This window comes from Treponema sp. R8-4-B8 (assembly GCF_054786175.1).
Window position 1 is genome coordinate 1 of record NZ_BDHE01000485.1, and the last position, 57,671, is coordinate 57,671.

Consider the following 57,671-nt stretch of genomic DNA (forward strand, 5'->3'; position numbering starts at 1 on the left):
CCAGATGAACAAACTGAGGCGAGATTTATCTCGCCGTCCGCGCCGCGGTCAGAGCGAGGTATGTTGCAGTTTTTAGAAAGGTAATTAATAGCCATTAAAACCCCTCACTTGCAGAACGCACGCCGCCTAAGGCGTGCAGATGAACAAATCCCAATCGCCCCGGCGCCGAACAGCTCTCTCCAGATGAACAAAATGAGGCTTGCTTTAGCAAGCCGTCCGCGCCGCGGTCAGAGCGAGGTATGTCACACTTTTTAGAAAAGTTATTAATAGCCATAAAAACCCTCCTTCGCAGAATGCACGCCGTCTAAGGCACTTTGACTCTCTTTGAAATGTTTATTTGTTTTCATGGTAATATAATAGCACATTTTAGAAAAAATGTCAAAGAAAAAGGGGGGCGGCATTAATGAGCGCGTTTTTCGATTCTTGACAATGGCTAAACAAAGAAGTTAAATTATTAATATGACCTTTTGGGCGAAGAAAAATGGGAAGAACGGTAACAAGCGCTGATGGACGCTTTGAGTGGGGATGAAGACAAAAGTAGAATCAACAAAAAACTTCATGGGTTGTATTTTGATGAAATTCTACCTGCTTTTGATGATCCTTATCTACTTGAAATGTACGATGAACCCCATTCTGCTTTTGAGACCCGTTTTAGGGGATTAGCGGAATTACAGGATTTTATAATCTTGTATCTGGCATATACTGAACCGAAAAGCGGACGGACAAGGATAATATTCACCCGGTTTGCTGAACCTATTGAGGAGAGGGAATATTATGAATGGCGTAGAAACTTTATCACCTGAAAGAATTGCCGAAATAAAAGCTTTTAAGAACACTGACTTTTCTGATTGTCCAATCATGACAGAAGAAGAACTCAAAAAACTTCGACCTCGTCACCCTAAATACTATAAACAAGAAAATCAAGCCATGCAGAATTGCCTTGATGCCGTTGTACATGGGTGACAGAAAGTACTCTATTAATTCTTTAGCCATACATCAATCATTGTTTTAAACTTTCAAGTACCTTCACATCGCTGAAATAAAGCGCGTCAATATGTCCAAGCCGCAGATCCGCGTTAAAGCGCCTAAGCAGTTCCCGTTTTGCCGCATCTTCATCTATTTGATTGGCGTTTTCCGCAGGAAGGGAAGAAAAATATTCCGTCGTTTTCGCTTTAAAATCGTTGATTTTCGCGGCAAGTTCTTCGGTAAAAGCAACGTCGTTGGCGGAGTAGGGGAAGGCGATGGAAAGAAGCAAGGTTGATGAATTTGACAGTGGAATTCTAAGATGTTCTAATCCTGAATAGACGCGGATGTCTTCATCTTTTGCCGGTTCGGTTTTAGCGGAATGACCGATTACAAAAACAGGCTCTGCGTTACGTGAACGAATAAGTCCGATGATAGTGCCGATTAACAGTAAAACTATTAACGCGCCCGCGATAAAAAGCAACGCGAGATATATGATTCTGGGAATTTTTTTATTTGGGAGATTAATTCTTTTCATTTTAAGACGCCTTGCGCAAACTTTGCGCGTTCATTATTAACATCTGCAAACGATTTTCTATGTTTGCGAAACTTACGTCAGGATCGTAATCCAAAGGCAGGATTTGAACGGCGGGGTAGTGTTCCTTGATTTTCTTGATTATCCCGCGTCCGCAGATATGATTTGGGAGGCAGCCAAATGGCTGCAGTATGATAAACGATCTTATCCCTTTTGCGGCATAATGAAGAATATCACCAGCAATCAGGAACGATTCGCCGGAAAGAATCGAATGATGCATTATGTGATCGCTTAATTTTGCGACTTCTTCCAAAGTCACGTCAGGCTCGTACAGTGGATGGGCTTTGGCGATTCTGTCCGTGTGTTTGACGGCATAATCCATAAATTTACTTCCAACCATCGCGTACAATGTGTCGTATAACGAATGTTTTACCTTAAATTCTTTTATCTCGGAAATGGTGTGGTTAAGGAAAAGATGGCGGTAAATGCCGTACATCCGGGGGAAGATTACTTCCATTCCGTTTTTTTCCAAATATTTTTCCACTTCCTGATTTGATCCGGGATGGAAGGTAAGAAGATATTCCCCCTGTATAAGCACCTGTTCCTTTAATTTTGTGCGGTCATATCGGACTTTGCATAACTGCTTTATTGCTTTTTTAAAAGGTTTAATTGATCCAGGAATGCCTCTCTTTGCGATGCCGTTGGCTATTTCTACAAACGCGTTTTCTACAAGTTTGTCCGTCTCCCCTTTTTGCAGTTCGTAGGGGCGTATTTTGCGCCGTAAATTTTCAAGCGCGTCTGCCTGGATTATGCCCCAAACGACATTGGCGTAAGTTACGGGAGTAAAATTCATGCCCGGGTGCGCGTTTTTTAAATCTAACATATCCGTAGTTATAACTGGAACCTGCGGAAATCCGGCTTCATCAAGGGCTTTTCTTGTAAGCGGCATATAATTAGCCAAACGGCAATCGCATAATATTTTCGCCGTTCCTATTACTGTATTGTCAGGATCGTACTTTCCACTTTTAAGCGCGAGGATCGCTTCTCCTATTATAATCTGCGCGGGCAGACACATGTCGTTATGCACATATTTTTTTCCCATCGCGATAGCTTGAGCGCCGCCCATTGGCAGAGGTTCCACGCGGTAGCCGTCTTTTATAAGGCTTGCCGTTAAAATAAGGCAGAACGCCCTGCTTACATTCGGAATAAGAATTATTTTTTCCTTGTCGGTTTTTCTCAGTTTTACGGGATACGGGTCTTTCATCGGCTTTACGTTATGCGCCACTTGTTTGCGGCGCGTCATTACCGTTTCAATAAATGAACGCACCCTGATTCGCAGGGGGCCTGAAATTTCGCTCTCGTCCATTTTTAAAATTAACGGCGATTTGCCTGAAATTTCGTCCATTATGCGGACGATTTCGTCGGTGTAAACCGCGTCATGCCCGCAGCCGAAACTGAAAATGTCAACATACTCAAGCGCCGGATGTTCCGCGGCGATAATTGCGCCCGAGAGCAGGCGGGCATGGTTGTTGTTTGTAATTTCTACGCGCGACATGTTCAAAGGAGTTTTTTTAAGATTGGGAAGAGAATCAAGCGTTAATACGGGTATGCCAAGACTTGTAAAATACCGCGACAGGTTATGGTTGATATGCTCGTCATATTGATAATGCCGCCCGGCGATAACTACGGCAAATTGTCCCTTGCGCTCAACGTCTTCGATAATTTTTTTGCCGTTTTCGATTAAAATGTTGTTAAAATCTTCAAGCGCCTTCTCTCCCTGTTTGATTGCAGCCATAACTGTTTTTTCCGGTATGTTAAACGTTTCTTTCATATAACGGCAAAGTTGTAAATTCTGTTCCCTTTTTGAAAACCAGTGGAAAATGGGAGTGTCAAACGGAATGTTGTGTTTCTCCTGCGGGTTATTAGAAAATCTTATAGAAAGCGGATAACCTTTCAATACGGGGCATGTAAAAGTGCTGAAACGCTCCGGGTTATCAGGCGGCAATCTGTTAATCTGCGGAAAGAAAATTCTGTCAACTTTTTTTTCTATTAAATCTTCTATATGCCCGTGAACCAATTTGGCGGGGAAGCAGACCGTATCGGAGGCGACATACTGAATGCCCTTCTCATAAAGCTGGCGCGTGCTTTTCCGGGATATTTTTACGTTAAATCCAAGAACGCTCCAGAATACTTTCCAGAAAGGCATATTACGCCAGAAATCCAGCACGCGCGGAATGCCTATTGTTATGTCCTTTGACGGCAAAATTTGACTAAAAGGATAATCTTTAAAAAGGAGTTCGTCCCTGAGTTTAACCATGTCGGGAACGGCTTTCATAATTTTTGTTATTTTATCCGCTTCTTCACGTAACGCCGTATCTTTAGGATCGCCTACAAGTTCCCCCCTCTCGCAACGGTTGCCAGTGACCCATGTAAGGCCGTTGTAAAAACGTACTAAAGTGCGGTTGCAGTTATTTCCGCAGAAGGGGCATATAATATTTGCTTCCTGAGTGTAGTCAAATTTTTTAAGCTCTTCAAATCCGATAAAGCGCGAATGGCCGCTTGTGCCGTGAGGTGAAGTGTAACCGTGTTCGGCGATTTCCCTTTTTGTCAAAAGCGCAACTCCGATAGCGCCCATTTCTCCCGGATACGGGGCGCGCACGACAGACTTGCCCAGATACTGTTCCAACGCCCTCAGTACCGCGTCATTTTTAAGAGTGCCGCCCTGCACTACGATTTTTTCTCCAAGTTGGGCGGGGTTTGATATTCGCACGACCTTTGTAAAAACATTTTCAACTATCGATCTGCAAAGACCCGCCATTATGTCGTCAACCTGTTTGCCGTTTTTCTGTTCGGTGATAATTGTGCTGTTCATAAATACGGTACAGCGGCTGCCAAGACGCGCGGGATTTTTTGCGTTAAAAGCGGCTTCGGCTATTTTATCGACAGGGATGTGCAGAGTCTCGGCGAATGTTTCAAGGAACGAACCGCAACCCGACGAGCAGGCTTCGTTCACGGTAATATTTGTAACAATGCCGTTAGAAATATTAATCGCCTTCATGTCCTGTCCGCCGATGTCCAGAATAAAACTTACGCCGGGAATATATTTTTGCGCCGCCGCCGCGTGGGCTACGGTTTCCACCGTGTGAAAATCGGCACCTAACGCTTTGTCAAAGAGCAATTCCCCGTAACCGGTAGTCCCTAAGGCGATGACCTCAAGATTTATACCGGCGTTACGGTATTTTTCGTACATATCCAGAAGAGCTTTTTTAATAACCTTGAGCGGCTCGCCCTTGTTTGGGCTGTAAAAACAATCAACTACATTTTCATCTTCGTCTATCAGCACAAACTTTGTCGTGGTGGAACCCGCGTCAATGCCAAGATAAACGCGAAGCGTTTCCCTATTTTTTTTATTAACTAAATCCCTGTTAATGGATTGAATTTTATGACGCGCTGTAAAATCTTCGCGTTCCGCTTCATTATTAAAAAAGTTTAAATTCTGCATCGACGTATTTCCCGTAACAATTTCACGGTACATGGAAAGGGATGTAAGCGCCGCCTGCGGGCTGAAGTTTTTGTCATAATTCGCAAACATTTCATTTATGGAAAGCGCGGCTCCATAAGCGATAAATAACTCGGCCTTTGGCGGCACGATAATGTCCGAATCGGAGAGCCCAAGCCGTTGCGCGAAAACGTCAATTAATGTGGGATTAAAAGTGAGAGGGCCGCCTTCAAAAACGACGGGCGGCTTAATTTCAAGCCCTTGCGCGAGGCCGCCTATTGTCTGCTTCGCAATAGCGTGAAAAGTGGATAAGGCTATGTCTTTTACCAAGCCGCCCTGATTTAAAAGCGGCTGAATGTCGGTTTTTGCGAATACCCCGCAGCGGCCTGAGATGTCATAAACCTGAGTGCCTCCCGCCGCGAGAGCGTCAAACTTTTCCACGGGGGTTCGCAAAAGGGAGGCGACTTCGTCAATAAACGCCCCCGTTCCTCCGGCGCAGCTTCCGTTCATTCTCATATCGCCCGCTATAAGCTGATTAGTGGCGTTGTCATGGAAAAAAAAGACGATTTTCGCGTCCTGTCCCCCAAGTTCTATCGCCACCCTTGCCTGCGGGTAGAAAATCCGCACCGCTATCGAATTGGCGACCACTTCCTGAATAAAGGGCGCGTGGATCATATCGGCTATTATTCTTCCCCCCGAACCGCAGAAGGCGATTCTGAATTGGTCGTTGGGGAAAACCGTAAAAATTTCCTGTAAAAAAGCGTAAACCTTTTCACTCTGGCAGGCGTTATGCCGCTCATATCTGGAATAAAGTATCTCTTTTGTGCCGCTCTGTATCACGACGGCCTTTACCGTCGTGGAGCCTACGTCAATGCCTATGTGTAACATTTGTTGTCTTTAATATATATGAATTTTTAGGCTTTTTCAATAATTGGATTGTGAAAGACTCACACAAAGAACACAAAGAAAGAGAAGGACACGAAGGGGGAGAGGGGGTTACATGGTTTCTTTACCGGTTTGGGATTTTGTTAAAAAGGCAAGCAATCTTTTTTTGTCTGTAGATAAGTAATAAATAGCTCAAATGGCTCCATTAACCATTTACCGCCCAATCATAAACTTCCGGGTTTTTGTCTTTGTCTACAAGGATATTTCCGTCCGCATCTGTCGTTAGTTCTATCTTTTTGAGATTACTCTTCAGAGCCGCCGCGGCAATTTGTTCGTCCAGTGTGAGGTTTACTGTCGGCTGGAATGGCAAGCGGCGTTCCGCTATTATTTGCCGGAAAAACATATCTATTGCCGTTGTCTGGTCTATTCCCATTTGCCTTAAAAGCTGAGCGGCTTGCTCTATAATTTCTGTATCTATCTTAACATTTATATTTGATTTTGCGTCTGTCATAATAATTACCTCACTAAAAATATACAATTTAATAACGATGTTTTCAACATCTTAACGTTATTTCTTGGCTGACATGTAAGCTTCACGATACTCTCTTTTCTCTTCCTTACTGTTCTTCGTGTGAATTCTTTTCGTAAGAAACATCTATATCATCTATTTGCTGTTGCGCTGCTATAAATTTTTTTCTGTCGGTATGAGAAGGAGAATCGTAAGATTTTGTTCTGCACATTCCGCATGAACAATGTATCTTGCCTTTCGCGAAACGCCCTATATCCCCCCTCCTCTTGACCATGCGGATACATACTTATCTCCGCCGCATCGCCTCAAGATACGAACTTTTCTGCAAATGACCCGCTGACGCTGAGAGCGCCTGTATGCTCTGCTTTTTTTCATTATTTAATAATATAGCATAAAATAGTTATTTTCAACTGCTTCATTACCCAAGAGACTCACACCAAAAACATAAAGAAAAGAGAAAAGAGAAGAAAGAAGAAAGAAGAGGGAAGGAGACTAGAAAACAGAGGAACCGGGAAAAAAAAGAATGAGATTGTAGATGAGGTAGACGAAGAATTTGAAGAACAAGAACAACACGAGGAATTCTCCGAAAATACTATTGCAAATAATAATAAAATCTTAAACAATGAAGCAAATGTGATGAATATGATGACTTCACAACAATTATCAGCAGGTCTGAACAATCAACAACTTACTGGCGCACAACGAAAAGCTGAAAACATAGCAGCTACAAAAGCCTTTGCAAAAAGTAATTATCCAAAAGAGACTTTTATTTCAGACCCAGTACAATTTGAGGCTGCTAATAAACACACAAAAGGACTTATCCTTCCAGAAGGAGTTAGTGTTGCGGCATCAAGAATACCAAATAACCCTATACAACGAGAGATATTGCGTAAGGAACTTAAACAAGCAGAAATACTTGCAAAGCATGAAGCTTCAGTTTATCTCATTCCAGAAAAAGCGGGTTATAAAATTAAACCAAAAGATGCAATCGTCAATGGGAAGTTATTTGAATTTAGAACAGTTGAGGGGAATGCTGATACTTTCCAGTGGGAGTTTAGAAATGCAAAAAAGAAAGGTGCTGATACCAATATTTATATAAATGATTTGTCAGGTATAAGCAAAGACGAAGCAAGGCATAGGATTTGGTTGGTTTTAAGACGACATCCCGAATATACAGGTCATATTATTATGTCGTTTGAAAATGGAAGTAAAATATATTTTTGGGATACAGGAGATTTTAGGTAAAAAAACCCCTGCCTTCCGGCAGGGTCGGTAGGGAGCGGCTGAACTGAATCATAACCACTCCCTATTTATAATTTACGATGGTTAGGGGAGAAAATCAAGCGTTTTTTACCAAAAATTTTAGATAAAAAACCCGCCTTACGGCGGGGCGCTACCCGGGACGTAACTGAATACTAACCCCAGATGCTTAAAATATAGCATAGGAGACAGAAAAAAGCCAAGCGTTTTTTACCGGAAAAATACGACATTTTTGTTTGGGCGGCAAAAGAAAAAAAGCCTCAGTTTTCTTTACCGCAGGATTTGCATTTCTTGGCGAACAATCCGCCTAATTTGCCGCCGCAGTATTTGCATAAGCCTTGCGTCTGTCATAATAATTACCTCACTAAAAATATACAATTTAATAACGATGTTTTCAACATCTTAACGTTATTTCTTGGCTGACATGTAAGCTTCACGATACTCTCTTTTCTCTTCCTTACTGTTCTTCGTGTGAATTCTTTTCGTAAGAAACATCTATATCATCTATCTGCTGTTGCGCTGCTATAAATTTTTTTCTGTCGGTATGAGAAGGAGTATCATAAGATTTTGTTCTGCACATTCCGCATGAACAATGTATCTTGCCTTTCGCGAAACGCCCTATATCCCCCCTCCTCTTGACCATGCGGATACATACTTATCTCCGCCGCATCGCCTCAAGATACGAACTTTTCTGCAAATGACCCGCTGACGCTGAGAGCGCCTGTATGCTCTGCTTTTTTTCATTATTTAATAATATACTATTAATAAATTATTTTCAATTACTTGCTTCGCAAAGATTTCACACTAAGATCACAAAGGTACAAAGATCACAAAGAAGAGGGAAGGGGTTTTTGTCCGAGGGCTATGCGTGGGCTTCACGATACATTATTCTCAAATTTTCTCTCGCAAAGGCGCGAAGGCGCGAAGGCGCGAAGTTGTTGTTCGACAGTCCATTATTGATCAAGATATATAATTTTAACAACAAATCTTGAAGGAAAAACGACAATCTCACAAACAACAACCTTTGCGCCTTCGCGCCTCTGCGAGAGGATATTCTTAGGAATATTTACTAAAAAAAGCCTCAGTTTTCTTTACCGCAGGATTTGCATTTCTTGGAGAACAAGCCGCCTAATTTGCCGCCGCAGTATTTGCATAAGCCTTGCGCCTGCCATTGTTCTGCTTCCCTTTCTTTTTTTATGTTTTCTTTAAAAAGTTTTACTTTCTCTTCAGAAATAGGTCCAATATCGCGCCAACCGCTGACCTTACTACAATCACCATAAATAGTTTTCCCAACCACGACAACCGTGCCGTCCGCTTTTAAGCCGAATGTATAAGAATCACTGGCAGCAATGCCGACAATATCACGCAAATCGCTGACATTACATCGGCCATGTTCATTACTCCCGACCGCGACAACCGTGCCGTCCGCTTTTAAGCCGACTGTATGACCATATGCGGCAATGCCGACAATATCACGCCAACCGCTGACATTGCATTGGCCATCTTTATTGTCCCCGACCGCAACAACCGTGCCGTCCGCTTTTAAGCCGACTGTATGCCAACCTGCGGCAATGCCGACAATATCACGCCAACCGCTGACATTGCATTGGCCTTCTTTATTGTCCCCGACTGCGACAACCGTGCCGTCCGCTTTTAAGCCGATTGTATGACCATAACCAGCGGCAACCGCTACAATATCACGCCAACCGCTGACATTATTATTCCCGACTGCGACAACCGTACCGTCAGCTTTTAAGCCGACTGTATTAGAATAAAATGCAGCAATGCCGACAATATCACGCCAACCGCTGACATTACATTGATGACTTTCATTGTCCCCGACTGCGACAACCGTGCCGTCCGCTTTTAATCCTACTGTATAGCAGTTATTAGTAACAATATCATCTTTTGCTGCAGCAACCGCGGTAATATTACGCCAATCGCTACATTGGCCATCTTTATTGACACCGACCGCGACAACCATGCCATCCGCTTTTAAACCGACGGCATGTCTACCACTTGCAGCAATACATACTTTATAATTGGCAATCCGTTCACGGGCTTTTGCCATTTTTACCTTTTGTTCGACTTTAGCTTTTCCTTCTGTTATTGACGCTTTTTTCTCCGCTAAGTCCTTTTCCACAATGGAAATAATCAGTTTAAATTCTTTTGCGAAATCAAGAGTGTCAAAATAGGGGAGTTCTTCGGTAAAAGTTGCAGGTAAGGTTGCTTTTGATGCTCCGCCAAGCGAAGCAAGTTCTGATAACATGGTCTTAATATTGTCGTAATCTTTTTTTGCGGCAATAAACGCCGCATTTTTCAATTTTTTAACCAATGCGGCAAATTGCTCCGTAATACTTGAAAAGTCTTTGTCAAGGTATACTTTTATGCAGTAATTTCTGTCCGCAAGAACCACATTTTCCAAATCAGCTAACGCGCCCTGCACATCGCCAAGCAGCGCCTTACACCGGGCGCGGTTATACCGGGCTTCCAGCATTTGCGCGGAATAATCGTAGGATTGACCGTATGAACCGGCGGCCTGTTCCAGACAACTTTTGCAATCCGCGTTGTTTTTCGCGTGCAGTAAATCCAACGCCTTGGTCTGTTGGGCAAGCCCAAGATAAAAATACATTTCGGACGCCAATATCCGCGCGTCATCCTGTTTTCTTGCGTCCGGCGTTATAAACTTCACTGCGTTTTTAAGCGCGTCAACTGCCGCGTCCAAATCTATAACATTGCTGAATTCGCTCGCGCCAAACAGATAGGTTTTGCCCAACAGAAACCATGAAATATAATCCGTCTTGTTGGAAGAAAGAGCTTCAAGCAGATCGTTTCTCGCTTCCTCATAAAAGCCTTTGTCGTAATTTACCTGCGCCCTGCGGAATAATTCCCGTGTTTTAGTCAGCGAGGGATTGTTGAGAATATCGTTCATTGTGTCTAGCCGGTCGCAAATGGCCTGCGCGGATTTTTGAACAGCCGAGTTCATGGCGGCAAAACCCAAGCTCATCTGCGTGCCCATAGAGCCTATTTGACGCGACATGTCTGAAAATCCCGAATTAAACGCCCCAATCATTTGCTGCGTATTGTTGTAGATTGCGTTTGTAGTCGCTATCTGCGCGTCAACGATTCTAGAACTAATGCTTTCGGCACTGCGCGTTATAGAATCCGTAATATCCCGCGTCATCGCAATTTTTTGCTGGTAATCCTTATAAGCAATCTCCCCCGCTATCCCCGAATCATAATAAACAGGCGCAAATTCAATATTGTTTGCCATTTTCCACTCCTTTTCTTATACAATATTAGCATAAATTTGTATTATTTGTAAAGTATTACCTTTTTTCGCAAAGATTTCACACAAAGATCACAAAGGAAGTAAAAAGCAATGAGCAGTGAGCAATGAGCAATGAGCAATGAGCAGTGAACAATGAGCAGTGAACAGTGAGCAGTGTTTTTGTCTGAAAGCTATGCGTGGGCTTCACGCTAAGCTCTCGAACAAAAAACCCACTGCTCACTACTCACTGCTCACTTCCTCTTTCGCCAACTTAGCCACCGCCCGTACCGCTCGCGCTGTACTCTCGCTGATGCGGCAGCGTTCCGCTATTTCTTTAATATCCGCGGCGGCGATATTCGCGATTGATTCATAGGCTTTCATTATTGCCGCCGCGCGTTTGGGGCCTACTCCTTCCACGGATTCCAGTATCGGGAAAAAAAGGTCTTTTGATCTAAGCCGTTGATTAAGGCCTGTAGCAAAACGGTGGCACTCGTCGCGCACATGCTGTAAAACTTTTAACGCTTCCGATTGCCTTGATAAAACCAGAGGCTCTTTCGCCGCAGGAAGCCACAGTTCTTCTTCGCGCTTGGCAAGACCGACAAGGCCGCAGTCCGCGCCTAGTTCATCTAACACTCCTTTGGCGGCGTTCACCTGTCCGATGCCGCCGTCTACAAGTATTAAATCGGGAAAGTCTTTTCCTTCACGGATAAGGCGCGAATAACGCCGCCTGACAACTTCGCGCATGGCGGCAAAATCGTCCACTATTCCAATCACAGTACGCAGTTTAAAGTAACGGTAATTCTTGCGGTCTGGAACACCGTTCTTAAAAGAAATTAAAGAAGCGACAGGATGCTTTCCGTCAAGCTGCGCGATGTCAAACCCTTCAATCCTCTCAGCCCTAGTTTTCAAATTTAAAACGCGCGTCAATTCGTCAATAGCCGGCCCCGCCCCCCTTTCCTTCAACCTTTTCCGCAAATCTTCCTCAGCGTTCTGCCTAGCCATAGCCATAATAGCCGCATGATGTTTTTCAGCAGGAGAAAGCAACAACGGCTCATACCCAAATTTCTCCCCAAACCAATTTTGCACTAACTCCAAATTCTTCCCCCCCAAAAGCATTGTCCCCTCTCCCCGCAACGCAGCCCCGCCATTTCCCTCTTCTCCCTCTTTTTTCTCTTTTCTCTTTTCTTTCTTCTCTTCATTTCCCTCTTCTCTCTCTTCTCCCTCTTTTTTCTCTTTTCTCTTTTCATTCTTCTCTTCCTTTGCGCCTTTGCGCCTTTGCGAGAGGTATTCCTGTAAATAAATCTTCCCCGGCGGACGGCGCGAACTATCATAAAAAGAAGTAATAAAAATCTCCAACGACTCCCATTCGTCCGCGGCAGAGCGCGCACGGTAGAGGTCTCGCCCTGTCATTTTGCCACCGCGCATGGAAAAGACGGTAAACGTGGCAAGCACTCCGTTTGCCGCCCACGCGATGTAGTCCCTGTCTTCGGGGTTTAGATCCTCTACGGCGCTGTCTTCCCCTGCAAGGTTTTCAATCGCCCTGATAGTATTCCTTATTTGCGCGGCTTGTTCAAATTGCGTAACTCTGGCGGCCTCGTGCATTTTTAAAGTAAGGTCTATAATCAACGCTTCAGTTTCACCTAACAGCAGTTTTTGCACGCGTTCCACGTGAAGCGCGTAATCTTTAACGCTTATTTTTCCGCAGCACGGCGCCATACAGCGGCCAATGTGGTAATACATGCACGGCCCGTTTTTTCTGATTGTCTTGCACTTGCGAAGCGGAAAAAGTTTGTCGATTAATTCCATCATTGTATTTACGCTTTGAATGTCAGCAAACGGCCCAAAATAAAGGCTCTTGTCCTGAATTATTCTGCGTGTGCGAAAAATGCGCGGAAAATCCTCGTGCGTTATGCGAATAACGGGATAGGTTTTGCCGTCTTTTAAATTGATGTTGTACTTCGGCGTATGCTGCTTGATTAGGGTATTTTCCAACAGAAGGGCTTCGTATTCGCTCTGGACGATAATGGTCTCGATTGAATTTACGCGGCGGAGCAGGGTAGCCGTTTTTATGTCCTTCGCCCCCGAAAAATAAGATTTTAACCTGTTTTTAAGCGATTTTGCCTTGCCAACATAGATAATTTCCCCGTCAATATCCTTCATTATGTAAACGCCGGGCTCAGTCGGAGCGTCAAGGGCGGCGGCTTTGAGTTTTTCCAAATTATTTTCTGAATTTGCCTGATTATTCATATCAATTTATGCCGATAAGATAGAGGAAAACTATGAAAAAATTACTCATTTTCACATTGACAGTATACATCTTCCTGTTTATTTGCGGAAGCGTCTACGCCGTCGGAGAAAAAACAATTCCTCTTGGCGCGGGAGCGACATGGAAGGCGGCTGAATACAGAATTGGAATTACCGAAGCCGCTTCAATCAGGCCTCATCCCGTGTTGCTCCTCTCTTCATCCGCGGCGGTAACGTCAGCCGCAGGGTATCAGGCCGCGTCCGGCGTTTGGGGAAATTTTTCCGCTTTAAAGGAAAGCGCCCTTGATCTTTCAGTTTCATTCGATGAAAGAACGCCGGAACTTTTTAGGGACAGCGCGGGCAATTACAAGCTTTTTGTCCCGCCCGAAGTTGAGTCCGTAGACCGCGTTCTTGCAAGGGCGGGAGCGGGCGCGGCGTTGTTTGGACGCTATGGGTATGATCCGGATTCCACTCCAATCGTTATTCAGCCTGAGAGCCGTAACGCGCTTTTTGCGCCCGAAAACCGTATTAAGGATTTTACTGTCGAGTTTTGGATGTACCCGTTGAATATGGAAAACGGAGAGCAAATACTGTCTTGGGCTTCGATAATGCCGGGCAACAGGGCGCAGAGGATCGATTGCTCAGTTTCCAAAAATAAATTAAAGTGGTCGTTTGTAAATTTTTTTGCCCCAGTAAACGGTTCAAAACAAATCAATATTGACTTTACAAGTTTAACGCCTGTGGTTCCCAAAACATGGAGCCACCACCTTGTCAGGTTTGACGCGGCGACTGGAATGTTGGAGTATATTGTAGACGGTAAAGGCGAATCAATTGTCTATGCGACAACTACAGGCCGCGAAAACAGCGAGGTTAATATCCCCGTCGTTGGCGGCAACGGCAGGTTTTTGCTTGGCGGGCGTTTTTCTGGATTTATCGACGAATTTAAAATTCACGGCGTATGCGCTGAGCGTTCTACAATTCAAAGATACGCCTCTTGCGGCGGAAGAATCGAAACAAAGCCCGTTGACTTGGGAACCGTTTCAAGCGGCGTTGTCAGAATTAACGCCTGCGGCGGAAGGACAAGCATTAAAGGAACAGCCATTCAAAATGAATTTCGCGAAAACGGAAGGTTTAAATTTTCCGATGACGCGGAAATGAACTTCTTTATCCGCGCGGGAGAGAACCCCTATTCTATGGACGGCATTCCCTGGGTCATTTTTACGCCGGGCTCTGACATATCGGGAGTGCGCGGGCGTTATGTGCAAATAGCGGTGGATTTTTACCCGTCTGCGGACGGCGAGTGCAGCCCCTATCTTGAGCAGATGAATATAGTTTTTTTACAGGGAGAAGCTCCCCTGCCGCCCCGCAATTTGACTGCCATTGCCAAAGACGGCAGTGTTCAACTCCGCTGGAAACAAAGCCCCACTACGGATACGGCAGGGTACCTTGTCTACTACAGCGCCGTCCGCGGAGAGCTTTTTGGCAATGACTCCAAATTGGGGCCTTCGCCGATAGATGTTGGAATAATGACAAATATTAATATTGACGGGCTAAAAAACGGGACGCTTTATTACTTTAGGGTCGCAGCCTATGACATGGCGGGAAGAACCCGCAATATAGGGGACTTTTCTGCCGAGGTTACCGCCCGCCCGCTTACCGGCTTAAAGTAATTAGAACGGATAATTGATATATTTATGAGAATATAATATAATTTAAATATGCTTACAGTTCGTTTTTGGGGCGTTAGAGGTTCAATTCCGGTTCCCGGGCCAAATACGGTAATTTACGGCGGAAACACATCCTGTATTGAAATACGCGCCGATGAACGTCTTGTCATCGTTGATCTTGGCTCAGGCGTGCATACTTTAGGCGGTTGGCTCATAGAAAACGAGTTAAAAAGCAAGGGCAAGATAAAAGCCGATATTCTCCTTTCACATACCCACTGGGATCATGTAATGGGGTTTCCCATGTTCAGCCCCATTTATTCCAGCGGCACCGAGTTAAATATAATAGGGCCTGCGACTTTGGAAAGCATCGATCTTAAATCAGCTATAGAAAATCAGCTTTCGTCCCAGTACTGGCCTGTGCAGCCTGACAGGCTTGCCGCGAAAATTAAATATCAGCAAATAAAAGAAACTACCATCGATCTTGGCGATGGGCTTACTGTAAGCAGTAAATTTCTTAATCATTCGCTTCCATGCTTTGGTTACAGGATAAATTATAAAGGCAAATCAGTAGCGACTATTTTTGATCACGAACTTTTTCTTACTCCTGAAGAAAATGAAAAAGTAAAGAAGTTTATAAGCGGGGTGGATATTTTAATTCATGACGCGCAATACAAACAGGAAGAATACGCAAGCCATAAAGGGTGGGGGCATTGCACTTACGAGCAGGTAATGGAATTCACCTCCGGCATAGATATAAAAACTCTTGTTTTTTTCCACCATGAACCTTCGCGTAAAGACAGCGAGTTGGAGCAGATTGAAAAGCGTTACGCGAATAATACGTCCCCAAAAATAATTGTCGCTAAAGAAGGTCTTGTTCTGGAAGCTTAAGGGAAATCGCGATCTTCTTCATTTCTTCCAAAGTTTTTTCGTTCACGGGAATATTGCCGTTCTTGCGCTGTGACATCATCTGCGCCGACCTTTCCCCATGCGTATAAATTCGGCTCTGCCCTTCCGCTTTTTTGCTGTCGCGTATTTCCTGTAAAAATTTTGACATATTGGCTTTTATGGAAGTCTTATCGCCAAAGATGCCGTAATCAATCGCCATAAAATAATGGCAAATCCCCGTGTGATCGGGTTTTCTATTTACGTGATTCGACGTAAGTCCGCTTGAAATTACGGCGGAAAAAAGGTCTACGATAATGGTAAGGCCGTATCCCTTATGCCCGCCGTTCAGCGTTCCCATTCCTCCAAGCGGGGTAATGCCGCCTCCCGCCTTAGCGATTATATTGTCAACCACGACAGCCGCGTCCGTGCATGGCTTTCCATTCGCGTCAAGCGCCCAGTGCTCTGGAAGCGGCTCCCCGTTTTTTCTGTACACTTCAAGCGTTCCCCGCGGGACGACTGTCGTTGCCGCGTCATAAGAAAAATTAAATGGCTCTGCGGGCATTGCGAGGGCGATTGCGTTTGTCCCCGTCATGGCTTCGCAGCCAAAGGTGGGAACGCAGATAGCCTCCGTATTTGTCATGCAGACGCCGATTAAGTCCTTCTCCGCCGCCATGTCTGTGTAGTAACTTGCGATGCCGTAATGGTTGGAATTGCGGACTGTCACCATGCCACACCCGTTGTTACGCGCTTTTTCAATCGCCATATTCATGGCCTGCACGCTCACAAGCTGCCCCATCGCCTTGTTTGCTTCAAGGCAGGCGGAAATCCCCGTTTCGTGAACAATGTTTATTTTAGCCTTTACGTCCACCTGTCCCGAAGTTATTTCATCATGATAGCGCATAAGCCTGTGAATGCCGTGAGACTCAATTCCATAAAGGTCGGCGCGAATAATCACGTCGCTTATAATTTCGCTTTCATCTTTAGAAAACCCGTAAGCCTGATACAAATTTACGCAAAAGCGCCGCGCCTTGCCAGTGTCAATCTGCATTCCCCCTCCCGTGTTACGCGCAAAATTACGCTAACTAATCGCTTTTTTCAGCTCCTCAACCTTATCCGTTTTTTCCCACGGGAATTCCGCGCGTCCAAAATGACCGTAAGAAGCGGTCTTTAGATAAATGGGGCGGCGCAGGTCAAGCGTCTTGATAATTCCCGCTGGGCTTAAATCGAAAACTTTTTCCACGGCTTTCCCGATGCTTGTTTCATCAGTCTTTGCGGTTCCAAAGGTGTCCACCATTACCGAAACCGGGAACGGCACTCCAATCGCGTAGGCAAGCTGGATTTCGCAACGGTCGGCAAGTTTGGCGGCGACAATGTTCTTCGCGATGTAACGCGCCGCATAGGCCGCAGAACGGTCAACTTTTGTCGGGTCTTTGCCTGAAAAAGCGCCGCCGCCATGCCGCCCCATGCCGCCGTAAGTGTCTACGATAATTTTACGCCCAGTAAGCCCCGTGTCCCCGAACGGGCCGCCAATTACAAAACGCCCTGTCGGGTTTATAAAGTACTTTGTTTTTTTATCCAATAATCCCGTAGGTTCAAGAATCGGATTAATAATTTTTTCTATAACTGTTTCTTCTATTTCCTTATAAGTTACGTCAGGATCATGCTGATGGGAAACGACAACCGCGTCAATGCGAACCGGTTTAAAACCTTCGTATTGTATCGTCACTTGGCTTTTCGCGTCAGGGCGCAGCCATTTAATGGCTTTGCTTTTACGCAGTTTTGTCGCGTTAATAAGTATCTTGTGGGCGAGCGTTATAGGTAGGGGCATAAGTTCTTTTGTCTCGTTGCAGGCGAAACCGAACATCATTCCCTGATCGCCCGCTCCCTGCTGGCCTTTAAATTTTTTAAGGCCGGTGCCTGAAACTCCCTGCGAAATATCGGGAGACTGGTTGTGAATCATGTCAAGAACCGCCATTGAATTGCAGTCAAGCCCGTAAGACGGGTCGGTATAGCCAATATCCCGCGCTATATCCCGCACCAGATGATGGAAATCGACAAACGTTTTTGTCGTAATTTCCCCGCCGATAAGCACAAGAGAGGTGGACGCGAAGGTCTCACAAGCCACCCTGCTTTCGGGGTCTTCTTTAAGGCATGCGTCAAGAATCGCGTCAGATACCTGATCGCAAAGCTTGTCGGGATGCCCTTCGCCGACTGACTCGGACGTGAAAAAGTATGTTGAATTATCCGTATTTTTCATTTTAATCTCCTTATTTAAATAATATCGAAAATTTCACTTTTTGGCAATTAGAACTGTTTACCATTAATTAAAAAAGCGTTATAATTAATAAAATCCTAAAAGGGGGGATAATATGGAAAAACAGGCTGTCAATAAACGGCTACTTGGAGTGGTGGTTCCGGTTGGAGCTTTACGGTCAAAAAAAGGCATGGGAGTGGGCGAATTTCCGGATTTGGTTGATTTTGCCGCTCTTTGCAAAAAGATGAGGCTTGGACTGATTCAACTTTTGCCTGTGAACGATACCGGTTTTGAAAGTTCTCCGTATTTTAGTCTTACGGCATTCGGTCTTCATCCTCTTTATCTGCGGATTGAAGAACTTGATGAATATGCGTTGGCTGAAGATTTGGTTAAAAAACGCATTAAAAAAGCGAGGGAAAATTTTGAAAAAAACAGCCGTTTTTCCCATTATCATGTTTTAAAAGAAAAATTGGAAATATGCCGTGAAATATACGAAGCGAGCAAAGCGCAAATTGTAAAAAACGCTAATGGCGGAAGTTTATCCTCATGGATTGAGCAAAATTTATGGGTAAAAGAATATGCCGTATACAGAAGGCTAAAAGAAAAAAACGATCTAAAATCATGGAAAAACTGGACTGAATACGGTTCTGTAACAGCCGCCGATATAGAAAAATTATGGAACGATAAATCACTGCGCGAAGAACACATTTTTTGGGTATGGCTGCAACAGGCGCTTGATGTCCAATTTTCCAAAGCCGCAAAAGCAATTGCCGACGCGGGTATTGTCCTTGAAGGCGATCTGCCCATTTTAATGAACGAAGACAGCTGCGACGTATGGGCGCATCCTGAAATATTTATTCAGGAACTGTCAGCCGGCGCGCCGCCCGATATGTACAGTCCCGACGGCCAAAACTGGGGTTTCCCCATTTACAACTGGGAAGCGCAGGAGAAAGACAATTACGCGTGGTGGAAAAGAAGGCTTGCGGCAGCCGAAAAATATTACAAGGCTTACAGAATAGATCATGTTTTGGGATTTTTCCGCATTTGGGCAAGTTCCCACAGGGATTATACCGCCGCTCTAGGGCGTTATGTGCCATATCCGCCGATTACTACGGGCGACTTAAAAAAACTGGGTTTTGATAAGAGTAGAATTCGCTGGGTATCCCAGCCGCATATCCGCACGGATGAGCTGCTGCACGCCCTGCGAAATAACTGGGGCAGTCTATTTACGGACGCCGACATAAAAGCCGCGTCTGACAGGATTTTTTCCAGGGCGCTTGTGCGGATAAATAACGAAGAACTTTGGCTGTTTAAAAAGAAAATTGCCGGAGAAAAAGATATTGACGCTTTGGATCTTCATCCGGCAATCCGTAATTTCCTTATGACGGAATGGAAAAACAGGGTTTTTATTGAATATAAAAAAGGGAAATTTTTCCCAGCATGGTATTACAGGGACGCGAAGGCATACTCCACTTTTTCGCAGGAAGAAAAATCGGCCATGGAAGCTTTATTGGAAAAACGCCAGAAAAGGGCGGAAAAAACATGGGCGCAATTGGGAATGAAGCTGCTTTCGGTATTGGTACAGTCGTCCTCGATGCTTCCGTGCGCCGAAGATCTTGGCGCGGTTCCCGCCTGCGTTCCTAAAGTGCTGACCAAACTTAAAATACTTGGTTTGCGCGTGACGCGGTGGGTCCGCGAATGGGATAAAGCGGGGCAGCCTTACATTCCTTTTGAAAATTATCCCCAATTGAGCGTTTGCACTCCCGCGGTTCATGACAGTTCGACGCTAAGACAGTGGTGGGAAACGGAAGCGGATCAGGGGCAGTATTCGGGCTTTTTAGGCGTTCCCTCTTTACCGAAAGTTTACAACCCTGGAACTGCAAAGATAATTCTTACAAAGACCGCCCAGGCCCGTTCCCGTTTCCGCGTATTCCAAATACAGGACTTACTGCATCTTTCCAATAATTGGTACTCCGCGGATCCGGCAGATGAAAGGATAAACGTGCCGGGCAGCGTGAATGATTTTGTCTGGACATACCGTCTTCCGGCTTTTATCAGTGAAATTGCCAAAGACAAGGAACTTATCCTTGCCGTCAGGGAGTTAAGCAAGGTTAAACCCGCCAAAAAGAAGATTTAAGGCAAAATAGTTTGAATTTTTATTAAGAGGTTATATATTACCGGTATGAAAAAGTTATTATTTGTTTTTATTATAATATTTTGTTTTACAGGCGCTGTTTTTTCCCAGACAGGTCAGGATATTGACGATGGTTTTTCACCTCTTGACGCTTATTATCTTGGACGCGCGGTAGCCGCGAATATACTGACTAAATATAAACTGTATAACAATGCGGAAGCGACTAAATATGTAAATAATATCTGTCAGACGCTTGTGATTAATTCTAATTATCCTATTCCCTACAATGGTTATTATGTAATGATTCTTGACAGCGGGGAATTTAACGCTTTTGCCACTCCCGGCGGACACATATTTATTACCAGAAAACTGGCGGAATCGGCGTCCTCCGAAGATATGCTGGCGGCTGTAATCGCCCATGAACTGGCGCATATTATGTTAAGGCATGGAATCAGCATTATCAATTCCGTAAAACTTGAAAACGAACTGTCCGCTATAGCGGATAGGGCCGCGAGTAACGCCGCGAGTAAAAACGCCGAAGCGGCCCGCGCCGCTGTTTTTCGCGATTCCATAACGACAACCGTAGACGTTCTTATGAGAAGCGGTTATTCGCAAACCCAGGAATTTGAAGCTGATCTTGAGGCGGTAGTCCTGCTCGCGAGGGCGGGCTACGATCCGGGCGCTCTTTTAGAAATGCTGAAAGTTTTACAAAAATCCAGAGGCATTCAAAACGGCGGCCTATATTCAACCCACCCAAGCCCGGAGCGGCGAATTGCCAATATAGACGTATTGAAGTTCCGTAAAAATGACACGCTTAGGTATCGTTTGCAAAGATTTAGGAATATGAAGTTTTAGCCATATCACCCGATTACTCTGAATATTTGGCGCGTATTATTGACATTGTTATTTCGCAGTATTAAATTGTAGTAATTATTCGCGGAGGAATTAATCATGACTATTAAAAACAATTTAAAAAACAAATCAATAAAGCGAGTTTTTTTATGCGCGGTTCTTGTAATTATTAATGTTATGGCTTCCTTTGCGCAGGATGGAGCTGATAATACGTATAGAAATATACCGGTAGAGGTAATCGGCGTTCCATATAGTTATCAGGATATTAGGGGGCCTCATTCCCTGGATTATCTTCTTGATTCATTGTATGATATGTTTTCCAAAGGGCAATACGCGAGTTTTGTTAATTTTAGGATTAATAAATTTGTTTATGAATTTAAAAACAACGGCAGTTTAATTTTAAGCACATTTTACAGTTATGATCAAACGCCCGCGGGCGAGAATTCGTTTTACCCCGCGAAAGACAATGATGTTCATAAATGGCAGTTAACGCCTCAATACCATAATCATTTACAAGGTAATTGTTCACTGGACAGGTTTGATGACATCGCGATTTCTCAGGGAAAATTAAATGAAATGATAAAAGACCCCGGCCTTAAAAAAATCTACGACGTTCTTTATTCCGTCGCCTTAGATATGGACTACGATTATAACCGTGTTGGAATGAGGGCAAAGTTTGTAACTCCCACCCCGTTAAAAGGCGTTTGTGATGATTATAGCGATCTTTTAATATCCCGTCTCCTTAACGCCAATATTGCCGGAGTAAGCGATATTGTAAAAGTATCAGGTCAAAATCACGCGTGGGTTACCCTAAAATACAAAGGCAGGCTTCTTTATTTGGACGCGACATGGTTCGATACTAACGTAATTGATGAAACCGGAACGGTAGTCCACACTCCGTATAAAGACCCGCGAAATTTTACATTCGATAACGAAATTTTCACCAATCACGGTAAACATCATTTGCCGGGCAGATGATTAGCGGGCGCGTGTGGCAGAATACGGATTTTACCACGAACCACACGAACCAGAGAACCTAAAATGTATAAATAATTATTTTTCAGGAAGCGCAAAGGGAAGAATATGCATTCTGGTTTTATGAGGATCAATCGTAATTATAGTGCCTTGTTCAATAGCAGCGGAGTATTTAATAAGCGCTTCGGCTACCCGATCAAGATGCGCCTCTGGACGGGTATCCTCGGCGCGAATTTGTATAACACTGGGACCAGTAACGCGGGTAGAAACTAGAATGGCGCTAAAATCAAGATCGTTTGTAAAAACGGAATATCCGTTTTGCCTGGCATAGGACATAATTTCAATGTCTTGAGCGTTAGCCGCGCCTATTGCACTCCAATGGACAGCTTCAATTCCCCGGCTTGAAAGCATATTAGCCCAACGAACAGCAAGATTAACATCAACAATTATTTTCATGATTAAAAATAGTTATCAAGTAAGCGCGACTTCACGGCCTTCGGCAAGCCATGCGGCATATTGCAGAGATTGTAGAATATCCTCCCGCTCAAGGTAAGGATAATCAATCAGCAGTTCTTCAATCGTTTCCCCTGCGCCAATTTGGGAGAGTATTCTGCCAACGGTCAGGCGCATACCCCGAATACAGGGCTTGCCGCCCATTATACCGGGGTCATTGGTTATGCGGTTAAAATGTTCAAGCGGCATATTCGATCTCCTTCTTCTTTTAATATACCATGTTATGCCTTTTTTGTCGATATTTGTGATGTTCGTGTGGTTCGTGGTAAAAATAATAATTGAAAAAAATCGCGGTTTGCGGTATATTGCCATTAAAGACGTATGTCTTTTTAAATAAAAATATGAGGAGTTTTTAAAATGAAGAAAATTAGTTTAATTCTTTTGGTTTTATCTTTGGCTTTCACTTTGATGTCATGCGCTTCAAAGCCGCCTGCGGCGGGAGCGGCGTCTGATGTGCCGCCCTGGCTAAACGATCTTCCCCCGGCGGACGCTATTTGGGGAATCGGGACAGCCAAACAATCTTCTACTTCAGCGTCATTGAACGCGGCGGAAAGCCGCGCGAGGGTCGCGGTTGGCCGCCAGATTCAGACCAAGGTACAGGCTATGTTTACGGATTATAACCTTGACGCTGGTAACGCGAAAAACCAGGCTAGTTCTTCCCTGCAGGAAGACGTAAGCCGCCAAATTACCAATATTGACGTTTCAGGAGCCCGTCCAATTCAACGCTGGAAGGGAAAAGACGGCGCGTGGTGGATTCTGGTAGAAGTGAAAAAAGCTGATGTAAAAAAGCAAGTGGCGAGCATTTTGGGAAATGAAGAGGCGGCATTCGCTCAATTTAAGGCGCAACAGGCGCTTCAGATGATGGACGCTCAACTTGACAAAAAAGATAAGGCCGTGGTGGTGGACAATTAATTTTTTAATTAACGGAAACTGAAACAACACCCTCATCATTTTGTGGTGAGGGTGTTAATTTATAAGGGAATTGGAATGTCATTGAAAAAATAATTTATTTTATTTTTTTTGGAGAATTATCTAATGTTTAAATTAAGGTTTGTCAGTTTGTTGTTATGTTTAACGCTGCTGGCGTTAGGCGCTTGCGGAAGTTCGCCAAAATCTGATAACGGCGCTTCGGAAGCCCAAGCCGCGGCGAAAGACGCGCTGGAAAGGCTTGACGAGCAGGTGGGTCGGCCAACGGACGCGCCAAGCGTTCCTTCGCGGCAGCAGCCGTCAGACGGGCAGGGCGCTTCTTCATCAACGCAGCGGCAAACATCAGTAAATAACAGCAAGACAAAACCCGCATGGGTCGATTCCGTCGATTCAGTATTTAACAGATCGCAGTATGTCGCTGCTTCCGGCAGCGCGTCAAATCGCGACATGGCGGAAAAAAACGCGCTTGCCAACCTTATCGCGATTTTTGGCCAGTCCATAAAAGCGGATCAGACAATTGTAAATACCTATCAGGAAGCGGTTAAAAACGGCGTTACGGCGGGGTGGACGGATAACATCGCCATGCAAAATACAATTAAAACTTCGTCCTCAATGGACACTCTTGTCGGCGCGGAAATAAAAGAAGTCTGGTATGATTCAAAGGGCACCTACTTTGCCGTCGCCGTTATGGAGAAAGCAAGAACCGCCCAGCTGTACAACGAGATGATAAAGGCAAATCAAAATGTAATAGATAACCTTTTAAATATGAGCCAGATGGAAAAAAATTCTCTGGAAGGATATTCACGGTATCAATTTGCCGCGATAGTGGCTGATATCAATATTACATATGGGAACGTGTTGCAAGTAATAGGCGCACCTCTTCCCGCGGGGCTTATAAAGGGGGATAATTACCGCCTTGAGGCGCAGAATATCACCAAGGCTATTCCTGTGAGAATTACGGTAAAGAACGATAAAGCCGGAAGGATTCAAGGCGCGTTCGCCAAAGCGTTTTCAGATATTGGTTTTAGAACCGGCGGAGTTAATTCGCGCTACAATCTTAATGTGGAAATTACTGTCTCTCCTGTAGATTTTCCCAACAACCCCAATAAATTTGCCCGTATAGAACTGGGCGCGAATTTTATTGATACAAGCGATAAATCGGTATTATTGCCCTACAATTTTAATAGCCGTGAAGGGCATTCCACCGTTTCGGAAGCCGAAAACCGCGTTTATATGGCGGCGGAACGTAAAATTAACGAGGAATACAAGAATTTATTATTGGATTATATGTCTCAATTGTTGCCAAAAAGGTAAAGGTTATGTAAAATAAATATTGGGGTAGGGGGATGTCCGATCAATATATATATAATTACGATGATATTATAAAGGTTCTGCCGGCATGGGCTGAGGAGCTTGCCAATAAATACCGTTCAAAAACCGCAAACGTATATATTTTACACGGCAACATTAGGGATTTTCTTCCACACGAAAAAAATGAGGGCGAGTTTACTTTTAAAAGAGTGCAGGATTACATCTCTGAAATTTTATTCGGCAACAAGGAAATAATAGCTTTCTACGACAGCTCAAGGGGGCTGACGTTTTGCGAACCGCACATGGAAAAAAATTATCTCTCTGCGGCGCCTCAATTCGCAGCAAGCCCCGATTTTGACTCTGGCGATTTTGTTTCAAATGATCCGGAACGGTGTTTTCCGTATCTTGAAAAATATTTTCTCTCTCAGGTACCGGAAGAAAAACGGGTTAAAGGCCGTAAGGTTTTAATAGTTGATTTCGCCGAACATATTGTTCCCGCCGGGGATTTAATCCGCTTGTCGGACAGGGACAGGTACTGTATGGTAACGTTTAACCGCTGGGCGACCGACCCTAAATTTATTAAAGGCGATATTTCAATTATTCTGTTGACTGAAAACTTGTCAGATATTTCTTCGCGCCTTACAAGTTCTCCTGCTATCGTAAAAATAAGCGTTCCGTTTCCAAACGCAAAAATCAGGGAAAGCTTTCTCCGCTCTGAAGAAGAAAAAGGAAAACTCCTGCTTGAGCGAGGACTGACTCCCGAAAGGCTCGCGTCGATTACGTCCGGCCTTAATCTGATGAACCTGTACCGCCTGGCCGCTGAAAGCTTTGAAAACGAAAAACCTATTTCGCTTGATTTCATGCGGCAAAAAAAGAAAGAGATAATCGAGAACGGTGCGGGCGGTCTTTTGGAATTTATGGAAACGTCTTATGATCTTTCCCATGTGTCGGGGCATGACTTTGTAAAGAAGCGGTTTAAGAACGCGGCGAAGGCGATTAAAAAAGGACGCCCCGACGTATTGCCGATGGGATATTTAATCGCCGGTCCTGTGGGAACGGGTAAAAGTTTTATGGTTAGCGCCTTCGCGGGCGAGATTGGAATCCCGATGGTGAAGTTCCGCAATTTCAGAACCAAGTGGCAGGGAGAGACTGAATCTAATCTTGAAAGAGTGTTGAATATTCTTGTGGCGATGGCTCCTGTAGGAGTGATGATAGACGAGGCTGACGCTTTTTTGGGAGACCGCTCTCAGGAAGGGGATTCCGGCACGAGCAATCGCGTGTTTGCGCAAATAGCCTCTTTCATGGGCAATACGGAATACCGCGGAAAAATTATCTGGTTTTTAATAACGTGCCGCCCCGACTTAATACCGATTGACCTTAAAAGGCAGGGACGCGCCGAAGAGCATCTGGCTCTTTTTTACCCAGAAACAAAAAAAGACAGGGAAGACCTTTTTAATACGTTAGTACGCAAGCTTGACTTGGACATCCGTAATTTTTCAATTTCCGATCTTTTTAAAAAGTACGACTACGAATACTCAGGCGCCGATTTGGAAGCGGTTCTTGTCCGCGCTAAACTTATCGCCGCGATGGCCGACCGTATTTATGTGAAACGCGAAGACATGGAAGAAGCGATGAGCGACTTTATTCCCGCCGACCATCCCTACGAAGTTGAATTGCAAAACCTTGTCGCTGTCTTGGAATGCACCTCAAAAGAAATGCTTCCCATGCGTTTCCAAAAACTAACGCGCAGCAAATTAATAAGCGATATTCAGGAAATAAAATCCCTGTTAGGCGAAAGGTAGTCAGTACTCTGCATTTACAAAAAGAATCTCTCGCAAAGGCGCAGAGGCGCAAAGTTCCTGTCCGATAGTTCATTGTCACCTAGATATATTAGTTTGACTACAAATCTTGAAGGAAAAACGATGTTCCTACGAACAACAACTTTGCGCCTTTGCGCCTTTGCGAGAGATAATTTGAGAATAATGTTTTGTATATATTTAGATGTTATTCACACCAACACCAAATAACGCGAAATCATACTTCACCGGGTCATCCGGGCAGTACTCCCGTAATTTTTCAGTCAGCAGGATAACTGCTTTTTTATCATTGGATTTGCGCTCCAACAGACCTATCTTTCTCGCTATCCGCGAGACATGAACGTCAAGCGGGATGTATAGGGCGCTAGGTTTTATTTTTTTCCATAAACATAAATCTACCGGGCCTTCTCGCACAAGCCAGCGCAGAGCAAGATTTAGCTTTTTGCATGCGGAGCCGTTTTCATCTTCTTTTCCCGCGTTGGAAACGTGAATGGAGTACTCCCCCTTGTTGGCCTTCGCCATTTCCTCGCGAAATAAATAAAAACCTTTCCATACGTCGCATTGCAAGGAGGGATGCTTTTGTTCCCGGCTTGGGCTGACTGTTTTTTTACCTTGGGCTAAAATTAAGTTTTCAAGATTTCCGTATTTATCGAATATGTATTTAAAGCCCTTGCAAAAATATTTTAAGTCGCTTTCAAAAAAAGTGCGGTGAATGTTTCTGTCTTTTAATTTTTTAAAACCTTGCGAAACAACAAAGTTATACGGGTTAAAATCCATTAACGCGAACATTTTTTCCGCCGAGCGGAGGATAATGTCGCGCCGTCCCCACGCGATTGTAGCGGACAAAAACGCGGCTATTTCTATGTCTTCGCGTTTTTTAAAACGGCGCGGAAATTTGACAGGATCGCTGTCAATAAAATCCTTAGTGCAGATTTTTTTATACCAGTAATCAAGATCGTGAGTAATTTGGCGCTTCCTGAGTTATTGTAATGGTATGCGGATGGCTTTCCCTTAAGCCCGCCGCCGTTATCTTTACAAACTTTTTATACCCGTTAAGTTCCGCGATGCTTTTACAGCCGCAGTAACCCATGCCTTTTCGTAATCCGGCGATAAGTTGGTTCATGTAAGTGCGAAGTTCACCTTTGTACGGGACGCGCCCCTCGATTCCCTCCGGTACCGGTTCTTCATCCTTGCCAATCTGGTAACGGTCTCCCGCGCCGTCCGCTATCGCCCCCATGCTTCCCATCCCGCGGTACTCTTTGTAAATTCTTCCGTCATAAATAATCTCACTTCCCGGCGCTTCCTTTAACCCAGCGAACAGGTTGCCGATCATCACAACCCCCGCTCCCGCGCCTAGAGCCTTTGTAATATCCCCTGAAAATTTAATTCCGCCATCGGCAATTATCGGAGTTTTTGTTTTTGACGCTTCTTCGGCGCAATCCAACACCGCCGTAAACTGCGGAACGCCAATCCCCGCGACAACCCGCGTCGTGCAAATTGATCCCGGCCCTATGCCGACCTTTACCGCGTCAGCCCCCGAAGCGATTAAATTTCTTGTCCCTTCTTTAGTCGCGACATTTCCGCCGATGATAGGTATATTGTAGTCTTTTTTAATTTGACGTATCGCTTCCATTACATTTTTTGAATCGCCGTGCGCGGTATCAACAACGACAAAATCAACCTTTGCTTTTATTAACAGCGGAAGGCGCACGTTAAAATCCTGCGGAGAAATCGCCGCGCCTACAATGAGCTTGCCTGATTTATCTGTCGCCGCGTTTGGGAAATTTTCATGTTTTTCCATATCCGTTACGGTGATAAGCCCGGTCAGTTTTCCTTTGCCGTCTACAACTGGAAGTTTTTCAATTCTGTACTCATAAAATTTATCACGCGCCTTTTCAGCGGTAGGCTCTCCCGTGACAACTACGACATTCTCAGTCATCACTTTGACGACGGGCAGGGAATCATCTCTGCAAAAACGCAGGTCGCGGTTTGTGATTATGCCTTTTAATTTTCCTTCCCCGTCTACTACAGGCAGGCCTGATACGCCGAAAGTTTTAATAAGCGCTTTTACGTCACGGACATGCGCGTCGTAGGGGACTGTCACAGGCGATTCAATTATCCAATTTAAAAACCTTTTTACGCTCGCCACCTGCCGCGCCTGTTCTTCAGGCGGCAAGTTGCGATGAATAACCCCCGCGCCGCCCTCAAGCGCAATGGCAATGGCAAGTTTTTCTTCCGTAACCGTATCCATAGCCGCGGAGATAATTGGCGTATTAAGATTAATTCCGTCGCACAGTACGGTCTTTACATCACATTCTTTCGGCAAAATTTCCGAATAACCCGGCAGGAGAAGCACGTCATCGTAAGACAACCCTTCTTTAAAATTATTATTAACTTCCATATTAGATAATGTCACTTCTAAAAATTATTGTCAAGGCATAATAGGAAAGAATTTCTCACAAAGAACACAAAGGAAGAGAAGATCACAAAGAAGAGGGGAGAGGAGGTTTTTGTCCGTTATCTTATCGTGAAGCTCATATATAGCCTTCGTACAAAAACTCCCTTCTTCCCCTTTGTGATCTTTGTATCTTTGTGTTCTTTGTGAGAAAATTTTGCGTATAAATTCACTTGAAAAAATCCCGGTTATAAGGCAAAATATACAAGGAGAGGGAAAAAGAATGAGTCTTGCCATTACAGTTGATAATTTTGAGTCCGAGGTGTTGGGATCGGAGGTTCCGGTACTGATTGATTTTTGGGCGCCGTGGTGCGGTCCGTGTAAAATGCTCGGTCCTGTAATTGATCAAATCGCGGGGGAATATGAAGGCAGAGTAAAAGTCGGCAAAGTCAATATTGACGAAAACGCCGATCTCGCGGACAGGCACGGGATTGTTTCCATTCCCACGCTTATTATCTACAATAAAGGTGAAATGGCGGCCCAGAAAACCGGAGCCGCCCATAAACACGATATTGTTTCTCTGTTTAAAAACTTACTTTGAATACCTTTTTTGATTATTTGGTTTTCCCGGCGTCGCGCAGCTTGTATCTGTGACATACCAGTCTTTTGCCGTGCCTGTTTTTTTCGCGACGGTTTCATCTCTGCAGATTGTGCGGGTATTGGTAGCTTTGCCGCTCGCGACCGCGTCTTTCGGGCCGCACGCGCTTCCATCAGGAGATTTCCACGCTCCAGCGTCAAAAAGGAATTCCGCAGTTTCGGCAAAATAATCTTTTGTCCACCAGCTATCCTGATTTTCAGATAACATTACCGCGTCAATCACTTTGTCGTCCTGATCCAAAACATAGATCATGGCGGTTTTATGCAGTAATTTTACCTCTCCCGGAATCCAAAAATCCCGCGCCGTAGGAGAAGCGTTTACGCCGACCGATTCATCAAGGGCGTTTGTGTATTCGTCCTTGCTTGACAAATTATACGTGCGAAGATGAAGCACCACATATTCGTCTTTTTTAACTTCGGCGGGCGAGAACTCGTAAATAGTTTGTTTAGCGGCATTTGAATTACTGTTGATAACCACCCTCATCGCGCCCAAATTACCGGCGGTTTTTGTTTTAAATTCGATAAACTCTTCTTTTTTCCCGGCTGCGGCGCTTGCGGATTCCGTGCAAACTTCGTTAATTACCAAATCCGGCATCCTGTCGTTTCTTGTTCGGAACGAGACAAGCACGTTGACGGTATTTTTTTTCTCGTCTTCCGCAAGTATGTCGGTAGTTATAAGTTTCCCCGCTCCTGCTTTTTCTTTCAGTTTGACCTTTACGGTACTGCCGTTTTCCACCGAATCAACTTCAAGTTTCGGCTCGAAATTAATAGATTTGATTGTCACAGGCCGCGAAAAGGTAAATTCGACCTCTTCCTGTGACACCGCCCGGCAGTTCATGTAAACCAGCGCTGATGAACTGCCCCCCAGCATTTTCGCCGCAGTGGGCGTTTCCGGGGTAGAACAGGAGCCCAACAAAATACAGGCTCCAAACAGTAAAAAATATTTTTTCATATTTTTTCCTCCGCCTATATATGGCGTGGACTTGCCATTTTGCTTGACTGTTTTTAAAAGTTTTTCGAAAATATTTCTCACGAAGATCACAAAGAGACAAAGAACACAAAGGAAGAGGGAAGAGGGGGTTTTTGTCCGTTGTTTTATCGTGAATCTCACGCATAGTTTTCGGACAACAACCTCCAAGCAACAGAGGATGAGGCATAATTTTATTTGACAAATTCTCCAAAAAATGATAAAATACACATATTGTGGTAAAAAACTTAATTAAATGGTTCTGGCTTATTGCACTTGTGACAATAATCGGGTTTTCTCTTTTCGCTTGCTCTAGTGATAATGACAGAAATAGCGACGATAATGGCGGCGCCGATCTTTTTATTGGAACATGGGCCGATGACGGTTTAACATTAACATGTACAGGTTCCGCTTGGAACGCGGAAATGGTTGCCGGTTGGAGCGCGGAAATGCCTGCTGGTGCGTCTTTGTCAGGCACTTGTTCTTATTACCGTGACGGCAATTTTATGTCTTTTACTGAAACAGGCGGTGATGAATTTGGCACTGCTTCTGTTTCAGAGAACGTAATGACTTTATTCGCGTATAGGACGATATTTACGCTTATAAAAGAAGGCAGTAACAATAGCGGGGACAATACTATAATAAAAATAGAAATGGTTTCAATACCCGCTGGAACATTTATGATGGGCAGTCCCACAAACGAACCTGGCCGCTATAGCGATGAAACACAACATTCGGTAACATTAACAAAAAGTTTTTCCATGGGCAAGTATGAGGTAACGCAGGAGCAGTATCAGGCGGTGATGGGGAGCAATCCGAGTTATTACTGGCCAGCTGTAACGGGGGAAAAAGGAACGCCCGGCAAGTTGCCTGTAGAGACTGTAAGTTGGTATGACGCGTTAGTATTCTGCAACAAATTGAGCATGACGAAAGGGTTAACCCCAGCGTACAGTATTAGCGGAAGTACCGATCCCGCGGTATGGGGAACAGCGCCAACGAGCAATAACGCGACATGGAATGCCGTAGTAATTGTCGCCAATTCTACCGGGTATCGTTTGCCTACCGAAGCGCAGTGGGAATATGCGTGTCGAGCGGGGACAACGACGGCGTATAACACAGGGGATACTTTTAGCGACAATACAGTGTGGTATTCAATCAACAGTGGAAGCAAAACGCATCAGGTGGGGTTGAGTACTGCAAATGCTTGGGCTTTGTATGATATGCATGGTAATGTATGGGAATTGTGCTGGGACAGGTATGGCGATTATACAAGCGGGTCGCAGACCGATCCTATGGGCGCATCTTCGGGATCTTCCCGTGTGATGCGCGGCGGAAGCTGGCTCAGTCCGGCCGGGATACTGCGTTCCGCGTATCGGCGCAGCAACGACCCGAGCGTCCGGTCCAAGGATGTTGGCTTCCGCCTTGTTCGCCCCGTCGGAGATGACGGCGGAAGCGACATAGCGCCCACGTTTCCGGAAACGGAAGGAACTAAGATTCCGGGCGCTACCCTTGCCGATCAGCTGACATGGCTGCACGCCAATGTCGAAAGTAACACGACATATAACCTTGAACTGAAGTTACCAAATGAGACCATTAGCCCGCAAAACTTTAGCTACAGTGACAAGAGCGATGTCACAATCAATCTTAATAACAACAGCGGTTCTGAACGGATTGTCGCCTTTTCTTCCAACGGTGACCTGCTTACAGTGGATGGCGATGTAACGCTGGTTCTTAATGAAAACGTTACTCTGCGAGGTCGCAACGGCAATACCGGCTCGGTGGTTGAGGTAAAGAATGGCGGCAAACTCATTATAAACGACGGGGTTAAAATAACAGGCAATACTAAAAATAGTGGCGGCGCGGGGGTGGGCGTGGCATTTGCCACTGTCATCATGAACGGAGGGGAAATTACCGGCAACATGACCACAGTTTGGGAAGGCGGCGGTGTGCGTGTAGCGGAAGGAAGTACTTTTATCATGAACGGCGGGAAAATCCACAGCAATACCGCCAATGATTTCGGCGGAGGGTTGTTTATCTCCAAACTTGGCGGTACCGATACCTATTTTATTATGAACGGCGGTGAAATCTATAACAATACCGCCATGTACGGCGGCGGTGTGTCTACGAGCCAGGGCGCGACCTTCCGTATGATTGGGGGAACAATATACGGTTCAAACGCGCCGGAAGGCTTTAAAAATATTGCCACTTCCTCCAACGCGGCGCTTTACCGGTATTCCGGCAGCAGCGACATCACCCAATACGGAACTTTTATCAATGGCACATGGACCAGTAATGGGAATCTGGGTAACAGTAACAATACTATTAAGGTGGTGAACGGGGTGTTGCAGCCGTAACAAACCATGACACGCGGCGTATCTGATACCGCTTTTTGGTAGTGTCGTTATGTGACATTTATGGGGCTGTCCAATAAGTTTGAATTTTTCCACGAACCAACACGAACTACTACACGATGTATGCCCAAAGAATTTATTGAGCACAGACGGACAGGCTGCGCACGCTGTAAAAACTTCGTAAGAGCCCGCCTCGCACTGGCGGCCACCTAAAGGCGGGCTTGCTTTTATTGGGGACTGCGGCATTTATTGGTGCTCTCAGCGTGCGGCATTATTCATCTAACCTGACCACTTAAATACGAGATTATGATAAATTTAAGAACGGGTGAAAGATTTCTCTGTAACGCATATTCAACCACCTGATCATCTTTGTCAGCGCATAGTATAATCCCAACGCTGGGGTTTTCATTGGTTTCTTTGTGATCCCTGTCAAGCGCTTCAAGATAGAAATTCATTTTCCCGATGTATTCCGGTTTGAAAGAGGTTGTTTTTAGCTCAAACGCGACAAGACAGGACAGCCCGCGATGATAAAACAGAAGGTCGATGAAAAAATCAGAATTGCCAACATGGACACGGAACTCCTCGCCGACAAAGGTAAAGTCTTTTCCGATTTCAAGCAGGAATATTTTCATATTTGCGATTATCGCCTTTTGCAAAGCCGGTTCGTGGTGGTCTTCAGGCAAATTTAGGAAGTCAAGATCATAGCTGTCAAGGAACTGGCTTTTTATTTCCTGTTTTATTGGCAGATTTTCTGATTTTTTCTCGGTTATGGCGGCGCGTTCAAAACGCATAGCGTCAAACAGCCGTTCCAGTTTGCGGTATGAATATTTTTCATCAATAGCAAGCTTGATGTAGAAAAGCCGTTCATTTTCAGTTTTTGAGCGGCTCATTACCAGAAGGTTGTTTGACCAGGATAATTCTCTCAACAGTGTTGAGAGAATTTGGCTGTCTTTGTATGTTTCATAAAATTGCTTCATCCGCCAGATGTTTTGAGGGGAAAAACCACGCATATTCCCGAAATTTGCGATTATTTGGTTAGAAAGTTCTTCGACAACGGACTTTCCCCATCCTCCGTTCTGTGTTTTTTCGCTTATTTCCTTGCCGATTTGCCAGTAAAGGTCACTTTACCCCTTCCTCCCCTTACCCCGTTTCTTCCCCTCCACAAACAACTCCCCGCACAATTTTTGGTACAGTTCAAACAGATACGCCACACGCTGGCTGTCATCGTCAAAAGTGCGTCCGTAGGCAGCTTCTACAGCTTTATCTAATTTCTGATGTGCTTTTAGTAATTCCTTTGGCATAGTTAAAGGGTCATACAAGTCGGCCAGGCTTGCATTTGGGAATTGCAAGCGTGCGTCCAAAACGGCTTGCGCTAATTTTTCTATTTCCGCTTTCTGTTTTTCTGTTGGGGCTGGAAAGGGGAAATTGTTGTATACGATGGTATTTGAATAACGATAATCGCTTTTTAACCTGCCGCAGACATACCGTGTCCATGCCATGTGCATTGTCGATGTAAGAATTCCAAAGTGATAGACAGAGGCATTTGAAATTGTAAAATTTGCATTACTGGTTATAACTTCTTTTTCCATATAGCCAATAGGAATATATTTTCTATTCTCTGATGATACGATGGGAATAAGCAAATAAGATGACTTTGGCTGTCTTATGCTGGTAAAAAAAGCAGGACTTTCAGCGGAAGCAAAAGCCTGTTTCTGCTTACTGTTTTTTCTGAAAGTTTGCACTTCCTTTAATCTTGAAACAAGTTCTTTTGATTTTTTTATTTCGGAAGGTTCAGCATCAACTAGCCAAAAACAATAACGCTTTATATTATTTATAAAATCATCAGAACTAACGAACTGTTTTATGTATTTTTTCAGATAAGGTTCTTTTTTAATTAAATCGTCTTTTTCATCCTGTGTAAGCAGCAAGAATCCCCCTTCTCTTGGTTCGCTTCCATAATTCATTAAGGGAGTGTCTTTCTGTAAAGGGGTAGACCTTTTAGTTATGAATATAGTTTCAGCGTCAACTAAATAAGGGTTAATCATTTTTGGGATATAAATATGAGGTTCACCTTTCACATCATCATAAATATAGAGAAGTTTATTTGTATCATAGGCGGCAAAACCGACAATAACAACATAAACAGCCGCCATGCCACGGGCTTCATTACTCCATCTAAAAGTTTGATGGGCAAAATTTATTTTTACATTGTATTTACCCATTAACCCGCTCCAAAGAATTAACGTCTGTTCGCCCTGGCATATCGAATTTGTAGAAACAAATGCGGTGCGAATAGTGGTATTTTGCATATATTGAGCGGCTTTTATATACCATGCGGTAACATAATCAAGAGTTTTCGCTGAAACATTATCCTGAAAAATAAATTTTAAATCCTGCTTCTGCTGTTCGGACTGCAGTTTATATCCTACAAACGGCGGATTTCCCAAGATATATGATAATTCTGACTTTGGCACTATTGTCTCCCAATCAATGGGCAACGCGTTAGATATGGCAATAGAAGGCGAAGCGGTCAATGGAATTCTGGCGATGTATTTGCCGAATTTTTCTGACGCTTTTCTATTCATCAAATGATCCATAAGCCATAATGCGGTTTGGGCGATTCGGGCGGGGAATTCCACTATTTCAATTCCGTAAAATTGGTCTACATTTACCCTCACCATAAGTTCAATGTCAAGAACCTGCTGTGTTTGTAAATATTCAGATAACACCTCTATCTCAATCAGACGAAGTTCACGATAACTGACAACCAGGAAATTACCGCAACCGCAGGCGGGGTCAAGAAATTTTAGCCTGCGAAGTTGAGTATGAAATTCCAAAAGCCTTTGTATGCGAATGTCCGATTTTAATTTTCTTATTTTTTCAAATTCTTCCCATAACGCGTCAAGAAAAAGAGGCTTTATTACTTTTAATATGTTTTCTTCGCTGGTATAATGTTCACCTAACGCACGTCGGCTCTCTTTATCCTTTACGCTCTGGAACATTGCCCCAAAAATTTCAGGTTTTATCTGCGACCAGTCAAGTGTGCAACACTTGAGTAATGTCTTTCGCATAACAGAATTAAAAGCGGCGGTTTCAAGCCTTTCTTCAAACAGATTGCCGTTTATGTATGGAAATTTATTCAGCGTTTCATCAATGTTTTTTAAGCGTTTTTCCAGCGGCTTGTTCAACATGTCAAATATTTGCCCTAAATGAAGCGCTAAATCGCTGCCGTCCTCATTTGTCCTTGCTTTAATGTAGCTAAAAAACACTTTTTTTTCTTCAAAAATGCCTGAGTCATCGGCAAATAAACAAAAAAGAATGCGAACTAGGTACATTTCAAGCTGATGTCCTGAATAGCCGCTTTCTTTAAGAGCGTCGTGTAATTCCCCCATGTGCTCAGCGGCTTTAATATCAACAGGACTTACCGCCTGAAACTTTACGTCTTTATACCCCGCAAGATAACCAAATAATTCTACTTTATCAGGCAATTCAGCCAAAGTAAAATGTTCAACTTCGTTATCCTTTTCAAGGTTATAGTAATCAAAATTACAAAAGTCAGAGATAAGTATCCCTTCGGGAAGTTCGGCAGGGGGCAGATTAACCGCATATTCTTTTGCTTGTTGATAGGCTTTTATCATATCCTTGCCTGGGGTTTTCATTTCTATTATAAAACGACCTTTCCAGAAAAGGTCGATATAGCCCCTGCGGCCCCCGGTAGTATTGCCGAATAAATCATCTTGTCCGCCTATTATTACTCTATGTTCAAAATTTGCAACTTGCCTTCTTGAAACACCGAAAATATTAAGAAAGTCAGTTTGAAAATCCTGTGCGTCCGCTTCTTCCCTTGCTTTTGGGGCTTTGTCTTTCCATTCATTTACGAAGTTTGAGGCTCTTAATCTGATTTCGTTCCATGACAGGGGCATAATAAGGTATTATAGCCCGTTTTGATGAATTTGGCTATATGGGTAAATGAACATACTGAGGTCTTTGGAAAAGCAAGTTGAAATAGCACCGTTAATCGGCTGTCTATTAATCACATTTTCCCAAAACCTAACCATTGCATACTATGTAACATACGTTGGTTACAGGTAGGTATATCTTCATTGTTTATATAACCGAACAATTCTTTTATTGAGCTATCACCTAAACAGTCTAATTTATATGGTGAGGGGTGGGTTATATCATATATACGCTTGATGTAATTTTCTTTACCTTCAAGCAAATAGATTAGAGTATTTTTTAATTTTTCTTCATCGTTTCTGTCTAAAAAATCTTTTGTTAATGTGTCCATGCCGCCGTTGTGAAAACGTAATTGTTCACGTATAGCATTGATTAATTTTAAGGCTTCAAATATCTGTTCTTTTGCTTGATTGTGAATGTTATCTTTTATACCTAATTTATTTTTTATTATTGTATAATTTTCGACGGTGTTATTATAATAATCACTTAATTCTGAAGTAATAAATTCAGATTTAAGTCCTTTTAAACTAGTCTTAATTTCATCGTCCGTTTTTTTCTGAACAGTAAGGTATTCTTCTTTTTTATATTTTTTATCTCTAAGCCATGAAAGGAAACGGTCAAGTTCAATTCGTAATGGCAATTCATTATTATATTTCCGCTCGTTCGATACTTCCATATACATGTTTTTCAGTTTTGAAAAGGACGAAATATATAACTGATAGTCTTTTTCAAACTTTGTTATTTCTTCTGTCTTTTTTTCTTTTTTATTGTCGTTGATAATATTTGGCGTTAGAACCTTTTCACTTTCAGTAAAGAAAATTAAATTTGAATCTGATGGGCTGTATTGGTCATGTTTATCTTTAAATCTTTTTATTCTGTCTTCATTTAATGGATCCGCATTTGTAAATTCTCGCCAAAACTCAATTTTTAATTCTTCAAATATTGTACTTTCGTCTTCGTAGCTAATTTCAATATTCATTTCAAGATTTTCAAATATACCTTTATAGGTAAGGTTTGAAGAACCGATAAAAGCACACACATTGTCAATGATGTAAAACTTCGGATGAAACTCTTTACAGGCATAATAACGCATTTTGATATTTGGATTGTCAAGGTTAATAACTTTTAATAGTTCGTCAGGAGATGTCCCAAAATCGAGTCTTACAATGAGGAAAATATCACAATTATTATCTAGGGCTTTCTTTATGAATTCAAAATTACTGAAAAAAGCCGTTGAGATATAGACGGTTGAGTTTTTGCATACCTCTTCAAGACGGTTTTTAAGATGGTTATTGCTATAATTAGAATACAGTTTCATATATATAAATCTCCTTTAGAAACCTCACTTCTTTTAACATTAGGAAATATATTCTGATGCCTTCCATATTAATTTTACTAAAAATAATTGTAAGCATTCTTTTTTATAAAACCTCAATATTTTATCAGACGTATCCCCTTATCTTTACAAAACATTTCCAGTAATTCATCGCCAACATGATACAAAATAGCAAGCGATACATTTTTCACATTAAACTTCTTTTTGAAAAGATATTCTGCTACAAGTATTTGTCCAATAACACAACGGTTTAATTTTATTTTAATTTCTACCAGTTCAATTTTATATCCATCTTTTAATATATCTTCAAAATTCTTTTGATTCTTTCCATATTGTCGAAGGATTTTTTTAACGTCATTTTCTATCCTGACAATATCCAATCTTCTATCGGTGCTGTTTTTTGCAATTAATCTATTTCCTACAGATACTTCTGTAAATGACGTGCCGTTATGTTTAAGACAGTAGAGCCTTAATAAATCATTTTCTGTTAATTTAGTATTTATTCTTGTCTTCATATTAAAACGAATAAAACCTCCTAAAGTATTGGTTTACAGAATTCATTTCGCCAACGCCTTCCTTTGCGATTCCAAATACGCCGTTTGCGCTGTAGACAGATTCGCAAGCCGTTGTTTAAGCAGGTCTTTTTCTATGGGATCTAGCCCTGGGGTTTTTAAAATGTTTTGTATTCTGGTTTTATGTCCGTTAAAGGCAATGTGGAAAGAATCCTTCGGAAAGCCTTTTACACGGTATTTTAAATCGTGGGGGATTGTTTTTTCTGTGCCTTGATATTGCTGTTTATCTTCAACAGCTTGCAGGGCTAAAAAAGCGTCATCGAAAAAACGGATGGCTCTGGTTAAACTGCTTATGCTTTCTTTATCTGATTTGTCGCATAATTGTAATTCTTGCGTGATGAAAGCATATTCTGCAAGAATAAGAGCTTGCGGGTCGGCGGCAGTTTGGGATTCCACAAAGATAGAAAAGGCTTCAGCTATACCGTCTTCATATAATATACGCCCTTCCTGTTCTTTGCCTCTGGTGGCAAAGCCTTTACGTCCGGCATCGATATTTTTAGTTGCTGTAGTAATCCTACTTACTAAGCCAATCTGGTCCAAATTCCGCCTCTGCTTCCGACAAATTCCTGCCCGTTAGATATTCTGCTCCCATTTTTTCTTTGATTACTTTCGCTATATACGGAGGTATTGGGATAGTTTCCATGAGGCGATAATAACCATCTCTATCTCCGGCTTTCTTTAATTCAACGGCTCTGCAACCTGTGGCTAGTTTTTCGTCAAGGGTCATTGTTTGGTTTTGCGGCATGGTTTGTTCTCCTTAGGAGTCGGCGTCTCTTTCAGAGTCGTTTCTCCTTATTATTATTATTTTACTTGCTTTTGGAATGTTACGGCAAGGGGGAAAAATTGTACGTTTTACCTAATTATTTTCATATCACAACTGAGCGATAGTCTCCGGGGAAAGGTCGGTGTATTTACTAATCTGAGATACAGGCATATTATCAGCTTTCATCTTCGCGCTCTTTATGAGAACTCTTTTAAATAAACCCCTATAGACAAAAATCCAAATAAATGCTATCTTACAAATTCATAATAATTTTAGAGGTATTTTATGGCTAAAAAGGAAAAAATCGCTTCGGTAAAGGAAAAAGACTCGGCTTCTTCGGAAATTCTCAAGAAATTCAAGCAAAGTCCGGGCGTTTATATCGGATCTGTCGTTATTCTTGTCCTTGTCGTTGTTACGTTTGTCGGCGGCGACTTTCTTTCGGGAGGTCGTCGTTATGTAAGGAAAAGCGACGATTTGATTTTTGGGTACTACGATAAAGTTCCTATTTCATGGGTGCCGGGAAATACATTGTCCCAATATTACGAAAGAACTTTTAATAATTTCCGCGCGCAGGGGTACGATCCAAATGACCGCTGGGTCAATTACTATGTCTGGAAACAGGCTTATGAAGGCGCGGTAACGCATACCGCGATTTTGCAAATGTTGAAAAAATCAGGGTACGAGGTATCTGAAAAAGCGGTTAATAAGAAAGTGCTGCAATTGCCGCAGTTTCAGGACAACGGGCGATTTTCCATTGTCCTGTACAACAAGATGACCGATTCCGCGCGTCTTGCTTTATGGCGGCAGCAGCAGGAAGAAATCGCGATGAATATGTTTTTTGACGATTTCTTCGGCCTTTTAGTGCCTAGCTCCGAGGCGAAATTTATCGCCAATATGTCGTCGCCGCAGAGGTCTTTTGATTTTACGCTTTTTAATGTTGATGATTATCCTGATAGCGAATATCTTTCATACGCCAGAGATAATTCCAAACTGTTTAATTCAATACAACTGTCAAAAATTACAATATCAAGCAGCGAGAGGGAAGCAAAGAAAATTTTGGCTACAATAAAAGACGGAACGACAACTTTTGAAGACGCGGCAAGAGCCCAGTCAAAAGACAGTTACGCCGACAGGGGCGGAGATATGGGGATTCGGTATTGTTATGAGATTGACGGTGAGATTCCCAATGCTGATGATCGGGAAACGGTTTACAGTTTGGGAAAGGGAGAGTTGAGCGACGTTATTACCGTGAACAACGGCTGGGTTTTTTTCAGGGCGGAGAACGAATTGACGCAGGCTGATTTTGATGATTCGGCTGTAATGGACAAAGTACGCGAATATGTAAAGAGCCGTGAAAGAGGCCGTATGGAAAATTGGGCTATTGATAAAGCTAATGAATTTATTACCGAATCAAAAGAATCGGGATATGCCAACGCGGCACGCTGGAGAAATCTAAGCGTAAACAGTTTTGGTCCTATTCCTATTAATTACGGAGGCGTTGATCTTTTTACGGCACTTGAATCTCTTACCATAACCGGTTTAAACGAGCAGGATCTTGAAGGGTTAACTAAAAATGAAAATTTTTGGAAAATAACTTTTTCAACTCCTTTAAATAATCCAACTGAACCGCTTGTTCAAGGAAACAAGGTTTATGTGTTTTTCCCAACAGAAGAGATTGAAGCTGAGGAGACTTCCAAAGAGGACATAGCGTCAAATTATTCAACCCAATTTTTGCAATATATAGCTAACCAGTCATTACAGAAATATTTTATAAGTAACGGAAAGATGACAAGCCATTTTGATGAGACTTATTTCAGCGTATTTCGCTCTAATGAATAGCATACTATGCGGGAATTGCCGTTTGTCCGAAACGGGAAGACACTTCTTTCGGGAATTGATCCGCAAGGACGCGCCGAGCGCGTAGCGGCGGCGGTTACTGTAAAAGACAGAACTCTTTATTTTTGCCCTTCGCCCATATACGGCTACGGCCTTTCCCTTTTTCTTTCGCGCCTAGAAAAAGAAGCGCCGACTTCCGCCGTACTCTGCGTTGAAGCGGACGGCGAATTATTTGAATTAACTGAAAAAAATATCGCTCCCCCTCTTGCGGCTAATAGAAATTTGCACATAACAAATATTTGCGCCGCGGGCGATCTTTGCGCCTTTGTACGCAAAGCGTGGGGAGAAAGGGCTTTCCGCCGCGTTGAAGTATTGCGGCTAACAGGCGGCTGGCAGCTTTTTCCCGAAGTTTACGATTCTCTTTGCGATTCGCTTCGCCGTGAAATAGCCGTAGATTGGAGCAACGCCCTAACCCTTGCGAAAATGGGTCGCTTATACATCCGCAACGCGTTACGCAATCTTCCCCTTGTCGCGCGAAATCCGTCCGCCTGTCAGTTGTCTTTCGGCGAAGCGCCTATTCTTGTCCTTGGCGCCGGCCCGTCTATTGACGAAACCCTTGACGCGCTTAAAATAAAATACGCTAATCTTCTTGCCTGTCCCGAAGACCGTCCTTTTAAAATTATCTGCGTGGACACCTGTCTTGGCGCGTTAAAAGCAAGAAACATTATTCCCGACCTGACCGTAATTTTAGAAAGCCAGCACTGGAACATTAAAGATTTTTTGTCTTGCAAAAACTGGAATGTAAACGCCGCGATAGATATTTCTTCGCTTCCAGCCTCTACGAACATCCTTTGCGGTGAAAAATTTATTTTTTTTACTCCATGGACACAGTTAAAAATCTTTGGGCGGTTAAAAGATACCAGTCTTCTTCCCGTTGTTATCCCTCCTCTTGGTTCCGTAGGCCTTACCGCAGTTGAACTAACCCGGCGGTTTACAACAGGAAAAATAATCTGTTCAGGTCTGGATTTTTCTTTTACGCAGGACAAGTACCACGCGCGTTCCACGCCGGGACAATTATCCCTCTTAAATTTACAAAACCGTTTTAAAAAATTATTTAACAGCGCCGCCTACAACCAGTATTCAATCGCCGCCGTTTCAAAGTCCGGGCTTCCCGTTTACACCACTCCCGCCATGAAAAATTACCGCGATCTTTTTGAACAGGAGTTCGGCGGCGATTCGCGAATATATGACATCGAAGGCACAGGCCTCCGGTTAGGAGTTAAAACCCTCTCTCTTGATGAGGCGATGGATTTATTGGTTAAAGATGATTACGAAATTAACTCGCAAAGGCGCAGAGGCGCAAAGGCGCAGAGGGAAGAGGAGCGGAGGGGGGAAGAGGAGCGGAGAGAAGAGAAGGAAGAAAAAGAAGAAAAAGAAGAAAAAGAAGAAAAGTTAAAATCATTTTATAACAGTGAAGGAAAACGATTAGTAGAATTACGCGCTTTATTAACAGGCGAAGCGGCGGCGGACAATGAGCGGCTTAATGTATTAATCGACGAATGTGATTATTTATGGGCGCACTTCCCCGATTATGCCGCAACCCGCCGCCCCGAATTAAGCGATATTTCTTTCTTGAAACGCCTCCGTACCGAGATTGACCCAATGCTAAAAATACTGAACAATGAACAATGAGCAGTGAGTAGTGAGCAGTGAGCAGTGAGCAGTGAGCAGTGAGCAATGAGCAGTGAGCAATGAAGAATTAGCAATGAAAAATGAGCAATGAGCAATGAGCAATTTATTGTAAGTAGTCTAATCGTGATAGGTATACGCTTAGCTTGATTACATTGTTAATTGCTCACTGCTCACTGCTCACTGTTCATTATTCGTCTTTAGCCTTCAGTACCGCCAAGAAAGCGCTCTGCGGGAGTTCTACGTCGCCTACCATTTTCATGCGTTTTTTGCCTTCTTTTTGTTTTTCCAAGAGTTTGCGTTTGCGCGTGATGTCGCCGCCGTAGCATTTGGCTAACACGTCTTTGCGTAGGGCGTTCACGGTTTCACGCGCGATAATGTGGCTGCCAATCGCGCCTTGAATGGGGATTTTAAATTGCTGGCGCGGGATTTCGCCGCTTAACCTTTCGCAGACTTTTCTCGCGCGGTCGTAGGCGTTGCCTTTGAACACAAGCTGGGAAAGCGCGTCAACCGGCTTGCCGTTGAGGAGAATGTCAAGTTTTGCGAGTTCAGTCGGCTTGTAGCCTGAAATATCATAATCAAATGACGCGTAACCGCGGCTTATGCTTTTCAGTCGGTCGTAAAAATCGAATAACACTTCGGATAGGGGCATATCGTAGATTAGCTCTACGCGCTTTTCGTCAAGGTAGGTCATGTTGGTTTGCACTCCGCGTTTTTCAAGGCACAGCGTCATTATGTTTCCAAGATAATCGGTCGGAGTAATTACGGAAGCGCGGATATACGGCTCTTGGGCGCCGTCAACTCTGCCTTCGTCGGGGTACTCTATCGGATTGTCAATCATAACTTCTTCGCCGCCGCGAAGATGCACCTTGTATTTAACGGACGGGGCGGTAAAAATTACCGATTGATCAAATTCGCGCTCAAGGCGTTCTTGGATAACCTCAAGGTGCAAAAGCCCTAAAAAGCCGCAACGGAAACCAAACCCAAGGGCTGCGGAGGAGTCTTTTTCGTAGACAAGGGAAGCGTCGTTGAGTTTTAATTTTTCCATGCTTGCGCGCAATTCTTCATAGTCGTTGGAGTCAACGGGGTATATGGAAGAGAAGACTACCGGTTTCACCTCACGGAAGCCGGGCAAAGCTTCCGCGCAGGGGTTGTCCGCGCCTGTAACGGTGTCGCCTACGCGCACGTCGCTTACGGTTTTAATGCTCGCTATTATATAGCCGACATCCCCTGCGGAAAGTTCGCCTGTCTCGACAAGGGCAAGTTTAAAAACGCCGGCTGTTTCCACTTCATAAACGGAGCCGCTGGACATAAAGGAAATTTTCATTCCTTTTTTTATTTTTCCGTCAAAAAGGCGCAAGTGCACTATTACGCCGCGGTAGGGGTCATAGTGGCAGTCAAAAATAAGTGCGCGTAACGGCGCGTCCGCTTTGCCTGAGGGAGACGGTATCCTTTGCACAATCGCCTCTAAAAGCTCGTCAATCCCAACGCCCTGTCTCGCGGAAACAAGGACGGCGGTATCCGAGTCAAGGCCTAAGTCTTTATCAATTTGCTTTTTAACTCTTGGAATGTCAGCCGCCTGCATATCGATCTTATTTATAACAGGCACTATCTCAAGATTGTGTTCAAGCGCGAGGTACATATTGGACAGAGTTTGCGCCTGCACGCCTTGAGTCGCATCAACAAGGAGCAAAGCGCCTTCGCAAGAATTAATCGCGCGGCTAACCTCGTAACTAAAATCAACGTGTCCGGGCGTGTCTACCAAATTTAACACGTACTCGTTGCCGTCATTCGCCGTGTAAGGCAAAGTAACCGCCTGACTTTTGATAGTGATGCCCCGTTCCCGTTCAATATCCATATTATCGAGTATCTGATCCTGAAAATTGCGGTCATCGACAAGTTTGGCTTTTTGAATAAGACGGTCCGCGAGCGTAGATTTGCCGTGATCGATATGCGCGATAATGCAAAAGTTACGGATAAACTGGGTTTGTGCCATGAAAAAACTATACTAGTTATATCAAAATATCTCAAGTGCGCGGTAGAATTTTTCCCCTCTCTTTCCTCTTTGTGCTCTTTGTCACTTTGTGATCTTGGTGTGAAAATTTTTGGCGTAAAATTCCAAAACAGTCTTTATTTATATATAGGAATAAATTCCAGAATTACCTCTCCCTTGTTTTCATCGTAGGTATACAATTTTAGTTTTAAGTCGCGAAGTTCCCAGCGGTATACTCTTTCCAGATGACGGAAATAATCGTGTTCCGTGAAAATTTCAGTTTCAAATAAGGGAACCATGTATGTGCTGACAATTTTTCTTATCGAAAGAAAATTATTTGCGCTTGTGGCATAGGGAGCGAAATAGACGTTATCGGCGCCTCTGCCGCGCAGCATGTTGTTTTCCTGAAACCTGACGGAATAAACCTCCCTTTTTACTTTGGCCCTATTTATGATTATAACGGCGGACTTTGTCCTTACAACATCCAGATTCCAGTCTATACGTTGGACATTGTTAAAAGGCACATTGTCGTCGTTTAAAATATCTTCTGCGAAAGAAAAAAGCGCAGAAAAAAGAATTAAGGTAATTATCATTATGGCTCTTTTTATAACAATGTTCATATATCCCTCCATATAATAGGAATTTAATTAATATTATTTTCACTTCTAAATTTATCATTTTTAAAAAAAGGGATTAGTAAAATGTAACTATTTGTAGTATTATATTGTTATAAAGATGTTATCTAAGAAAAGAAACCTTAGAGGAGAAATATGAAAAGTTTTAAATGCTTTGTGAAGTTGCCAGCCGCGGCATTCGCGTTTGGTTCTATTGTATGGCTTTTGGTATTTGCAAGCTGCGCGAGTTATGGCGGCGGCGGCGTGTATACGTCAAGTAATCATACGGAAATGGGAGCGTATATTTTTGGAAATTCAAGTTTTGCGGAAACGGCTATAAGTTATGCGGCGAATCTGGAAGAAAAAAATACGCAGCTGCTTGGTCTCGGTTTGTTTTTAAAATTTCCCATTCCTATATGGAAGATAACAATATTTCCGCTTGCCGGCATTGAGTATCAGCGTATTTTTGGCGGCGCGGAAAATGGAGTAAATTTAGGCTGGGTTAAATTAGGCGCAGGATTGGATTTTTCCATTACTGACGCTCTTTATTTACGGGGCGAATGTTTGTACGCGCCTGACTTTTCTTCGTTTTTACCTGAAATAAATGTTATTGAAATAAATCGGGCAAATAGCCTTGCATGGCGATTTGCTTTGGGGTGGAAGCCTGGAGCCGCAAAATCATCAAAACAAAAATCGGCGTCTGAAAAAACTGGTCAAACTCAAACTAATAAAACTCAACCTAGTCAATCTCAGACAAACCAACCTCAAACTAATCAACCTCAAACAAGCCAGCCAAAAGCAGACAGCCAAAGCGCAAATAACAAAGACGGCTGGAATATCGCCAATTTAGATACCGCCCGTAATGTTCAATATCTTTCTGCTTTAGAAAAAGACATTATATTGGAAATGAACATGGCCCGCAGTGATCCTAAAAGATATGCCGAGATGTATATAAATCCTAATTTGGGCGCGTATGCAAAGGAATGTTACAACGAACTAAGGAACACGGAAAGCCTCCCCGTATTCAATCCTAAAAAAGGTTTATCACAAGCGGCAAGAGATCATGTCGCGGATACCGGACCAAAAGGCGTGACAGGCCACGATGGGACGGATGGCAGTTCAATGAGCCAGCGCATAAACCGTTACGGGACATGGGGCGGCGGCGCAAGTGAAAATATTTCTTACGGTTATAATACCGCCCGTGAAATTGTTCTTCAACTTTTAATTGATGACGGCGTAACAAGCAGGGGCCATAGAAAAAATATTATGAATAAAAACTCAAAATACGCCGGCGTATCGGTTGGCGCGCACTCCGTATACAGATATATGTGCGTGCAGGATTTTGCCGTTGAGTATACCGATAAGTGATAATTAGGTGGGATTATTTGGATTATTTTTACCACAAATCACACGAACAAGGAGTAAATACTTTACTAAAATTATATTTGAAAGATTTCTCACAAAGGACACGGAGGAAGGAGAAGATCACAAAGAAGAATTAAGGGGTTTTTGTCCGTTATCTTATCGTAAAATTTAAAGATTAGCTTTGAAACAACAACCACTAATCCCCCTTTGTGATCTTTGTTCCTTAGTGTTCTTTGTGTGAAGTCTTCTCGAAAGAATCCATATTATGGGAACAAGGCAATCCCTGTCGTACTCCCGCATTTCTTTATCATTGATTACACCGATATTATTTAATCCAACGGCTGTTTCATGTAAAGATTCAAGAAAATCACTTTTATATTTATTTTTCATATTAATTCCTTAATAAGCAATGAAGATTCTCAAATAGGAAGATCGTTAATGAAGCTCCGAATTTAGGCGGTAACGCGCTCCACTACTTGAACCGAAGTTTTGGCAGACTGTTCTCCATAGGCTGATTCGCTTTCCTGAACGAAGCATATCTTTTCAAATTCCCGTAATTCGGCTTCGGATATTGCTCCTACTTTGAAATTAGCTATTGTTTCCTCGTGTAATGCTTCATAAGCGTCACTTTTATATTTCATATCTGCCCTCCTAAAAAATCTCGAACAAAGTTCTGTCTCTTAACCTGTCCCTAATCTGTTCATCGGTTAATGAAAAATCTATCTTGGCTTTCTTTTTGAACTCTTGTAATTCCCCCTGATCTATATTGTCTCTGTCGGACTTGGCAAAACCATAAACAAAGAAAGCCCGTTCTTCACTCCTGAAAAATACGATAACCCTATAACCGCCAGATTTACCCTCGCTTGGACGGGCTATTCTCATTTTGAAAACACCGCCTCCTAAATCAGCATCGGCTTGTCCTGCTTCAAGCTGATCCGCAATATTCAAAAGTTCGTCGTCATTGATGCCTTCTTTTTTTGTGAACCGATTAAACCATGCGTTTTTGAATACCCTCACTTACTAATAATAGCACAAAATTACATCAACGGCAATAATAAAGCATGCCATGTTATAGTGATACTGGAGCGTATCCCCATCCATAACAATCCCCGCCGACAGTTTGACATATTTCCGTCTTTATGCTACGCTACATAAGGAGACAAAAAATGAAATACCGCTTGTTTTTACCCTGCCTTTTGCTGTTATGCGTCCTGCCATCAGCCTTTGCCCAAGATGCGAGGTTTTACTTTAACCGTGGAGTTAGCTATCACAATGCTGGGAATTTAGATGCCGCTATAGCCGACTACACCCAGTCTATTGCCTTAAACCCTAATAATTTAAATGTCTATTACAACCGCGGAGCTGCATATTACGCTAAAGGCGAACTGGACAAGGCCATAGCCGACTACACCCAGGTCATTGCATTAAACCCTAAGGATGCTGATGCCTATATCTACCGCGGAGTCATGTATACCGCTAAAGGCGAACTGGACAGGGCCATAGCCGACTACACCCAGGCTATTGCCTTAAACCCAAAGCTCGCAGAAGCCTATTACAACCGCGGAGAAGCTTATTTCTATAAAGGCGAACTGGACAGAGCCATAGCCGACTACACCCAAGCTATAACCTTAAACCCAAAGGATGACATAGCCTATAGTAACCGCGGAGAAGCTTATTCCTATAAAGGCGAATTGGACAGGGCTATAGCCGACTACACCCGGGCTATTGCCTTAAACCCTAAGAATGCCTCCGCCTATAACAACCGCGGAGAAGCGTATAGAACTAAAGGCGAATTGGACAGGGCCATAGCCGACTACACCCAGGCCATTGCCTTAAAACCTAAAAATGACTCCCCTTATAACAACCGCGGAAACGCGTATTACGCTAAAGGCGAACTGGACAGAGCTATAGCCGACTATACCCAAGCTATTGCCTTAAACCCTAATGATGACAGTGCTTATAACAACCGTGGCGTTGCATATACCGATAAAGGCGAACTGGACAGGGCCATTGCGGACTACACCCAGGCAATTGCCTTAAACCCAAAGGATGACGGAGTCTATAACAACCGCGGAGGCGTGTATTACTATAAAGGTGAACTGGACAGAGCCATAGCCGACTTTAACCAAGCTATTACCTTAAATCCTAAGTTAGAGCATGCCTATAACAACCGCGGAATCGCATATAAAGATAAAGGAGAATTGGACATGGCCATAGCCGACTACACCCAGGCTATTACCTTAAACCCTGAGTATACAGGTGCCTATAACAACAGAGGAACTGCGTATTATGCTAAAGGCGAACTGGACAGAGCCATAGCCGACTACACCCATGCAGCAATTGCCGCAGACGCGAGTGCCAATATCCTTGATATTTTTTTATGCTCCTGGGCATTTGCGGGAAATCTCTACGAAAACTATCCCTTCCTCGATGCAGTTTTGGACGCAAACGCCTTTGTGCGGAGACTGGCTAATGTTGCCCGCGAAGCCTTATCCTTAAGCGTCGCGAAAGCGGAAAAGGCCCGCGCCGGTCTTGGCCGCCGAGGCGCGGCACTCATGACAAGCATGGTCTACCAATACTACGCCTCCCTGGACTTTGAATCCCGCTTCGGTTCCGCAGAACGCGCCTTTGCCGTTTCCGAGGGCTTGCGTAGCCGAGGCTTCTTAGAACAGATGGGCACGGAGGCAGCCCTGCGCCTTCCTGGCATAGCCAATGCTGACGCAAGGCGTGTACGGGCGCTTACCGAGACGATAGGTAACATTCAGGAAATGCTCGGGAAACTCAACCCCCAGACACAACAAGAACTCTATGCCGAGGCTGGCATTGCATTGACCCGCGCTGAAGAAGAACTTGCCGCTCTGGACAAGCAAATAACTGAAAAAGTACCGCGCTATGCCGCATTGCGTAACCCGAAAACCGCTTCTCTTAACGAAGCGAAAACATTCTGCGGAAATGACACCGCTATACTTGAATTCGCTATCTGGGATAAATCCGTGGAGTTTACTCCTCCCTCTACTTCTGGCAGCCAAAGTTCCTACAAAGACCGGCCTTCAATCAATTCTTACTGCCTCGTTATCACAAAAGACGGTCTTACCCCCGTCACTCTTGATCATGACTTTGACTATTCAGGAACAGTGAAAGCCTTGATTGAGAAAATCTATCATAGAAACGCGCTTGGAAGGATACAGTTGCTTCCCGAAAATGAGTTTGAAGCGGAACGTAATGCCCTGTACGCCGCGCTCATCAAACCGATTTTGGAAAGAGGGCTTATTCCCGCCGGAGTAAAACGTATCCTTATTGTGCCGGACGGCGAGCTTGCCTTCCTGCCCTTCGACATACTGCGGGACAGCCCAAACAGCCCGGAACTCGGCGTCACTTACCGTATATCAATGTCGCCTTCGGTGTCGGTCAGCATCATGGCGGCGCAAGCGGGAAAAGTCAATTCTGAGCCTGTCCTTGCCTTTGGCGGCGCGTGGTATGACAAGAGAAAAACTGCGGCGGAAAGAACCCGCAACCTTACGGTGCTTGCGCCGGAAGAAGACGTAAAGCCCGCGCAAAATTTCGACGCCGCCGGGGAGTATTACAGAAGCAGGCTTGCATGGGCGGATCTTCCGGGGACGGAAACCGAAGTAAAAGCGATAAAAAAAATCGCCGCGAAAAGCACTGTTATTCTGGGCAGGGAAACAAGCGAGAGGAAAGTTAAAGAATTATCAGCTAACGGTACGCTTGAGCGGGTTCCCATTCTGCACTTTGCCTGCCACGGGTATTTTAACAGCCAGTACCCGGAATTGTCGTCAATAGTATTCTCGGAGGTTTCAGGCCTTATGCCGGAAAGCCCTGAAGACGGTTATCTGACGGTAGCGGAGGCCGCGCTGTTAAGATTGAACGCCCGCGCCGTGATACTGTCTGCCTGTGATACCGGTAAGGGCGGCTTGAAGCGCGGTGACGGAATGGTAGGACTGGTACGCTCTCTAATGATAGCCGGAACTCGTAGCGCCGGAGTAAGCCTGTGGCCTATTGACGATGACGCTGCTGTCCAGTTTATGGAAGGCGTATACAAACGCGCCCTGAAACAAGGAAAAAGTTTCCGTGACGCGTATTATGAAGTAAAGCAAGAATTCCGCCGCAGCAAATGGAGCCACCCCTTCTATTACGCTCCCTTTGTATTATACGAGTAAAACGAAAGAAAAATGAAAAGAGAAGAAAGAAGAGAGATGTCTGTTATCTTAGCGTGAAGCTCACACGTTGCTTCGGACAAACGCTCTTCTTTTTTCTCTTTTCTCTTTTCTCTTTTCTCTTTTCTCTTTTCTTTCTCCCCCTCTTCCCCCTTTGTGATCTTTGTACCTTCGTGATCTTAGTGTGAACTCTTCTCAAATAAATTTAGAAACGTTTACCCGCTAACTCCAGCAATTCCTTAGTAGGCTCGACCATCTTGGAAATAGTCGAAGGCAGATGCAAGATAGCCGCCCAGCAGATGCGCTCGTAGTCTTCGCGCTTTAGGCGTTTGTGGTTTACGTGAGTAAGAAAATCCGGGTAGATGTTGCGAAGCGCGGCTTCAAGACAAACTTGAATATACTCGTTATCTTTCAGGAAATCGTCCCTGACATGTTTAATCGTACTTGGCTTTTCATACATCGCCGCCATGCAGTAACTGTAATAAACCGAACTGTTAATTGATTCAAAAAAATTCAACGCCCGCAGTTTTTTTACGGTTAGGCGGTGTCCCTGATCGCCGCATATAAATTCGATTTGTTGGCCTTTCTTGCCCAACTCGGCAAGTTTTTGTTTTATGGCGGCTATTTCCGGCTGTTTGATAAAGTTTTGTTCAATATTTAAAACGGCAAGTTTAGGCAAAGTAAATATGCTGTTGGGAAGTTTCTCAAGCATATTGTCGTAAATCTGAAGGCCTGTCAGGTTTTTAAGGTTGCCGACTTTTTCGTCTATTATTGAAATTCCCGTGCTGCCTATTTCCAGCGTCGTAAGATTATTTAAAAGGAACAGCGATGGCGGAAGCTTCCGCACAAAGTTGCCGGCAAATGAAAAAGAACGAAGTCCGCTTAAATTGCCAAATATGTCAGGTATTTCATATATATTAAATTCACTGCCAAGAATATCAAGCTTTTCAAGTTTTTGTAATTCCTTTATCGAATCAAAAATTTTTCCATCAATCTTTGAATGCCGCAGTTCCAGCACTTTAAGGCCGGTAAGTTTTGAAAGGTTATTCGATTTTTTTATCGTAAGACCGAAAAGCGTAAGATATTCAAATTGAGGGCATGATGAAAGTATTCGCGCCATCCTCTCAAAATCCAGGATTTTATAGTTTTTATAAATAATATCAACAATGGTCAATTTTTTTAACGCCTGATGATTCATAAAAGAGTCAGGCAAAGTCAGAACCGCCCCGCTCTCATATTTTATTGACAATGTCAACTCTTCAAGTTTAGTTAATTTTTTTAAATCCTTTATAAACGCCGCCGAGGAATAGATGTCGAGCTTAAGGATTTTTAGTTCGCTTAATGACGCGATATCTTCTGGAAAATTCCATTTCTCGTTAATCCTGATGTGCAGTTTTTCCAGCTTTTGCGCTTTGGCAAGGCCTTTAGGTATATTAGGAAGTTCCCTGCAACAGCAGGAGAAAACGCGCAGGTTGGGCATAGAAAAAATATATTCTGGAATTGAGGTGATTTTTGTGTGCGATACGTTCAGTTCTTCAAGACAAGCGCACTCTTTTAAAATATCGGGGACTTCAGTAAGGGCAGGCTGATTTTTCAAACTGATTTTTTTAACCGTATCTTTTACTTTGGTAATGCGCTCGATAATATCATTCATGTCCTTGCACTGCACGCCTTCAGACATGAGTCCTAAGGTGGGGTCTTCCTCTTTCCAGTGAAGGTCTAATTCTTCAAGCGGTGATAAAGCCATATATATATTAAATCACGATATTGGCAATTCGTCAATCTTGTATTAGAGTAAAGAAAAGGGGTATTTTATGGTAGAGCTTTTTAACAGTGGAGCGTTTTTAATAGAAGGAAAAGAGATAATTAACGATGACGGGGACGCGGTGGCGAAATTGGCACAGCATGGCGTAGACGCGTTAAAAGAACTGGCGCGAAAGGGGACGATTTCTTACGGTATTTTATCAGCTCATAACTCTGGCGATGATAATAATCTGCGGCTTAAATTTGATTCTCTTACCTCCCATGATATTACTTATGTGGGGATAATTCAAACCGCGCGGGCGAGCGGGATGGAACGTTTTCCCATGCCCTACGTGCTGACCAACTGCCACAACAGCTTGTGCGCGGTTGGGGGAACGATTAATCAGGATGATCATGTATTCGCGCTTTCCGCCGCGCAAAAATACGGCGGCATATATGTGCCGCCCCACCTTGCCGTCATTCACAGTTATAACCGCGAAATGATGGCAGGTTGCGGCAGGATGATTCTTGGCTCTGACAGCCATACCCGTTATGGCGCTCTTGGCACAATGGCGGTCGGCGAAGGCGGCGGAGAACTTGCAAAACAGCTTGTCGGCAGAACCTACGACATGCCGTCACCTCCCATAATAGGGATTTACCTTGAAGGAGAGACGGCGAGGGGAGTCGGCCCACAGGACGTGGCGCTCGCGATTATCGGGGCGGTTTTTAAAAACGGTTATGTGAAAAACAAGGCGCTTGAATTTATCGGAGACGGCGTTGATAAAATGACGGTTGATTTCCGCAACGGAATTGACGTGATGACGACGGAGACCGCCTGCTGGTCGTCGATTTGGAAAACAGATGATAAGGTAAAAGCATATTTTAAAGAGCGGGGCAGGGGAGACGATTACAAGGAACTCAAGCCCGCAGTCGTCGCCTACTATGACGGTTTTATCAAAATTGATTTATCAAAAATTGAGCCGAATATCGCGCTCCCGTTCCATCCAAGTAACGTGTATGCGATTAGAGAACTGCAAAAAAACGCGAAAGATATTTTCGCGAAGATTGAAGAAGAAAACAAAGAGACAGGCCTTAATTTGAATCTGGGCGTTAAATGCCATGACGGCGGAGTATGGGCTGATCAGGCGATAATAGCCGGTTGTTCAGGAGGCATTTTTTCCAACATAATGGCGGCGGCGGACATTATAAAAAGGCGCTCAACAGGAAAAGGCAATTTTTCAATGAGCGTGTATCCCGAAAGCCAGCCTACCTATCTTGAGCTTGTAAAAAACGGCGCGGTGGAAACATTTATGAAAGCGGGAGTCCTTGTGCGTGAAGCTTTCTGCGGCCCTTGTTTCGGCGCGGGAGACACTCCGGCGAATAACGAGCTTTCAATCCGCCATGTTACGCGCAATTTCCCCAACCGCGAAGGTTCCAAGCCAAACGATGGGCAAATAGCGTCCGTCGCTCTTATGGACGCGCGCTCCATTGCCGCGACCGCGATTAACGGCGGAAAAATTACCGCCGCGACGGACATTGACGTAAAATACGGCAAATACAAGTTCTTCTTTGACAAAAGCATTTACGATAAGCGCGTGTACAACGGCGTAGGAAACCCAAAACCGCAAACGGAATTGAAGTTCGGCCCCAATATCAAAGATTGGCCCAAGATGCCCGCGCTTCCCGAAAACCTTTTATTAAAAGTGGTAAGTTTTATCACCGACTCCGTAACCACCACCGATGAACTTATTCCCTCAGGAGAAACTTCATCATATCGTTCAAATCCGCTGAAGCTGGCAGAATTCACTCTAAGCCGCAAAGACCCGAATTATGTTTGCCGGGCAAAAGAAACTCGATCCCTTGAAGAGCAAAGGAGTAACGGAAAAGCGGACGGCGAACTGGAAAAAATACTGAAAAAAATCCGTAGCATTGAAGGCTATTCAAGCGTCGGGCTTTCCGAAATAGGCATAGCGAGCGCAATTTTTGCCCGCAAGCCCGGAGACGGCTCCGCAAGAGAGCAGGCCGCTTCCTGCCAGCGCGTACTTGGCGGCGGCGCGAATTTCGCCCTTGAATACGCGACAAAAAGGTACAGGTCAAACCTAATAAACTGGGGAATACTTCCCTTCCTTATTACCGATGAAACTTCTTTCTCAAACGGCGATTATATTTTCTTCCCCGGAATAAAGTCCGCCGTTCAAAGTAAAAAGGAGACAATCAACGGCTTTGTGTTAGGTGAAACTGTCAAAGAGATAAAAGCCGCCCTAGGCGGACTTACTGACTCTGAGAGACAAATACTGATAGACGGCTGTTTAATTAATTATTACGGGAAAAAATAAAAGATTTATTCCCCAAAAACTTCACACAAAGATCACGAAGAAACAAAGATCACAAAGGGGGAAGGGGGGTATTGTCCTAAGGTTATGCGTGGGCTTCACGATAATATAACGGACAAAAAACCTTGCTTCTTCTTTGTGATCTTAGTGAGAACTCTTTCGAATTAATTTAGCGAGCCTGCTTAGCAATAATCTGCTTGTCCGACAATAACTGCCTGTCATTGGGGAACTCATTTAGACCTTCATTTAAAATACGCTCTGCTTCATCGAAATTTTTCTTGTTCCACTCTGCGGCGAAACGGTTGTGATAGTCAGTCGCGAGATTACTCTTGTATGTGCTAAGGGATTGTTCTATTTCGCGGTTTGCGCCGTATTTGGAAAGGGCGTTCTCTAAGTATTTAATAGCGGCCCGCCAATCCCTGAGCGGGGGAGCGCTTAGGAGCATCGCTACTTTTTGAATAGTGTAAGTTAATAATTCCGTCGCTCTTTTTTCATTTAATCTGCCGCTGCTGCGCGCCTTGTCAATGTCGGCTATAATTTCGTCCCCTTCGGCGCTTGTTTTAAAATTATTCGCCCTGTTTAAAATATCGGCGTCAACAATCAGCGCGTCTAGTTGTGCGTAATCGGCTTCGGTTATATTAGTCTTTTGAGTTTCAAGAAAATTACGCGCGTCGGAAATTTTTCTTTCTTTTATATACCTTGAAATCCTGTTATTAACAGCCGCAAGAAATAACTCCTGCCAGCGGTTATTGTCGCGATATGTTGAAGACGCGAAAACAGCCCAGCGGATGCATTCTTCCTCTTTGTTGCTTTTTAAAAGGGAGGCGCCGTAATTTAACAATCTGTCCATGAGGTCTTTTCTTGGATCAACAAATAAAAATTCGGATGTTGAGATTCCTGAAGTAAGGATATAAGAATCTCCTAAAAGCAATGCGGCGCGGTCAACGGCAAGGGGAACGGAAGCGGTAAAGTTATTCGATCTTTCATAATCGCCGATTCTGTTATTCAAAATTAATGAGACAAGTTCTATTTGATTTATCGTCTGCCTGTCGCGGTAATTCTGCGGCGGCACATAGGCGAAGCCAGTAATTTTTCCGCTTGAATCGTGAAACTCTTTTCTGTTTCCCGGATCAAATCCGTAAGGGTTTGTCGTTTCCACGTCAATATCCTGTCCGTTAATATGGACCATTACAAACGCGTGGTCTTTTGTCATAACCCCGCTTGTATCTAACCCCGCGGATTTGCAAAGGATGACATATAAAACGGCGGATGAGACGCAGTTAAACCTTCCGGTAGAAAGCAGGTTGTCTAATCTTGTTTGGTAAAGTGAATAAGATTTTAAAATGTTTTTGTGCATGTAACCGAGGATAAATTCCGCCTTCTCCCTGCCGGAAGCGGCGGGATCGATAGCGGCGCTCAACGCGCTGACAACGGATTTAATTTTTTCCATGCCTGACAGCGCCGCGTCTCCGGATGACCAAAGGCTTATTTCCGCCAGATCCTGCCATGAGTAACCGGATTTTATTCCCAAACGGTAATAGTTAATCGCCTTTAAATCCGGTTCAATGCGCGGAAAAACAGTCTGCGCGTGAATTTTCACCGGGAAACTGAGAATTATCGCAAAAATAATGACAGGCGTAATTGACGGTTTTAAGCTCACAATTTAATATAAATGAAACAGCTAAAAAAGTATATGGTTGGGAGAGAAGATGTCTGAAATAGATGCTGATCTTATTATAATTGGAGCGGGGCCCGCGGGGCTGACTGCCGCCCAATACGGGGCAAGGGCGAATTTAAAAGTTCTTGTTATAGAACAACAGTCCGTAGGCGGGCAGGCTCTGCTTATTGACGCGCTTGAAAATTACCCGGGTAATATAGGCGGCGAAGGTTATGCGCCAAAAACAGGTTACGAGTTTGTGATGGATTTGCACCGTCAGGCGGAATCATTCGGCGCGTCATTTCTTTTTGGAGAAGTAAATTCGCTTGAAAAAAACGGCGATATTTTTACAATAGGCCTTTCAGACGGTACGGCGCGCGCCGCGTTAGCCGTCATTATAGCGACGGGGGCGAAACCGCGATTACTGGATGTGCCGGGAGAAAAAGAATTTACGGGAAAGGGAGTTTCCTACTGCGCCACCTGCGACGGTAATTTTTTTAAAAATAAGAAAATATTTGTAGCGGGGGGAGGGGACGCCGCCTGTGATGAAGCGCGTTACCTTTCCCACCTGACTGACAAGGTAGTAATGGTTCACCGCCGTGACAGTTTCCGGGCGCAAAAAGCCCTTGTAAAACGGACGCTTGAAAACCCTAATATTGAAGTTCGCTTTAACACGGTAATTAAAGAAATAAAAGGCGAAAAAAAAGTGAAGTCACTAGTGTTAGCCGATGTAAAAACAGGCGA

47 protein-coding genes and 1 pseudogene (1 of these 48 running past the window's edge) are annotated in these 57,671 nt (G+C 43.9%); 19 read left to right on the top strand and 29 right to left on the bottom strand.

The features are described from left to right. Positions 1-94: 94 nt before the first annotated feature. Entirely contained in the window at positions 95-274 is a 180-nt protein-coding gene (locus ACYVRA_RS12170) for a hypothetical protein (protein WP_461252981.1), read from the bottom strand. A 232-nt stretch (positions 275-506) separates the two neighbouring features. Here ACYVRA_RS12170 and ACYVRA_RS12175 point away from each other — a divergent pair, with 232 nt between their 5' ends. Together ACYVRA_RS12175 and ACYVRA_RS12180 are read left to right on the top strand one after the other, a co-directional pair. Continuing rightward, entirely contained in the window at positions 507-803 is a 297-nt protein-coding gene (locus tag ACYVRA_RS12175) for a BrnT family toxin (RefSeq protein ID WP_461252982.1), read from the top strand. Then, complete coding sequence (locus ACYVRA_RS12180; RefSeq protein ID WP_461252983.1) at positions 775-963, top strand: hypothetical protein; 189 nt, start codon at positions 775-777, stop codon at positions 961-963. The genes ACYVRA_RS12175 and ACYVRA_RS12180 overlap by 29 nt, the downstream gene beginning before the upstream one ends. Before the next feature lie 37 nt (positions 964-1,000). Here ACYVRA_RS12180 and ACYVRA_RS12185 read toward each other — a convergent pair whose 3' ends face one another. From ACYVRA_RS12185 to ACYVRA_RS12200, 4 genes are all read right to left on the bottom strand, one after another. After that, the gene (locus ACYVRA_RS12185; RefSeq protein ID WP_461252984.1) at positions 1,001-1,501 is read right to left on the bottom strand and encodes a hypothetical protein; all 501 of its coding nucleotides are present in this window, start codon (positions 1,499-1,501) and stop codon (positions 1,001-1,003) included. A 1-nt stretch (position 1,502) separates the two neighbouring features. Further along, complete coding sequence (locus tag ACYVRA_RS12190; RefSeq protein ID WP_461252985.1) at positions 1,503-5,885, bottom strand: acyl-CoA dehydratase activase; 4,383 nt, start codon at positions 5,883-5,885, stop codon at positions 1,503-1,505. 202 nt (positions 5,886-6,087) lie between these two features. Then, a complete protein-coding gene (locus ACYVRA_RS12195; RefSeq protein ID WP_461252986.1) occupies positions 6,088-6,393 on the bottom strand; it encodes a type II toxin-antitoxin system RelB/DinJ family antitoxin in 306 nt (101 codons plus the stop codon). A gap of 106 nt (positions 6,394-6,499) precedes the next feature. After that, on the bottom strand, positions 6,500-6,685 hold the full coding sequence (locus tag ACYVRA_RS12200; RefSeq protein ID WP_461252987.1) for a hypothetical protein: 186 nt from the start codon (positions 6,683-6,685) through the stop codon (positions 6,500-6,502). Positions 6,686-7,044: 359 nt separating this feature from the next. Here ACYVRA_RS12200 and ACYVRA_RS12205 point away from each other — a divergent pair, with 359 nt between their 5' ends. Next, entirely contained in the window at positions 7,045-7,656 is a 612-nt protein-coding gene (locus ACYVRA_RS12205; protein WP_461252988.1) for a hypothetical protein, read from the top strand. Positions 7,657-8,128: 472 nt separating this feature from the next. On the opposite strand, the gene ACYVRA_RS12210 is transcribed toward ACYVRA_RS12205, so the two are convergent. The 3 genes from ACYVRA_RS12210 to uvrC form a co-directional block, all read right to left on the bottom strand. Then, on the bottom strand, positions 8,129-8,314 hold the full coding sequence (locus ACYVRA_RS12210) for a hypothetical protein (protein WP_461252989.1): 186 nt from the start codon (positions 8,312-8,314) through the stop codon (positions 8,129-8,131). A 438-nt stretch (positions 8,315-8,752) separates the two neighbouring features. Then, positions 8,753-10,945 (bottom strand): hypothetical protein, encoded by a 2,193-nt coding sequence (locus tag ACYVRA_RS12215; protein ID WP_461252990.1) that lies wholly within the window; start codon positions 10,943-10,945, stop codon positions 8,753-8,755. A gap of 237 nt (positions 10,946-11,182) precedes the next feature. Continuing rightward, positions 11,183-13,189: an excinuclease ABC subunit UvrC gene (uvrC, locus tag ACYVRA_RS12220; protein ID WP_461252991.1), complete on the bottom strand. Its 2,007-nt coding sequence runs from the start codon at positions 13,187-13,189 to the stop codon at positions 11,183-11,185. A gap of 32 nt (positions 13,190-13,221) precedes the next feature. On the opposite strand from uvrC, the gene ACYVRA_RS12225 reads away from it, so the two are divergent. Then, on the top strand, positions 13,222-14,856 hold the full coding sequence (locus ACYVRA_RS12225; RefSeq protein WP_461252992.1) for a LamG-like jellyroll fold domain-containing protein: 1,635 nt from the start codon (positions 13,222-13,224) through the stop codon (positions 14,854-14,856). A 48-nt stretch (positions 14,857-14,904) separates the two neighbouring features. After that, complete coding sequence (locus tag ACYVRA_RS12230; RefSeq protein WP_461252993.1) at positions 14,905-15,741, top strand: MBL fold metallo-hydrolase; 837 nt, start codon at positions 14,905-14,907, stop codon at positions 15,739-15,741. Here ACYVRA_RS12230 and ACYVRA_RS12235 read toward each other — a convergent pair. Together ACYVRA_RS12235 and metK are read right to left on the bottom strand one after the other, a co-directional pair. After that, positions 15,713-16,786 (bottom strand): Ldh family oxidoreductase, encoded by a 1,074-nt coding sequence (locus tag ACYVRA_RS12235; protein ID WP_461252994.1) that lies wholly within the window; start codon positions 16,784-16,786, stop codon positions 15,713-15,715. The two genes, ACYVRA_RS12230 and ACYVRA_RS12235, sit on opposite strands and share 29 nt — an antisense overlap. A 30-nt stretch (positions 16,787-16,816) precedes the next feature. Further along, the gene (metK, locus tag ACYVRA_RS12240) at positions 16,817-17,995 is read right to left on the bottom strand and encodes a methionine adenosyltransferase (protein ID WP_461252995.1); all 1,179 of its coding nucleotides are present in this window, start codon (positions 17,993-17,995) and stop codon (positions 16,817-16,819) included. Positions 17,996-18,107: 112 nt separating this feature from the next. Between metK and ACYVRA_RS12245 the strand changes: the two genes are divergently transcribed. From ACYVRA_RS12245 to ACYVRA_RS12255, 3 genes are all read left to right on the top strand, one after another. Further along, positions 18,108-20,129: a 4-alpha-glucanotransferase gene (locus tag ACYVRA_RS12245; RefSeq protein ID WP_461252996.1), complete on the top strand. Its 2,022-nt coding sequence runs from the start codon at positions 18,108-18,110 to the stop codon at positions 20,127-20,129. A 45-nt stretch (positions 20,130-20,174) separates the two neighbouring features. Next, positions 20,175-20,981 carry a M48 family metalloprotease gene (locus ACYVRA_RS12250; protein ID WP_461252997.1) on the top strand — a complete coding sequence of 269 codons (807 nt, stop codon included), beginning with the start codon at positions 20,175-20,177 and terminating at the stop codon, positions 20,979-20,981. A gap of 96 nt (positions 20,982-21,077) precedes the next feature. After that, positions 21,078-21,956, top strand: coding sequence for a hypothetical protein (locus ACYVRA_RS12255; RefSeq protein ID WP_461252998.1), 879 nt, complete (start codon positions 21,078-21,080; stop codon positions 21,954-21,956). 75 nt (positions 21,957-22,031) lie between these two features. Here the strand turns inward: ACYVRA_RS12255 and ACYVRA_RS12260 are convergent, their stop codons facing one another. After that, positions 22,032-22,409, bottom strand: coding sequence for a DUF5615 family PIN-like protein (locus ACYVRA_RS12260; protein WP_461252999.1), 378 nt, complete (start codon positions 22,407-22,409; stop codon positions 22,032-22,034). A gap of 15 nt (positions 22,410-22,424) precedes the next feature. Then, complete coding sequence (locus ACYVRA_RS12265; RefSeq protein WP_461253000.1) at positions 22,425-22,655, bottom strand: DUF433 domain-containing protein; 231 nt, start codon at positions 22,653-22,655, stop codon at positions 22,425-22,427. Between the two features lie 168 nt (positions 22,656-22,823). Here ACYVRA_RS12265 and ACYVRA_RS12270 point away from each other — a divergent pair, with 168 nt between their 5' ends. The 3 genes from ACYVRA_RS12270 to ACYVRA_RS12280 all read left to right on the top strand — a co-directional run bounded on the left by ACYVRA_RS12270 (position 22,824) and on the right by ACYVRA_RS12280 (position 26,506). Further along, positions 22,824-23,378, top strand: coding sequence for an LPP20 family lipoprotein (locus tag ACYVRA_RS12270; protein ID WP_461253001.1), 555 nt, complete (start codon positions 22,824-22,826; stop codon positions 23,376-23,378). Positions 23,379-23,501: 123 nt separating this feature from the next. After that, positions 23,502-24,707 carry an LPP20 family lipoprotein gene (locus ACYVRA_RS12275; RefSeq protein WP_461253002.1) on the top strand — a complete coding sequence of 402 codons (1,206 nt, stop codon included), beginning with the start codon at positions 23,502-23,504 and terminating at the stop codon, positions 24,705-24,707. Positions 24,708-24,739: 32 nt separating this feature from the next. Further along, on the top strand, positions 24,740-26,506 hold the full coding sequence (locus tag ACYVRA_RS12280) for an ATP-binding protein (RefSeq protein WP_461253003.1): 1,767 nt from the start codon (positions 24,740-24,742) through the stop codon (positions 26,504-26,506). A gap of 195 nt (positions 26,507-26,701) precedes the next feature. On the opposite strand, the gene ACYVRA_RS12285 is transcribed toward ACYVRA_RS12280, so the two are convergent. Next, on the bottom strand, positions 26,702-27,487 hold the full coding sequence (locus ACYVRA_RS12285; protein WP_461253033.1) for a TIGR02757 family protein: 786 nt from the start codon (positions 27,485-27,487) through the stop codon (positions 26,702-26,704). Continuing rightward, positions 27,471-28,922, bottom strand: a complete 1,452-nt coding sequence (guaB, locus tag ACYVRA_RS12290; protein WP_461253004.1) for an IMP dehydrogenase — start codon at positions 28,920-28,922, stop codon at positions 27,471-27,473. Before guaB ends, ACYVRA_RS12285 begins: the two co-directional genes overlap by 17 nt. A gap of 277 nt (positions 28,923-29,199) precedes the next feature. On the opposite strand from guaB, the gene trxA reads away from it, so the two are divergent. Further along, positions 29,200-29,517: a thioredoxin gene (gene trxA, locus ACYVRA_RS12295; protein WP_461253005.1), complete on the top strand. Its 318-nt coding sequence runs from the start codon at positions 29,200-29,202 to the stop codon at positions 29,515-29,517. On the opposite strand, the gene ACYVRA_RS12300 is transcribed toward trxA, so the two are convergent. Then, the gene (locus tag ACYVRA_RS12300) at positions 29,509-30,525 is read right to left on the bottom strand and encodes a hypothetical protein (protein WP_461253006.1); all 1,017 of its coding nucleotides are present in this window, start codon (positions 30,523-30,525) and stop codon (positions 29,509-29,511) included. The genes trxA and ACYVRA_RS12300 overlap by 9 nt on opposite strands. A gap of 251 nt (positions 30,526-30,776) precedes the next feature. On the opposite strand from ACYVRA_RS12300, the gene ACYVRA_RS12305 reads away from it, so the two are divergent. Continuing rightward, positions 30,777-32,894: a formylglycine-generating enzyme family protein gene (locus tag ACYVRA_RS12305; protein WP_461253007.1), complete on the top strand. Its 2,118-nt coding sequence runs from the start codon at positions 30,777-30,779 to the stop codon at positions 32,892-32,894. 272 nt (positions 32,895-33,166) lie between these two features. On the opposite strand, the gene ACYVRA_RS12310 is transcribed toward ACYVRA_RS12305, so the two are convergent. From ACYVRA_RS12310 to ACYVRA_RS12340, 7 genes and pseudogenes are all read right to left on the bottom strand, one after another. Beyond that, positions 33,167-33,682 (bottom strand): PDDEXK nuclease domain-containing protein, encoded by a 516-nt coding sequence (locus ACYVRA_RS12310; protein WP_461253034.1) that lies wholly within the window; start codon positions 33,680-33,682, stop codon positions 33,167-33,169. Next, positions 33,680-34,000 (bottom strand): annotated as a pseudogene (locus tag ACYVRA_RS12315) (DUF1016 N-terminal domain-containing protein); the annotation flags it as partial. The pseudogene ACYVRA_RS12315 and the gene ACYVRA_RS12310, both read right to left, overlap by 3 nt. Before the next feature lie 15 nt (positions 34,001-34,015). After that, positions 34,016-36,814, bottom strand: a complete 2,799-nt coding sequence (locus ACYVRA_RS12320) for a class I SAM-dependent DNA methyltransferase (protein ID WP_461253008.1) — start codon at positions 36,812-36,814, stop codon at positions 34,016-34,018. Positions 36,815-36,924: 110 nt separating this feature from the next. Continuing rightward, positions 36,925-38,169, bottom strand: coding sequence for a phospholipase D family protein (locus ACYVRA_RS12325; RefSeq protein WP_461253009.1), 1,245 nt, complete (start codon positions 38,167-38,169; stop codon positions 36,925-36,927). Positions 38,170-38,282: 113 nt separating this feature from the next. After that, positions 38,283-38,702 (bottom strand): hypothetical protein, encoded by a 420-nt coding sequence (locus tag ACYVRA_RS12330; RefSeq protein ID WP_461253010.1) that lies wholly within the window; start codon positions 38,700-38,702, stop codon positions 38,283-38,285. 42 nt (positions 38,703-38,744) lie between these two features. Next, positions 38,745-39,299, bottom strand: coding sequence for a hypothetical protein (locus tag ACYVRA_RS12335; protein WP_461253011.1), 555 nt, complete (start codon positions 39,297-39,299; stop codon positions 38,745-38,747). Continuing rightward, positions 39,274-39,504 (bottom strand): hypothetical protein, encoded by a 231-nt coding sequence (locus tag ACYVRA_RS12340; protein WP_461253012.1) that lies wholly within the window; start codon positions 39,502-39,504, stop codon positions 39,274-39,276. The genes ACYVRA_RS12335 and ACYVRA_RS12340 overlap by 26 nt, the downstream gene beginning before the upstream one ends. Positions 39,505-39,807: 303 nt before the next feature. Between ACYVRA_RS12340 and ACYVRA_RS12345 the strand changes: the two genes are divergently transcribed. Both ACYVRA_RS12345 and ACYVRA_RS12350 read left to right on the top strand, forming a co-directional pair. Continuing rightward, positions 39,808-41,361 (top strand): peptidylprolyl isomerase, encoded by a 1,554-nt coding sequence (locus ACYVRA_RS12345; RefSeq protein ID WP_461253013.1) that lies wholly within the window; start codon positions 39,808-39,810, stop codon positions 41,359-41,361. A 6-nt stretch (positions 41,362-41,367) separates the two neighbouring features. Then, a complete protein-coding gene (locus ACYVRA_RS12350; protein WP_461253014.1) occupies positions 41,368-43,050 on the top strand; it encodes a 6-hydroxymethylpterin diphosphokinase MptE-like protein in 1,683 nt (560 codons plus the stop codon). A 187-nt stretch (positions 43,051-43,237) separates the two neighbouring features. Here ACYVRA_RS12350 and lepA read toward each other — a convergent pair whose 3' ends face one another. Beyond that, entirely contained in the window at positions 43,238-45,043 is a 1,806-nt protein-coding gene (gene lepA, locus ACYVRA_RS12355; protein WP_461253015.1) for a translation elongation factor 4, read from the bottom strand. A gap of 134 nt (positions 45,044-45,177) precedes the next feature. After that, the gene (locus tag ACYVRA_RS12360; RefSeq protein WP_461253016.1) at positions 45,178-45,660 is read right to left on the bottom strand and encodes an META domain-containing protein; all 483 of its coding nucleotides are present in this window, start codon (positions 45,658-45,660) and stop codon (positions 45,178-45,180) included. A 150-nt stretch (positions 45,661-45,810) separates the two neighbouring features. On the opposite strand from ACYVRA_RS12360, the gene ACYVRA_RS12365 reads away from it, so the two are divergent. Beyond that, positions 45,811-47,022 (top strand): CAP domain-containing protein, encoded by a 1,212-nt coding sequence (locus ACYVRA_RS12365; RefSeq protein ID WP_461253017.1) that lies wholly within the window; start codon positions 45,811-45,813, stop codon positions 47,020-47,022. 165 nt (positions 47,023-47,187) lie between these two features. On the opposite strand, the gene ACYVRA_RS12370 is transcribed toward ACYVRA_RS12365, so the two are convergent. The 3 genes from ACYVRA_RS12370 to ACYVRA_RS12380 form a co-directional block, all read right to left on the bottom strand. After that, positions 47,188-47,409, bottom strand: coding sequence for a hypothetical protein (locus tag ACYVRA_RS12370; protein WP_461253018.1), 222 nt, complete (start codon positions 47,407-47,409; stop codon positions 47,188-47,190). 62 nt (positions 47,410-47,471) lie between these two features. Further along, positions 47,472-47,660 (bottom strand): hypothetical protein, encoded by a 189-nt coding sequence (locus tag ACYVRA_RS12375; protein WP_461253019.1) that lies wholly within the window; start codon positions 47,658-47,660, stop codon positions 47,472-47,474. 10 nt (positions 47,661-47,670) lie between these two features. After that, on the bottom strand, positions 47,671-48,036 hold the full coding sequence (locus tag ACYVRA_RS12380) for a type II toxin-antitoxin system RelE/ParE family toxin (RefSeq protein ID WP_461253020.1): 366 nt from the start codon (positions 48,034-48,036) through the stop codon (positions 47,671-47,673). A 149-nt stretch (positions 48,037-48,185) separates the two neighbouring features. Between ACYVRA_RS12380 and ACYVRA_RS12385 the strand changes: the two genes are divergently transcribed. After that, positions 48,186-51,197 carry a tetratricopeptide repeat protein gene (locus ACYVRA_RS12385; RefSeq protein WP_461253021.1) on the top strand — a complete coding sequence of 1,004 codons (3,012 nt, stop codon included), beginning with the start codon at positions 48,186-48,188 and terminating at the stop codon, positions 51,195-51,197. 202 nt (positions 51,198-51,399) lie between these two features. Here the strand turns inward: ACYVRA_RS12385 and ACYVRA_RS12390 are convergent, their stop codons facing one another. After that, on the bottom strand, positions 51,400-52,941 hold the full coding sequence (locus ACYVRA_RS12390; RefSeq protein ID WP_461253022.1) for a leucine-rich repeat domain-containing protein: 1,542 nt from the start codon (positions 52,939-52,941) through the stop codon (positions 51,400-51,402). A 67-nt stretch (positions 52,942-53,008) separates the two neighbouring features. On the opposite strand from ACYVRA_RS12390, the gene ACYVRA_RS12395 reads away from it, so the two are divergent. Beyond that, positions 53,009-55,273, top strand: coding sequence for a hydratase (locus tag ACYVRA_RS12395; RefSeq protein ID WP_461253023.1), 2,265 nt, complete (start codon positions 53,009-53,011; stop codon positions 55,271-55,273). 166 nt (positions 55,274-55,439) lie between these two features. Here the strand turns inward: ACYVRA_RS12395 and ACYVRA_RS12400 are convergent, their stop codons facing one another. Beyond that, positions 55,440-56,930: a hypothetical protein gene (locus ACYVRA_RS12400; protein ID WP_461253024.1), complete on the bottom strand. Its 1,491-nt coding sequence runs from the start codon at positions 56,928-56,930 to the stop codon at positions 55,440-55,442. 49 nt (positions 56,931-56,979) lie between these two features. Between ACYVRA_RS12400 and trxB the strand changes: the two genes are divergently transcribed. Next, positions 56,980-57,671, top strand: the 5' portion of a protein-coding gene (gene trxB / locus ACYVRA_RS12405) for a thioredoxin-disulfide reductase (protein ID WP_461253025.1). The gene runs 265 nt beyond the window's last position; the window shows 692 of its 957 coding nt (coding positions 1-692); its start codon is at positions 56,980-56,982; its stop codon lies beyond the right edge, outside the window.

Coding starts and splice junctions, on each gene's coding strand:
- ACYVRA_RS12210 (WP_461252989.1), bottom strand. CDS start 8,314: ATGGTCAAGAGGAGGGGGGATATAGGGCGTTTCGCGAAAGGCAAGATA.
- ACYVRA_RS12310 (WP_461253034.1), bottom strand. CDS start 33,682: ATGCGTTTTGAACGCGCCGCCATAACCGAGAAAAAATCAGAAAATCTG.
- ACYVRA_RS12300 (WP_461253006.1), bottom strand. CDS start 30,525: ATGAAAAAATATTTTTTACTGTTTGGAGCCTGTATTTTGTTGGGCTCC.
- ACYVRA_RS12185 (WP_461252984.1), bottom strand. CDS start 1,501: ATGAAAAGAATTAATCTCCCAAATAAAAAAATTCCCAGAATCATATAT.
- ACYVRA_RS12270 (WP_461253001.1), top strand. CDS start 22,824: ATGAAGAAAATTAGTTTAATTCTTTTGGTTTTATCTTTGGCTTTCACT.
- ACYVRA_RS12390 (WP_461253022.1), bottom strand. CDS start 52,941: ATGGCTTTATCACCGCTTGAAGAATTAGACCTTCACTGGAAAGAGGAA.
- ACYVRA_RS12250 (WP_461252997.1), top strand. CDS start 20,175: ATGAAAAAGTTATTATTTGTTTTTATTATAATATTTTGTTTTACAGGC.
- ACYVRA_RS12280 (WP_461253003.1), top strand. CDS start 24,740: ATGTCCGATCAATATATATATAATTACGATGATATTATAAAGGTTCTG.
- ACYVRA_RS12190 (WP_461252985.1), bottom strand. CDS start 5,885: ATGTTACACATAGGCATTGACGTAGGCTCCACGACGGTAAAGGCCGTC.
- ACYVRA_RS12230 (WP_461252993.1), top strand. CDS start 14,905: ATGCTTACAGTTCGTTTTTGGGGCGTTAGAGGTTCAATTCCGGTTCCC.
- ACYVRA_RS12320 (WP_461253008.1), bottom strand. CDS start 36,814: ATGCCCCTGTCATGGAACGAAATCAGATTAAGAGCCTCAAACTTCGTA.
- ACYVRA_RS12180 (WP_461252983.1), top strand. CDS start 775: ATGAATGGCGTAGAAACTTTATCACCTGAAAGAATTGCCGAAATAAAA.
- ACYVRA_RS12175 (WP_461252982.1), top strand. CDS start 507: ATGGACGCTTTGAGTGGGGATGAAGACAAAAGTAGAATCAACAAAAAA.
- ACYVRA_RS12385 (WP_461253021.1), top strand. CDS start 48,186: ATGAAATACCGCTTGTTTTTACCCTGCCTTTTGCTGTTATGCGTCCTG.
- ACYVRA_RS12345 (WP_461253013.1), top strand. CDS start 39,808: ATGGCTAAAAAGGAAAAAATCGCTTCGGTAAAGGAAAAAGACTCGGCT.
- lepA (WP_461253015.1), bottom strand. CDS start 45,043: ATGGCACAAACCCAGTTTATCCGTAACTTTTGCATTATCGCGCATATC.
- ACYVRA_RS12200 (WP_461252987.1), bottom strand. CDS start 6,685: ATGGTCAAGAGGAGGGGGGATATAGGGCGTTTCGCGAAAGGCAAGATA.
- ACYVRA_RS12195 (WP_461252986.1), bottom strand. CDS start 6,393: ATGACAGACGCAAAATCAAATATAAATGTTAAGATAGATACAGAAATT.
- ACYVRA_RS12225 (WP_461252992.1), top strand. CDS start 13,222: ATGAAAAAATTACTCATTTTCACATTGACAGTATACATCTTCCTGTTT.
- ACYVRA_RS12260 (WP_461252999.1), bottom strand. CDS start 22,409: ATGAAAATAATTGTTGATGTTAATCTTGCTGTTCGTTGGGCTAATATG.
- ACYVRA_RS12170 (WP_461252981.1), bottom strand. CDS start 274: ATGGCTATTAATAACTTTTCTAAAAAGTGTGACATACCTCGCTCTGAC.
- metK (WP_461252995.1), bottom strand. CDS start 17,995: ATGAAAAATACGGATAATTCAACATACTTTTTCACGTCCGAGTCAGTC.
- ACYVRA_RS12350 (WP_461253014.1), top strand. CDS start 41,368: ATGCGGGAATTGCCGTTTGTCCGAAACGGGAAGACACTTCTTTCGGGA.
- ACYVRA_RS12265 (WP_461253000.1), bottom strand. CDS start 22,655: ATGCCGCTTGAACATTTTAACCGCATAACCAATGACCCCGGTATAATG.
- ACYVRA_RS12365 (WP_461253017.1), top strand. CDS start 45,811: ATGAAAAGTTTTAAATGCTTTGTGAAGTTGCCAGCCGCGGCATTCGCG.
- trxA (WP_461253005.1), top strand. CDS start 29,200: ATGAGTCTTGCCATTACAGTTGATAATTTTGAGTCCGAGGTGTTGGGA.
- ACYVRA_RS12235 (WP_461252994.1), bottom strand. CDS start 16,786: ATGCAGATTGACACTGGCAAGGCGCGGCGCTTTTGCGTAAATTTGTAT.
- guaB (WP_461253004.1), bottom strand. CDS start 28,922: ATGGAAGTTAATAATAATTTTAAAGAAGGGTTGTCTTACGATGACGTG.
- ACYVRA_RS12370 (WP_461253018.1), bottom strand. CDS start 47,409: ATGAAAAATAAATATAAAAGTGATTTTCTTGAATCTTTACATGAAACA.
- ACYVRA_RS12330 (WP_461253010.1), bottom strand. CDS start 38,702: ATGAAGACAAGAATAAATACTAAATTAACAGAAAATGATTTATTAAGG.
- ACYVRA_RS12215 (WP_461252990.1), bottom strand. CDS start 10,945: ATGGCAAACAATATTGAATTTGCGCCTGTTTATTATGATTCGGGGATA.
- ACYVRA_RS12245 (WP_461252996.1), top strand. CDS start 18,108: ATGGAAAAACAGGCTGTCAATAAACGGCTACTTGGAGTGGTGGTTCCG.
- ACYVRA_RS12340 (WP_461253012.1), bottom strand. CDS start 39,504: ATGCCGCAAAACCAAACAATGACCCTTGACGAAAAACTAGCCACAGGT.
- ACYVRA_RS12325 (WP_461253009.1), bottom strand. CDS start 38,169: ATGAAACTGTATTCTAATTATAGCAATAACCATCTTAAAAACCGTCTT.
- uvrC (WP_461252991.1), bottom strand. CDS start 13,189: ATGAATAATCAGGCAAATTCAGAAAATAATTTGGAAAAACTCAAAGCC.
- ACYVRA_RS12375 (WP_461253019.1), bottom strand. CDS start 47,660: ATGAAATATAAAAGTGACGCTTATGAAGCATTACACGAGGAAACAATA.
- ACYVRA_RS12360 (WP_461253016.1), bottom strand. CDS start 45,660: ATGAACATTGTTATAAAAAGAGCCATAATGATAATTACCTTAATTCTT.
- ACYVRA_RS12275 (WP_461253002.1), top strand. CDS start 23,502: ATGTTTAAATTAAGGTTTGTCAGTTTGTTGTTATGTTTAACGCTGCTG.
- ACYVRA_RS12395 (WP_461253023.1), top strand. CDS start 53,009: ATGGTAGAGCTTTTTAACAGTGGAGCGTTTTTAATAGAAGGAAAAGAG.
- ACYVRA_RS12255 (WP_461252998.1), top strand. CDS start 21,078: ATGACTATTAAAAACAATTTAAAAAACAAATCAATAAAGCGAGTTTTT.